Origin of the sequence: Streptomyces sp. SudanB52_2052, assembly GCF_964272415.1 — a bacterium.
GTDB lineage: Bacteria > Actinomycetota > Actinomycetes > Streptomycetales > Streptomycetaceae > Streptomyces > Streptomyces olindensis.
Window position 1 is genome coordinate 113505 of record NZ_OZ186796.1, and the last position, 55806, is coordinate 169310.

The window sequence follows — 55806 nt, forward strand, 5'->3', positions numbered from 1 at the left end:
GCGAGGTAGAACTCGACCAGGTCCGGGCGCACGATCGGCAGGGCCGCGGCGCGGGCCCGGCGCATCAGTCCTCCACCCGGTCGGCGTCGATGGCCGCACTGGCCTGCAGGTACTGCTCGACGAGCCAGGCGTTGGCCAGATGGAGGTAGATCCGGGTCGATTCGATGGAGCGGTGTCCGGCCTGGGCCTGTACCGCTTCCAGGGCCATGCCCGCCTCCCGCAGCCGGGTCAGACAGGTGTGCCGGAGTTGGTGGCATGTCAGCTTTGGCAGGCCGGTCCGTTTCCGGACGCCGTCGAGGATCTCGTCCAGGCCGTCGGCGGAGAGCGGCCGGCCGCGGGTCGGCCCGCGCAACACTACGAACAGATGGTCGTGCTCGACCGGCGGACGCTCACGGTCCAGGTAGCCGCCGACCGCGCTGAAGAACTGCGCGGAGATGGGTATCAGACGTTGGTGCCCGCCTTTGCCCTCGCTGATGAAGACCCGACGCTCGCCCGGTGAGAGGTCACCCAGGCGCAAGCCGAGGACCTCGCAGCGACGCAGACCGCCCAGTAGCATCGCGAGGATCATGGCTCTGTCCCGCGCGGTGTTCAGTGCGGCAAGGACCGTCTCGACCTCGCCTGGCCCGAGGACGCGTGGGAGGGTGCGAGGCGTGCGTAGGAGCGGTGCCCCGCGGTTGCCGCTGCGGCGGCGGTTGGCCAGTCCTGTCGGCACCGGGTTGTGGTCGATGGCGAGGTCGTCGCGGGTCATCAGGTAGCCGAACAGCCCGGAGATGCTGGCGAGCCGGCGCTTTATGGTGCGTGCCGAAAGCCCGGCTTCACCGTCTTCGAGCCGGACGACCTTCGGGCCTCGCCGTGGCTTCTTCTGTGCGGCGATGAACGCGAAGACGTCCGCGGTGACGATGTCGGCCGGCTCCTTGGGCACCACCGAGAAGAAGACCTTCAGGTCGTAGGCAGTGGCCAGCAGCGTGTTCGGCCGGCAGCGTGCCGCCACGAACTCCAGGTAGTCGTCGACCAGGGCGTGCCCGAGTGACGCCGCGGGGTTGCCCGCGGCATCGACGCGTCGTACCAACTCCGGCTGCCAGGCCATCCGAGCTCCTCGACGGGAGCGACCATCCTGACCGGGAACACGAGATCGCGGAAGAGTTGTCACCCACATAACCTCCCAGGACGCTGAGAGCGTGGACGTGGCCTTCGAAGAACGCCTCCTGACCGCACGAGGCGAAGATCCGGTGCACCGCCTTGCCCGAATACGACCGGCGGAAGCTGAACAGGTAGCAGACCCCCGCTCGGCCCGGCCAGATGCACTGTCACGTCCCCGAAGTCGACCTCGGCCTCCACCCCGGGACGGTGCGACTGCGGCACGAACGCCTCAACGGGACCGCGGCCGGCCGCCGCCCAGATCTCACCCCGGCGCACCGCGACGTAGTCGCGGACCATGCCGTAGGAGAGGTCGTGGGCCTGATACTCCTCAAGCAGCCGGTCGAAAACGCGCTTCGCGGTATGCCGCTGCTTGCGCGGGGCGTCCAGATCGACCCGCAGCATCTCGTCGATCACCGGTTTGTACGGGTCGAGACGGGTCGGCCGCGGTGGCAGCTCCTTACGCGGACGGGGCCAGACCGACTCCAGCGCGTTCTGCACCGTCGGGTGGCCGATGCCGTACTTGCGCATCACGGCCCGCTTCGAGAGCCCGGCACGGCAGTCCCTGCGGATCGCCGCGTACAGCTCGACCTTGGACTTTGGCGCCATCGACGCCTCCTCGCAGCACGGAGCACGCCCATGCTCCCACCACAAGCCCCCCGGTGTTGCCAAACTCACCGACATACCCAGGACCGGCGGGCACGTCGACGCGGAGGTGGACCGTCGGCCGCACTGTCAGCTCCGTTCGCTAGGGTCTGCGGCCATGACTGAGAGCAAAACGGAAGCCTGGCCGGAGCCTCCACTCGCAGGCACCGAGGCAGCAGCCATCCTCGGCGCACTCGAACGGCAGCGGGCCACCGTGGCCTGGAAATGCTCCGGCCTGGACGCCTCCGGCCTTCGCGCCACACTCGGCACGTCCACGATCACTCTGGGCGGCCTTCTCAAGCACCTGGCGCATGTGGAAGACAGTCACTTCGCCCGGCTGTGGCTCGGCTCCCCCGTCGGTGCACCCTGGGACACCGTCGACTGGGACAGCACCCCCGACTGGGACTACCGCTCCGCTGCGCAGGACACCCCCGACCAACTGCGCTCTCTCTGGCAGGAATCAGTCGCCCGCTCCCGTGCCATCGTCGACGAGGCGCTCAGCACGGGCGGGCTGGACCAACTTGGCGCCTACACCACCCGTAGCGGCGAACGCCCCAACCTCCGCCGCATTCTCCTTGACCTCATCGAGGAGTACGCCCGCCACGCCGGCCACGCCGACCTCATCCGTGAATCCGTCGACGGACTCACGGGCGAGGACCCGCCGAGGTGAACTGAAGTACGGCGTGGAGGGATGGTCAGCCTTCGTCCTGCTCACCCCCGGACAAGGGCGAGTTTCTGTCGAGCGAGCACGGCCGGAGCCATAAGCCGAGCGCCGACGACTGACCCTGCGCCGCACGGCTCACCCCCGCACCGGGCCCCGCCGCCCCCACGCGGCCGACCCGCTGGGAGCGTGCTCCGCGCAACAGTATGCAGACGCCCTCGACCGCCTCGCCAACCGGCTTGCAGCGGCCGACTCGCTCGTCAACTACCGGACCCGCCGAGAGAAAGTGGGCACCCCTGCTGCAGAACCCGCCACACGCGAGTCTCATCGAGACCAGGAGGGCCCGACGACGTGCTTCGTCGACACGCCGACACGCTCGCTGAGCGAATTGTCCCCGGGCGCTGAGCTCGGCGACTCAAACAAGAAGCGGGTGAGGTTCCGGTAGCGGTGCCGCGCCCTTCGGGCCGCGGGCGCGGAGGGAGCAAGAGGCCGTGGTACTGCACGTGCGGGGGCCGCGAGGCGCCCCGGCCGACCACCTGGTGGCCGGAGCACTGACTGCGGCCTTGTGACTACGCGAGTGACGCGCGGCGCGACATCAGGTGTTGAACCGCACTCCACCGAGCCACTTGACGCTCGCCGGGTCGTGATGGTCGAAGATGGGGCTGCGGCCCGTGTCCAGGCCGGCGATGCGCGCCATCTCGTCGTCGGTGAGCTGGAAGTCGAACACGTCGAGGTTCTCCGCCATGCGTTCGGGGCGCACCGACTTCGGGATCACGACGATCTCGCGTTGGACCAGCCAGCGAAGGGCGATCTGAGCGACGGACTTGTCGTGGGCGCGGGCGATGTCGACGAGCACCGGATGGTCGAAGAAGCCCTGGCCGCCTTGGGCGAGCGGTCCCCAGGACTCGTGCTGGATGTTGTACTCGCCCATCAGCTTCTGGTCGTCGGTGCGCTGGAAGAACACGTGGGTCTCGATCTGGTTGACCGCGGGGACGATCTCGTTGTGGGTGATGAGATCGACGAGCCGGTCGGTGTAGAAATTGCTGACCCCGATCGCGCGGGTGCGGCCGGCCCGGTTGAGGTCCTCCATGGCCCGCCAGGCGCCGTAGTAGTCGCCGAAGGGCTGGTGGATCAGGTACAGGTCGAGGTAGTCGAGACCGAGCCGGTCGAGCGAGCGGTCGAAGGCGCGCTTGGTGCTGTCCTGGCCGTAGTCCTGGATCCACAGCTTGGTGGTGATGAACAGTTCGTCGCGGGGGATGCCGCTCTTGGCGATGGCACGGCCGACGGCTACTTCGTTCTCGTAACCGGCGGCGGTGTCGATGAGGCGGTAGCCGGCGGCCAGTGCGTCGGTGACGGCCTGTTCGGTCTGCTCGGGTGCGACCTGGTACACACCGAAGCCGAGTATCGGCATCCGTACACCGTTGTTGAGGGTGACCTGGGGGATCTGTACGGTCATGAGCTGGGCTTTCTCTTTCTGAGCGGCTGTGCTGATCCTGTGTACGGTCAGCGGTGCTTGACGCCGGTCCGGGCAGCGGGGGCGAGGGTGGGTTCGGTGACGGGGGCGTCGCCGAGGGCCTCGTCGACGGCCCCCAGCAGGTCGTCCGACAGTTCCACGCCGGAGGCGGCCGCGTTGGCGTGGACCTGTTCGGGACGGGAGGCGCCGGTGATGGCGGAGGCGACCTCGCCGCGGCGCAGGATCCAGGCGAGCGCCAGGGTGGGCATGCTCATCCCGGCCTCCTCGGCGATAGGGACGAGGCGCTGGACCGCTTCGAGGGTGGCGTCGCTGTAGACGAGGTCCTGGGAGACCGCCATGTCCGCGGAGGCGAACCGGCTTCCCTCCGGGACGGGCTGTCCGGGCCTGTACTTGCCGGTGAGGACGCCCTGGGCGAGGGGGGACCAGACGACCTGCGAGATGTTGTTGGCGGCGCACAGGCCGAAGACCTCGGCCTCGGGGGCCTGCCACAGCATGGAGTACTGCGGCTGGGAGGAGACGAAAAGGTCGGGCCCGGCGATGTCGATCGCTGCCTGGATCTGCTCGGGGGTCCACTCGCTGAAGCCGAGGTAGCGGGCCTTGCCCTGCTCGACGACCTTCTGGAACGCCTCGATGGTGTCCTCGATCGGGACGGTGGGGTCGAAGCGGTGCGCCTGGTACAGGTCGACGTAGTCGGTCTGGAGGCGGGCGAGGGAGGCGTCGATCTGCTTGCCGATCTGGGCGGGGGACAGGCCCTGGTCGGCCGGATCGTCCGACATCGGGAAGTAGACCTTGGTGGCCAGGATGTAGGAGTCACGGGGGTGCGTGGAGAGGATCTCGCCCCAGGCCGTCTCCGCGGCGCCCTGGCCATAGACGTTGGCGGTGTCGAAGAAGTTGATGCCGGCCTCGAACGCGGCCTCGGTGCAGGCGCGGGTCGCGTCCGCTTCGATGCCGCCGGCGTAGGTCAGCCAGGAGCCGAGGGAGATCTCGGAGACTTCCAGGTCCGAGCTGCCGAGTTTGCGGTAGCGCATGATCGCTCTTTCCGTCGATGATGGATCACCGGTGCCTGGTCAGCCGGGGCGGGCCGCGGTTCCAGGGCGGGGTCGATGCGGGTGCTGTCAGCCGGGTTGACGACCGTGCCGGGGAGCACGATCTCTCGACGGCAGTCCACGAAACCAGCGACCACAGCCCACAGACAGTCACGCCTGTGAGGGGTAATGGCAGGGACCCCCTTTCGAGGCGGCGGGAGCACGCACGCGGAGATGACAGCAGGGTCGGGTTCCGGCCCCAGGCATGCAGATGGCTCGGGGAGTACGAGACGGTCGCCGCGGCGGGGAGTCCGCGGAACGGGCCGCACCTGGCGTCAGTGCTCGGTGTCGGACTGCGCGGCAGCCTTGGCCTGGTTCTGGGTGGCGGCCCAGCTGGCCAGGAGCTTGAGCGCGTCCGCGGCCGGGGTGTCGGGATCCGCGCTGTAGACGGTGATGGCCAGGCCCTCGTCGCCCGGCAGGTCAAGACTCTCGTGGACCAGTTCCAGATCGCCCACCACCGGGTGCCGGAACCGCTTGGTTCCCTCGGTGTATACGTGCACGTCGTGCGCTCCCCACAGGGTGCGGAAGGCGTCGCTGCGGGTGGACAGTTCACCGATGAAGTTCGACAGCTCGCGGTCGTAGGGGTTCTTGGCGGCCTCCACCCGCAGCACCCCCACCCCGTCATGGGCCACGCGCTCCCAATCCCGGTAGAACACTTGCGCCCGCGGATCCAGGAAGACGAACCGGCAGGGATTGACCGGCTCGTGCTCGAATGCCTGGCAGTGCAGGGCGCGGGCGAGCGGGTTGGCCGCCAGGATGTCCAAGCGGTTGTTGCGCAGGTAGGCCGGCTGGTCGTGCAGGCCCTCGATGATGCGCAGCACGCTGGGCCGTACGGTGGCCTTCTTGGGGCGGCGCTGGACGCGGGCCGGCCCTGCGTTGGCCGCGCGGGCCAAATCGTACAGGTGTTCCCGTTCGGTGTCGTCCAGCCGCAGGGTCCGGGCGAGCGAGTCCAGGACGCTGTCGGAGACCCCGCCGAGGTTGCCGCGTTCCAGGCGGGTGTAGTACTCGACGCTGACTCCCGCCAGCATCGCGACCTCGCCGCGGCGCAGCCCGGGCACCCGCCGCTGCCCGTACACCGGCAGGCCTGCCTGCTCAGGCGTGATCTTGTCTCGGCGGGACTTCAGGAATGCGCAGACTTCAGCCCGATTGTCCATGATTCCAGCGTAGGGAGCCAGGACGGCCGGTGGGGGTCCCTGTCGGTACCCCTTACGGCAGGGACCCCCACCGAGTCTTGACCAGCGTCCATGTCTCGCGAGAGGGCCCGGACCCATCGGCAGGAAGCGGACCGAGCGCAGGGCTGGGCTCAGCGCACGGTGAATCCGCCGTCGACGGCGAGCGCCTGTCCGACGGTGAATCCGGCTCCGGGGCTGCACAGCCACAGCACGGCGGAAGCGATCTCCTCGGGCTGTCCGTACCGCTCGCTGGGAATCTCCTTGATGATCGCCTCCATGTGCTCGGGCACCTCGGCGACCGCGCGGGCGACCATCGGGGGCTCGGTGACTCCCGGGCAGACGGCGTTGACCCTGATGCCCCGGGAGGCGTACTCCAGTGCCGCGCTGCGCGTGAGGCCGATGACGGCATGCTTGGAGGCGTTGTACGCGCCCAGTCCCGCGGTGCCGACCACACCGCCCGTCGAGGAGCAGTTGACGATCGCCCCGCTGCCCTGGTCGCGCATGTGGCGCAGCTCGTATTTCATGCAGTTCCAGACGCCGCGGAGGTTGACCGCGATGACGCGGTCGAACTCCTCGCCGTCGGCGTCAGCGGTCTCGCTGACCGGTGCCTGGATGCCGGCGTTGTTGAAGGCGGCGTCCAGGCGGCCGAAGGTGTTCACGGTCTGCTCGGTGGCGTCGGCGACCTCGGATTCGACGGCGACGTCGCACCGCAGGGCGATCGCCTGGTGCCCGGCCGCTGATTCGAGGACGACGACGTTCTGCTCCTTGTCGTGATGGACGCGCAGGTCGTCGGCGCTGTGCAGTCGGACGCTGTCTCCGTAGCCGCGGTAGAGCTCCATGAGGGCAGCCCGGCCCTCGACGCGTCTGGGGTAGTCGGGGACGGTGACCACATATCGACTGTCATGAGGGCACATCCCTTCCATCTCTCACCCGGGTCGGCCCCGGGCTCCCAGCTCACCCTAGAAGCCAACCCGGTCAGCCGTCAGCTCACGTGGCACCGCATGCCCTACGCGGCCGTTGCCGTGAAGTCCGCTGCCGCACTGAGCGGAGGCGGACTCCCACTCACGCTCTCGGCTCGAAGCTCCCGAGGAAGCCGAACCAAGGGCTCTTCGGCCGCTCGACCGACGCACGCGCCGCGGCTACATCCCATCCTGACCAGGACAGTTCTCGACCGTTCCCCGCCCTACTCCGTGTTCTCACCTCGCTGCCGACCCGCCAGGCCACCCGATACGAGAGCGTCGAGCTGAGCGCGGAGGCGTGCCTGCAACAGGGTGCGCAGTTCGTCGGGTGCGACCACGGTGAGCGGGACGGCCAGCGCGAGAAGGCGGGTGGCGAGTTCGTCCAGGTCGGTGCCGCCGAGGGTGACGCGCGTGGCATCCGGCCCGGCGCTCTCGTGGACGCCCGACCCGGGAGGGACGAGCCGCTGCGCCTCCTCCAGGGGCACCGGCAGCACCACCGTCGCATACAGCGGGTAGTCACTGGTCAGCATGTCGGCGACCATGCGCGCGGCATCCGGCGGATTCTCGATCCGGACCGGCTGCCCCGTGGGCCGCGCCTCCACCACGCGGTCGGCCCGGAACGTCCGCCACTGCCCGCGCTCGACGTCGAGCGCGACCAGGTGCCAGCGGTTCCGAGTCCGTACGAGCCGATAAGGGTCGGCCGCGCGGCTGGTGCTGCGTCCCTCACGGTCGCGGTAGACCATCCGCAGGCGGTGGCGGTGACGGCAGGCACCGGCCAGCTCCAGAAGCACTTCGGTTGACACCGGATCACCCGGCCCCTGCGGAGTGTGAACGACGGAGTCGGCGAACGCGCTGAGCCGCTCGGCCACCCGGCGCGGCAGGATCCGCTGCAGCTTGAACAGCGCGGACAGAGCCGCCTGGTCGCTGCCCAGCACCCCCCGCAGCGCTGTTTCCCGCAACGCGACCGCCACCGCCAGAGCTTCGTCGTCATCCAGGTTCAACGGCGGAAGGGTAGTGCCCGCGGCCATTCGGTAACCGCCCCACGGCCCCGGATCAGACTCGATTCCGTACCCGAGATCCCGCAGCCGGGCCACGTCTCGTCGCACAGTGCGCTCATCGACCTCCATGCGCTCGGCAAGCTCACGATTCGTCCATGACGGCCGCGTGGACAGCAAGGACAACAGTCGCAACAGCCGCACCGGGGTACTCCACACACCGGGACTGTAGACGATGCCTTGGCCACCACCGCCGCGATCGCGTGTGACGGCCGAGCGCGCCGACCGCTGAGCACAGAGCAACTGAAGCGTTCACTGGCCAACTGAAGCACTCAGTCACATCAGCCACGATCGGGCCTGGGGGCAGTGGGGCTCGTCCCGGTACCAGCACCGCCGCCGCCACGGTCAGCGCCAGCGGCAGCCCGCCGCAGTGCCGGGCGATGCCCGCCAGCGCCGCCGCCTCGGCCGTCGGGCGCGGGTCGTGCCCCAGGGACTCGCGCAGCCACACGGCGACCAGCGCTTCGGCGGGTACGGGGCAGCTCAGTCGGGGACAGGGTTCGGGCGGAGAAGTCGTGGTCGAGGAGCCGGTGCCGGGAGGTCACCAGCAACCGGTGCGCGTCCCCGCCGGGCGGGACCAGGTCCCGGATGTGGCGGACCTCGGCGGCGCCGTCGACGACGACCAGCACGCGCTTCCCGGCCTGCTCACGCTCCGCCAGCTCCGACCGGTACCGCGTCAGTCGTCCGTCGTGGGACGTCGGCAGATCTTCGTCCGCGACGCCGAGCTCACCTAGCAGCGTGACGAGTGCCTGCTCGACGCTAACGGCTGCGTCCAGCGCACACCGCCTGCGAAGTGCGCTTCGATGAGCGCGCGTTGAGCGGCGGTCAGCGCCAGCGCACTCAGGTGCTCGGCAAGTCCCCGCGCTGCCGAGGCAGCGTGCCCGCGGCAACCGAGGGGAAGCCGGCCACCGCCTGTCCGGAGCTCTGGAATCAGGCGGTGAGGTCGGGGAGCCGGTACTCGTACTTGCGGGGGCGCAGGTCTTCGTCGGCCGGCTCCCAGCCGGTGTAGTGGGAGACGGTGCCGCCGCTGGCAGTGTAGGGGTCGGTGGTGGTGTCGACCCTGATGTCGCTGACGACGTAGAGGTCGACGGTGTTGTGTTTGTCGCGGGCGTGCAGGACTTCGTTGACGGTGAGTTCGACGCTTGTGGCGGCGCCCGTGGTGCCCTTGACTTCGACGTGGCGTTCCTCGGTGCCGCGGGTGCAGCGCAGGTCGTAGGGCTTGCCCAGCTTTTCGACCGTCCAGCCCTGTGCTTCGTAGTGGGTAGTGGCGAGTTGTTCGGCGTGTTCTTCGATGGCTTTGCGCTTCTTGGGGTCGGAGACGTAGCCGGCGCCGCGGCGGCGGTGCCGGGGCTTCTTCTCGCCTGCGACCTGTTCGGCAATAAAACCCGGTGACTTGTCCAGGGGGACGTCCTCGGGCTGGTCGGGGTCGAAGGGAATGCCAGCGAGTTCCAGCAGGCGCTGGGCGGGCATCTGGACGAGTTTGCCCATGCCTCGGTCGGTGCCCGAGCGGCGGATGGCGTCGCTGCCGGCCTCGGTGAGCGGTCCAGTGGGTCCCAGGGGGACGTTCTCCAGCTTGGCCAGGGGCTCGATGCCGAAGCGCTGCGGGTACTTCAGGCGCCTTTCGGCTTCCTCGTCGGGCCAGTGCCAGGCCTGGCCTTCGTAGAAGCCTCCGCGGACCTGGAAGAGGTAGAGGGTGGCGGTCTTGTGCAGCCAGTCTTCGAGCTGGACACGGGGCGAGGCTCCGGTCGCCAGCAGGGCGAACTCCGGCCGCGCGTCATCGTATTCGGGCTTCTTATCCGGAAAGCCCCAGGAGAGGGTCTCGATGCCGTGCTCGAGGTTGCGCTGGGACTCGGTGCTCTGGCCCACATGGACCATCACGAACATCGAACTCTTCATATAGTCGCATCATAAGCATGCTTGTGAGTGGTTGACAGGGCTTCTTGTCGGTCGGCTGCCAGTGGAGTGGCGCGGGTGTTGGGGGCTGGGTGTGGCTGCCCAGCCCTGGCCGGGCCGTTGGGGTGACCCGGCAGCCCAGAGACGAGGGAAGGCACGTGTCCGACCAGTTCCCGTATGAGGAGCGGGCGGTGTGGGGGCCGGTGGCCTGTGCGGCTGCCGGTCGCGTCGGTGACATCGCCGCGGCGTTGGACAAGGCGGCGTTTCTGAGCCGGTGCGCGGCCCGGCACCGTGCATTCGGCTTCGGGGATCCGGGGGCTGCTGAGGAACGGAGCTGGCGCAACAGTTGGCCGCCGCTGTTCGCGGCACTGGTGCGGGCCGGGCTGAAGGACCTTCAGGTGTACCTCGAGTACGGGACACCGGGCGGAGGCCGGCGCCTGGACGCGCTGCTGGTCGGCGCCGCTCCGGGCGGGGCCCTGGGGCTGGTGGTCATCGAGCTCAAGCAGTGGCAGACCTGCCGCGTTCTCGACACTGACCGGGTGATGCGCAGCGACGGCCTGGTGACGGCCCATCCCGTCCACCAAGTCGCCGCCTACCGCAGCTTCTTCCAGCACTGGCACCCAGACAGCGCGCCGGTGCTGGACGTGCGCGCGGTGGTGGCCCTGCACAACGCGACCGCCGCCGAGGGAGCTGCTCTGGCGGCCGGCGCCGGCGAGGACGTCGGTGTCCCGGTCCTGACCGCCGAGGACCTGGCGCGGCCCGGCAGGGAATTGGAGCGGCTGCTGCGCTGCGGGGACCTGGCCGCGCCCAGCGCCGGGCAGGTGAAGGAGTTCGAGGAGATTCGCTGGCAGCCCTCCACCCGTCTCCTCGACCACGTCGGTGCCGACCTGGAGGGCAGCAGCACGTTCGCCCTGGTGGGAGACCAGCAGGATGCGTTCGTACGGATCCGCCAGGCCGCGGCCCGGTACCTGCCCTCCCTCGGCCAGGACTCAGCCCCCGAAGATGAAGGCGAGGGCGCGGTCATCACGGTGAGCGGCGGCCCGGGCAGCGGCAAGACCGCTCTCGCCGTGCGTCTGCTCGGACGCCTTATGCGCGCGCACCCCACCACCCGTCCCCGCTTCATCACCCCCTCCGGTACGCTGCGCGCCCACCTCCACCACGCCGTCCGCGGACACGGCGCGGCCCGTGAACTGTTCCCCGCGGCCAGCTCCCTGCGCAGCACCGCCCGGCAGGCAGGCGCGCTCATCATCGACGAAGCCCAACGCATCAAACGCACGGGCGCCGGCCTGCCGGCCGACCTGGCCGCCGTGCTGGAGCACGCCCCGCTGGCCGTCATCTTCCTCGATGAACGCCAGATCATCCGCCCCGATGAAGGCACCACCGTCGAGGAGATCCGCACGGCTGCCCGGGGACTGAGCCGCGCCCACCACCACCTGGAACTCACCGGATCATTCAGGTGCAGCGGCTCAGCCGCCTACACCGCCTGGGTCGACGCCCTGCTGTACGGCACACCCGTCCCCTGGACCGGACACACCGAGTACGAGCTCGGCCTCGCCGACGACCCCTTCCAGCTTCAGCAGTGGATCGAACAGGCCACCACCGATGGCCACACCGCCCGCACCACCGCCGGCTTCTGCTGGCCCTGGACCCGCACCAGGGCCCGCGGCGCCACCGCCCTCCCCCTCGACATCACCATCGACGTCCCCTCCCCCAGCCCCGGCGCCCCACCCCGGACCTGGCGCGGTGCCTGGAACGCCGCCACCACCCTCACCGCATCCGACGGATTCCCCCTCGCACCCCACAGCCAGCTCTGGGCCAGCCACACCGGCGGCCACCAGCAGATCGGCTGCATCTACACCGCCCAAGGCCTCGAATACCACCACGCCGGCGTCATCATCGGCCCCGACCTCACCTGGACAGACGGCCACTGGCAAGCCCACCCCGGCCAAAGCCGCGACGAAAGCCTCCGCCACCTCACCCCAGCCCAATACCTCCCCTACGCCCTCAACACCTACCGCGTCCTCCTCACCCGCGGCACCCACACCACCCGCATACACGCCACCGACCCAGACACCCACCACCTCCTCGGTGAGCTCATCCGCCCGCGCACCAGCGGCTAACACAGTTCATCCCACAGCAGCGGCTGAGGGAGCCCACGAACCGTCCACTGGCCCAGGTCGGCAAGGAGTGCCGTGAGCAGATCGCCGAGCTGCGAACCGCGCGGAGACCGCCCGCGGCGAGCCCCTCGTCTTGCGCCGCCGGCTCGCAGACAGACAGTGAACCGCCCCAGCTCGAATGGAGACGTTGCAGGGCGCGACCCGTGTACTGCGCGGTGACAGCTGAAGCGGCTGGCGGCAATCACCGGGCCTGGGCCGCGGGGATTGCCGAGCGACTGATGGCTCGGCCCGCCGAGCAGGGGGCCTCGGGCGGTGCACATCCGGTTGGTCCGGGATCATCGGACCGCCGGGTTCCCCCCTTGATCGCTTCGGTCAAGCCGGCGGACGGTCTCGGTCGCAGACGGCTGAGCTCGTCCGTCGAAGCCGGCCGACCGCGTCGGTCAGACCATCCCTTCTCGGTGCGATGCGCACAGCCCCGTCCCGTTGTGGGCCGTCAGGTTCTGGATTGCCGTGGACAAGTAGTTGCGGACCGCGGCGGCGAGTTGGGCGGTGGGCGCCTCCTTGACCCGGAAGGTGTCGGCACCGGACTCCATGGCGCTGCGCGTTCTGCCGCCTCGATGCCCGTCGCGCCCGGTTTCTCGATGTCGGGCAGGGTCACGTCCGGGCCGAGCAGCGCGGCCATGGCCGCGCGGACCCTGGACTGGTCCTCGGCCCCAGCAGGACCTTGTCCGTGGCACTCATGGCGTAACTCCTACGTCCGCGCGTCCCACCCGTGGACGCCACCTCCTGACCGGAAAGCGCGGATGGGTGTGACGCACATCCTTACGATGCCCCGGTGACCGACCGGGGAATGACGCGAGGGCTCGTGGAGGATCAGGCGCGTCGGCTCAGGGCGACCGGCCTGGGCGCCGCGGCCGTGCTATTGTGGGCGTCGCTGGCGCTGTTCACCACGTCGACCGGACGGATACCGCCCTTCCAGCTGACCGCGATGGCGTTCGCGGTGGGCGGCCTCCTCGGACTGCCCCGGGTGCTGCGCGGCCACGGCACCGCCCTGGGCGGACTGCCCGCCGGGGCCTGGGCGCTGGGCATCGGCGGCCTGTTCGGCTACCACTTCTTCTACTTCCTCGCCCTGCGCAACGCCCCCGCCGTCGACGCCGGACTCATCGCCTACCTGTGGCCGCTGCTGATCGTGGTGTTCTCCGCGCTGTTGCCCGGCGAGCGGCTGCGCTGGTGGCACACGGCGGGGGCGCTGCTCGGGCTCGCCGGGACCGTCCTGCTCGTTACCGGCGGGCGGGGAGTGCAGTTCAGAAGCGAATACCTGCTGGGATACGGCGCCGCGGGCGTCTGCGCGCTGGTGTGGTCGGCGTACTCCGTGGCCAACCGCCGTTATCCGCAGGTGCCGACGGACCTGGTCGCCCTGTTCTGCCTGGCCACGGCCCTGCTCGCAGCCGTGTGCCATGTGCTGTTCGAGACGACCGTGCGGCCCGGGGGGTGGCAGTGGGCCGCGGTGCTCGCGCTCGGGCTGGGGCCGGTCGGCGGCGCCTTCTACGTGTGGGACCACGGCACGAAGCATGGGGACATCCGGCTGCTGGGCACCTTGTCGTACTTCGCCCCACTGCTGTCCACGGGGCTGCTGGTCGCGACGGGACGAGCCGACGCGAGCTGGCCCGTCGCCGTCGCCTGCGTGCTGATCACCGGAGGTGCCATGCTGGCCTCGGCGGAGGTGCTGCGCACGGCCCGCCGCCGCAGCCGGGAAACCGACTGAGTCTCAGGCGTCCACCGGCCAGGTGCCCCCGGCGGACCATCTCGGTCACTTTGTCTGAACCAGCCCCTCAACCACTCGCCTCTCCGCTGCAAAGCCCGTTGGCCGGTCCCGCGCAGCGGCGCGGCCGTCCTTTCTTCGCTGTTCGCGTCGGCGGTGCGGGCGAGCGCCATCACACTTCAGTCCGAGCGGTAGAGGAATCGGTGTAGCGGTGCGTCCTCGGTCAGCAACATGGTCAACCGGTGCGCGAGACGCTGCCATGCGTCTTCCTGCGCGTAGGTCAGCCGCACGCCCTGGCCGTCAGCGGCTTCGAGTGCGACGGTGAGGACCGCGGTGTCGGCGTCGGGCGCCAGGTCCATGAGGGACAGCACACGCGCCATCGTGCCGACGAGACGCACCGCGGTGCCCTCGCCGGTGGCATCGAGCGCGCGGAGCGCCACGGCCGTACCGGCCGGGTGTCCGGAACCAGAGGGCTCCACGAGTGCACCGGACAACTCGCGCAATGCCGAGTAGAGCAGATCGAGAGATGAGGTGGGCAGGTCCACGATTCTCAGACCTTCGTGTTCCCAGCGCCCGTTCGGCGTCCAGACACGTGGTCCCTTCTCGACGGCCGCCGCCAGACATGCACCGACGGTCCGGAACGCCGCCGGCGCTTCCACCAGTACGTCGGGGCTCCGGCCGCTCCGCGCCGCCTCGGCCATGGGCACGAGCAGTTGGTCTCTCACCCGCTCGTACTGGGCTTCGAAGTCAGGATCCACCACGACAAGGCGAGCTGACACGCGAGCTCCTCTCCTTGATCACTGCGCCGAACAGTACGCCAAGCCCCTGAATCGTTCACAGCAGGCCTCCGCGGAGAAGTGAACGGATGTACATGCCCGTTCTGGTCCTGCACGGCATCCCTGCATCGTCCGTCCACTACGCCAGTCGGTGGGCCCCTGCGCGGTCGAGCGCTCCGAGACCGGCGACTCGGCAGCGGACGTCCTCGCGGCCGTCGAAGGCCTGCCCGCGCCGGACCTCGTCATCTCCACATGCGAACTGGATGTGATCTCCGCGGCGCAGGTGCGCGAGGCACGGGGCATCCCCGGCGCCCCCGTGTGCGCTACGTCCTGCCGGTCCGGGACGAGGTGGTCATGAAGACGGTGGTGGAGGCCGCCGGACTGCGTGTGCCGCGTTGCATGCCGCTGCCCGCGGTGCTCGCAGGAGGCGACGGGGCCCAGATCTGCCCGTCGGTCGCCGCGGCCTTGGCCGCGGTGCGCGGCGGAACCCTGGCGATCGAATTCGACGAGACCGAGATCGAGATCGAGCGCGCTGGCCACCGCCGCGGTGGTGGACTGCGTGGTGTGGTCCGGGCTGGTCGCGATCCAGGCCGTCTGCGGCCGGGGCACTCCGCGGCGGTTGGCCCTCGTTGTGCCGTTCGTCACCGTTCTGGCTCTTGTCGTACGGCCGCTGCTGCGCCGCGTTCTGGCCGTTCCCGGTGGACCGGTCGGTCTTGCCTCCGGGCCGGCTCTCGGTCGTCGTGGTGGTTGGAGTTCGGTGGGGGCACCGCTCAGCAGGGCGCACCCTACCTCGGCGCCCGGGCCCAGGGGCTGGAGCCCCAGCCGACCCTGGGGCTCGAGGCATCGGCCGCGTTCGCCGAGGACGGATCTCGCGGGAGGGCGTAGGCGCGCCCATGTGCCGGTCCGTCCGGCCAAGCAGTGGGGTTCTCCAGCGCTGCGGCGCGGCGCTCCGCGGTCAGCGCGGCCGCCGTCGCCAGCGTCGGGTTCGGACCGCTGGTAACGCCCCTCATCGGTGCGCGTGCCCGGGCTCACGTCATGGGCGTGAAGGCCGGCAGGGTGAGGGCCGAATGGGCCGGTCGTCCCCCAGCGGAGGGCATGGCGCTGAGATTGCGCAGCATGTCGTTGCGCTGCTCCAGGGCCCGGGCGGTGGTGGGGAAGAGTGTGGCGTCGCCCTCGCCGACCTGGTCCTGGTTCACGGTCACGAACTCACGGGTGTGGTGTTCGTAGGCGGCGAAGCCTGCGGCGTGTTCCCGGTCGGCCAGGGAACCGGCGAGCATGTACGCGCCGACGAGCGCGAGGCTGGTGCCCTGTCCGGTGAGGAACGAGGGAGCGTACGCGGCGTCGCCCACCAGCGCGACCCTGCCGCTCGACCAGCGGGGCATGCGGATCTGGCTGACGCCGTCGAAGAACAGGTCGTCCGCGTCGCGCAGGGCGGCAAGCATGCCCGGGACCTCCCATCCCGCGTCGCCGAACACCGCGGCGATCAGGTCGCGTTGGGCTTCCGGGTTGCGGAACGCGTCGAACGGCGGTTCCGGGTGGGCGAAGTTCAGGAAGGCGTGCACTTCGTCGTTGTCCCCTACGGCGTAGAGTGCCGCGGCTCTGCCCGGGGTGTTCCACATCAGGGTCTCGTGGGAGAGCCCGAGGGTGTTGCGCATGGTGAACACGGCGAAGCAGTAGCCGAGGTACCGGTGGAACTGCTCTTCGGGGCCGAACAGGATCTCGCGAGTACGTGAGTGCAGGCCGTCCGCACCGACGACCATGTCGAACGTACGCCTGCTGCCCCCGCGGAAGGTGACGTCGACCCCGTGGCCGGACTGGTCGAGGGTGTCGATGGAGTCGTTGAACATGAACTCGACGTCGTCACGGACCGCCGTGTAGAGAGCGCTGGTCAGGTCCCCGCGCGGCACCTCCAGGTCCTGTCCCGCGACACCGCCCGTGACGGTGTGCGGGTCGATCGAGGCCACCTCGCTGCCGTCCTCGTCGAGGAAGGTCAACCGTCGCAGGTCGATGTGCGCGTCCCGCAGTCGCGGCAGGATTCCCATCCTTCGGACGACCTCGAGTGCGGTGCCGCGCACGTCGATGGGGTAACCACCGCCACGAAGTGCGCCCGCCTTCTCGACCACCGTGACCTCGAATCCGTAGCGGTTCAGCCAGAACGCGAGGGCGGGCCCCGCCACGCTAGCCCCGGATACCAGGACCTTGCGCCTCGATGTCGAACGGACACCCCTCAACAGATCGGTGCGGGTCATTCCTTGACTCCTTTGCCCATGGTCCGGGCGACGAGCAGGGACAGCGCCGTGACGGCGCCGGCTATGACGAAGCCGGTGACGAAGGCCGATTCGGCCGGGACATCCGACCCTGAAGGGGTCGCGGCGGTCAGGAGCGCGCCACCGACCTGCGCACCCACGGCGTAGCCGATCACGCGAGTCACCAGGACCAGGCTGGTGGCGATGCCGGTGTCACTCTGTTCGACGGAAATGGCGGTGGTGGTCACCATCGCCGTCACGCACAGGCCGTTGGCGAGCGAGATCATCATCTTGCCGATGACGAGGTGCCAGACCTCGGTGTGCACGGCTGCCAGCGAGATCAGTGCGGCGGCCATGATGACGATCCCGGCGGTGACAACGGCACGCGAGCCGAAACGCCGCGCCCCGATCCCCGCCATCGGCCCGGCCAGGGACGCGGCGACGGCGCCGGGCAGCAGGTAGAAGCCGATCTCGGTGGCGCCGGCCCCGAAACCGTATGCGCCGGCGGGCACCGCGAACAGTTGCGGGACGAGGTAGACCGCTACCGAAGTACCGACGCACATCACGAACGTCAGCACACAGGACTTCCAGATCGCGGGCCGGACCAGCATGCGCAGGTCGACCATCGGTGAGGCCGCACGTCGCTCGACGGCCGTCCATCCGGTCACGAAAGCGGCCAGGACCACGATGAGGGCGCCGAGCACGAGGGGCTGCGAGCCGATGTCGGGTGCCAGCGCGAGCACGAGCATGAGCGTGACCAGCGTCCCGCTCAACAGAAGCAGGCCGGGCCAGTCGACGCCGGCGTCGTCGGAGCGGCCCGGCGGGTCATGCGGCATCAGCCTGTTCAGCAGGATGGTGGAGCCGATGACCGCGATCGTCGGCAGTGCGAACATCCAGTGTCGGGACAGGCCTTCCGCCACGGGTCCGGCCGACAGCGTTCCCGCCATCCCGCCCCCCACGAACAGCCCGCTGACCACCCCGATGGCCACCTTCGACTCTCCCGCGGGGAGGTGTTTGCGCACCACGATGAACGACAGGGGCAGCGCGCCCACCATCGCCCCCTGGAGTATCTGGCCGAGCAGCAGCACGGGCAGGTTCGGCGCCAGGGCGGACACCAGGCCACCGGCCGAGACGACCGCCATCAGCCGTATCAGGACTCGTTTTCCGCCGTAGCGGTCGCCTAACTTGCCGGCGACCGGTGTGACGAGTGCGCCGGTGATGAGGAGCACGATGCTGAGCAACGCCCCTTCGGCCGGACTCATATCCAGTTCGCGTTGCAGGAGCGGGAGCGTCGGCGTCACCACCGACTCCAACGCACCAGTGGCGACTGCCAGCATGCCGAGGGCGCCGACAGCGGCCTTCCCGATGCGGACTGGTGGAGCCAGGGTTGCGGTCATGGTCGTCCTTTCCGTGATGATCGGGCGAGTGAGGCCGGCCGTACGCGTTGCGCTGCCGCCTTGCCGGGCCCGGCGCGGCCGCAGGGGCCCATCGGCCGCAGTGGCCCATCACGCGGGGCGCGGTGTGCTTGGGGCTTGGTGCTCGGTGCTTGGTGCTTGGTGGGCATGGTGCTTGGTGGGCAGGCCCCTGAGTCGTCCGGCGGGTGAACCCGGGGAAGCGGTACCCGAGGTGACGCATGCGCGGCTCCGCCGGGCGGAGCAGGTGTACGAGTGAGCCCCGGCCGAGCCAGTCACTACACTACACCGTGCAGTGTAGAACCGTTAGGATGTGCCCATGCCGACCACGAAGACACTGCGCGAGGGTTCCGCGCGGAAGCGGGCCGCCATCCTCTCGGCGGCCCGGGAACTGTTCCTCGCCGACGGCTTCGACCGGTCCAGCGTCGACGCGATCGCCGCCCGGGCCGAGGTGTCCAAGCGGACGGTCTACGACTACTTCGGCGACAAGCGGACGCTGCTGCAAGCAGTCGTCGACGACATCGGCCAGTCACTGATCACCACGATCCGGCGCACCCTCGACGACACTCTCACCGGCCTCACCGAGGCCGTCGGCCTCGAGGACGCCCTGGTCACGTTCTCGATGCGCATAGCGACCGACATGCTCGGCTCGGCGGAGTACGCAACGCTGCAACGACTGGTCCGGGCGGAATCCGGCCACCTGCCGCACCAGGGCTACAACTCCATGGCCGACACCCCCGACGAGGCGATCGCCGAGCGGTTCGCCGCCTTCGCCACGGCCGGGCTGCTCGACGTCCCCGACGCCCGGCTCGCGGCCGACCAGTTCATCGCGCTGACCTTCGGCGTCGCGCTGGACAGACTCGGTTCCGCGAACGCCACCGAGGACACCCGCGTCCGGCCGCTCATCGTCGAGGGCGTGCGGACCTTTCTCCGGGCATACCGAGCCGTGTAGGGCTGGGCCGGCACGGAAGAACAGTGCGCTGTCAGCCCACGATTCGTCCCTCTCCTGGTCTGACGCCGCCCCCTAGGTCGGGTCCCTGATCCGTTTCCGGATGGTTCCCGATGGTGTGAGTGCCGGTCACTTGGTGAAGTGATCTCATGAGCCATCAGCAGACGCTTCGCTGTCTACTCCTCGTCGCCCTCGTCGCCGTCCTGGGAACACTCGCCGCGGCCCCATCCGGTCCGCCCGACCACCCTCCACCCCGATTACCGGTGAAGCACCAAGCGCTGCACACAAAGACCCAGGCCGTCCTGGACGAGATCGTCGCGGAGGGCACCCCTGGCGTCATCGCCCAGGTGCGCGACCGGAACGGCGTCCGGGACGGACGGGCCGGGGTCCGCGAGATCGGCGTGGAGAGGCCCCGCGGCACGCACGAGAGGTTCCGCATCGCCAGCGTGACCAAGACCTTCACGGCCACGGTGCTCCTGAAGCTCGAAGCCGAGGGGAGGCTGTCGCTGGACGACAGCGTGGCCAAGTGGCTGCCGGGAGTGGTGCACGGCAAGGGGTACCGGCCCGGGCACATCACCGTGCGGCACCTGCTCAACCACACGAGCGGGATCTTCGACTACAACATGGACGAGGGCTTCCGCGCCCGTTACGCGGGGGACGAGTTCGACCGGAACCGCCACTTCAGGTGGTCGCCGCGAGAGCTGGTGGACATCGCCCTCCGCCACCCGCCCAACTTCCAGCCGGAGCAGGGCAGCAGGCCCGGCCGCCCCGGCAAGTGGGACTACTCGGACACCAACTACCTTCTCGCCGGCATGGTCGTCGAGAAGGCCACCGGCCGCAGTTACGCACACGCGGTCGAGCGCCTCCTCATACGGCCCCTCGGTCTGCGCGGCACGAGTGTGCCGGGCACATCGCCCCAGCTGCCCGCACCGCACGCGAGGCACTACTCCACGCTGTTCGAGGACGGTCCGCAGGCGAAGGTGCGTGACGTCACCGAGTTCAGCCCCACGGTCGCCTTCTCCGCGGGGCAAATGATCTCGACTGTCGGTGATGTCAACAGGTTCCTGTCCAGGCTGCTCGCCGGTGACCTGCTGCCGCCCGCCCAGCAGCGGCAGCTGCTCGACGCCGTCCCGGTCGACGGGGACAAGGGACACGGCGGTCCGCAGGACGTCTACGGCCTGGGCCTGCGGCACTTCAAGCTCGCGGAGGGCTGCTGGGCCTGGGGCCACGGCGGCATGATCCCCGGCTCCGCGACCCGTGCCCTGGCTTCGGCGGACGGCCGACAGGTCATGACCATGAACCGCAACGGCGATTGGGGCGAGCAGCGTTTGGAGGACGCGGCCGTCGAGGCGGAGTTCTGTGACCCGTAGAGCATGGGCGTGATTCCGCACGGCACGCCCTGACGGCGTCCACACCGCCGAGATCGGCAGCAGCAGGCCGGTGGTTCGCCGCGTGGCAGTTCCTCACCGGTTCGGCGTCGAGATGGACGTTGGCCCGATCTGCGCGTGCGTCCTGATCAGCAGGCGTGAGCGTTGCCTGACGTTCCGCGTGCATCGGCGGCCTTCTCCGTGCAGTTCCTGGCGACCGTTTCGGCGAAGACCTGGGCGAGCGGAGTGAGGGCGTCCCATCGGCGCACCGCCCAACCTACGGGGAGAGGGGGCAGTTGAGGGATGGGGATGAGCCGGAGAGGGCCGTCGTCGCCGGGTGCTTGCCGGCCTGGCAGGGCAGGTACGACGGCGTGGCCGAGGCCGAGTTCGGCCAGGAGGAGAGCGGTGTCCCAGTCGGCGACACTGGTGTCGGAGCTGCTTCGGATCCCCAGTTCCGCGAATGCGGCGTCGAGGCGGGCACCTGAGGTGGAGTTCTGTGGCAGCCGGATGAGACGGATGCCGGCGAGGTCGGCCACCTCGATCCGAGTCCTGCGTGCGAGCGGATCGTCGGCGCGGACGGCCAGCACCCAGGGCAGGTCGACGACGGGGCGCTGCTCGATGCCGCGCACCGGGCTGCCGATGGTGACCCAGGCGAGGTCCAGGTCGTCGCTGGCGAGGGCATCGAAGCAGCTACGGCTGGAGGTCTCTGTCTGGAACTCCAGGTTCACCTTCGGGTACTGCCGCCGGAAGGCGACGATGGCCTCGGACATGAAGTGCCGTACGGTCGTTCCCCCCGTGGTGACGCGCACAGAGCCGCTGTCGCCGTTGACGAGGTCGCCCAGGCGCCGCAGGGCCAGATCCAGTCCGGCGATGCCATCGGCGGCTGCGTCGCACAGGACACGCCCCGCGTGGGTGGGCACGACACCTCGAGGTCGGCGTTCCAGGAGACTCACTCCGGTCTCCCGTTCCAGCCGCTTCACATGCTGGCTCACCGCCGACTGTGTGCGGTCCAGTTCCCGGGCGACGGCGCTGAGGCTTCCCGCCCGGCACACGGCCACGAAGACACGCAGGTCGTCCAAAGTCATGGACCCAAGCTACAGCTTGGGTTTTGCGAGAAAACCAAAGGATTGACTGAGGTAAGGCGAAGCCGCGATGATCAGCGCAGGGCCCAGGCGGCAACCCGTCCGGCGCTTTCGTGGGGTCCGGACCCCGGCGAAGGCACGGACGGGTGCCGACCCGAGCGACGGAAGGATCCCGCCCGTGCCTGTTCTGCCTGTTCCCCCTGCCGCTTCCGATCAGGCCATCGCGCTCCTGCACGACCTCGGAGCCGCAGAGATCCCTCATCCAGGCGGCACGCTCCTGGCGCACCTCGAGCGCGTCCGCGAGCAACTCGCCGGGTGGGGCGCCCGCCCCGCCCTCCAGCTCGCGGGTCTGTGCCACGCGTTCTACGGCACCGACGGCTTCCCCACGGCGCTGCTGTCCCTTGAGCGCCGCGCCGAACTCACAGCGGCGATCGGCGCCGAGGCCGAAGCCATGGTGTACCTCTACGCCTCGTGCGACCGGAAGGCCACCTATCCGACGCTCGCGGATGCCGACGCCCCCTTCCACGACCGTTTCACCGGCAGGTCCGGCATCCTCCAGCCGCAACAGCGCCGGGACTTCGCCGAGTTGTCCGCCGCCAACGAACTCGACCTCGCCCGCATCGACCCGTCCTTCCGCGAGACATGGGGAGCTGAACTCCTCGCTCTGTTCACCCGCTTCCGCCCCCTGCTGAGCCAGTCCGCTTGGTCGGCCTGCCGCGCCACACTTGCCTCGGACTTCCCTGCGCAGGACCTTGCTGGACATCGTCAGGTCGGTGGGCCTGGTGATCAGTGACCGTCGGTGGTCCGCAGGGTGCGGCGGGGGCTTGCCGTTGGGCGCTCGCGGAGGCCGCTGACCGCCGATGGTGCCGCTGAGCACGCTCGAAACAGCCTGCCGTTACCCGACGCCAGCCATGACTGCCGGGCGGTGAACAGGTAGGAGAGGTCCGGCTCGAAGTGAACCGCACCACGGATGTGGTCCGCACGGTCATGGCAAGGAATGAGGGTTCCGCCCGGTGTGGTCCCACCGGCCCCGGCCTGTGTCACAGTCCTGGCACGTCCGGCGCTTCTTTCTGGCCACGCAACCGCGATGGCCGAAAAATGTGTCTCCGAGTGCGGCCGGCCACTGCTGAGCGGCGGCCCCCGGGGGGATGCGATGAACATATGGGAAGTGCCCGGATACACCGAGTCGCTCGACATCGGTGCCGGGGCGAGCGGACGGGTCGTCTCGGCCGTACACGAGGAGACCGGTGTCCCGGTCGCGGTGAAGTACCTCAGTGAGTCACTGCGCACCCGACCGGGCTTCGTGCGCGACTTCCGTGCGGAGGCGCGGCTGCTGGCCGGGTTGGAGAGCCCGTACGTCGCTGGGCTGTACGAGTACGTGGAGAGCCCGGACGGGGCCGCCATCGTGATGGAGCTGGTCGACGGGGTCTCCTTGCGGGAGCTGCTGAAGCGCGAGGGCCCGCTCGCCCCCGAGGCCGCGCTCGTCGTCCTCAAAGGTTCGCTGCTCGGCCTGGCCGACGCGCACCGCCTCGGCGTCGTCCACCGCGACTACAAGCCGGAGAACGTCCTCGTCGCGCGGAACGGTTCCTCCAAGCTGGTCGACTTCGGCATCGCGGTGGACTCGGGCAGCAGCGCGGGTGTGGCCGGCACTCCCTCCTACATGGCTCCGGAGCAGTGGACCGGCGCTCCCGCCTCACCTGCCGCCGACGTGTACGCGGCCACCGCCACCTTCTTCGAGTGCCTGACGGGCCGCAAGCCGTACGCCGGTGAGAACCTCGCGGAACTCGCCCTCCAGCACGTCGACGCGCCCGTCCCCGCCGATGAAACCCCCGAGGCGGTGCGGGACCTGGTGCGCCGGGGCCTGGCCAAGGACCCGGCGGAGCGTCCCGCACGGGCCGAGGATCTCGTCACCGAACTGGAGGCCGCCGCCGTCGGCGCCTACGGCCCCGACTGGGAGGAACGCGGCCGGGGTCGGCTCGCCGCGCTGGTGGCCCTGCTGTCACTGCTCCTGCCTTCGTACCAGCAGGCGCCACGGAGCACCGCGGACACGGCGCGCACGGTGCTCGGCCGTCAGCCCTCGACGGGCCGCGGCCGGGCCTGGTCGTGGCTGCCGGGCCGGGCCGGGCTGCTCGTGTCCGCCGCAGCCGTGCTCCTCGGCGCCCTTCTGAGCCACGGGCTCCCCTCCAGCCCGGGGACCGCGGGGCAGGGGGCGGCAGCCGCGCTGGCCACCACCGGTGCCCGTCCCGGCCCGGGGCCGTCGCCGTCGCCGTCGCCGTCCGCCACATCCACCGCGTCGGTCGGCCCCTCGCCGTCGTCCACCCCGTCACCGCCCGACGCGGCGACCACCGGCACCGGCGGCCTCCCGGCGTCCGGCACCCCGGCCGGCGGCGGCACCACCCCCGGCGACGGGACGACCGCCGACGGGGAGACCACCTCCCAGCCGCCGACCACCGCCCCCGCCTCGCCGACCGACCCCGTCAGCCCCGCCGTCAAGGTCAAAGACGTCTCGGTGTCGTCCTTCCGGCAGACGGGCCCCACGACCGCCACGGCGACCCTCGGCATCACCACGGACGGCACCGGGCCGGTCTCGATCTCCGTCACCTGGCACACGGGAGGCACGGCGGGACAGCCGGGCACACCGGACGGTGTACCCCAGACCTTCGAGCGGAGCGGCGCCACCGAGTACACGCTCACCGTCGACCACACCTTCCAGAACCTCGGCTGCTACTGGACGGTGCAGGCCACCACCACCCCCGCCTCCGCCGACGGCGGTGCCTCACAGCAACTCCTCACCAGGCGGTGCGACCTGCGATGACCACACAGGACGACGCCGACTACAGCGCCACCGCGCTGGGCAGCCACTGGGTCGTGCGGCCCGGGCAGGACAGAACCCTCGTCGAGCAGGACGCGCAGGAGGAGCGGCCGACCCGGCCCGACCGCGTCGAGGGCACCGTGCTGCGTTTCGGCCCGGGAGTGACGGCTGCCGCCGCGCACCGCACGCACCCGGCGCTCCCCGCCGCACCATCGTTCCCCGCGCCCTCGGGCCGGCGGCTGCGCAGGCACACGCTGCCCGCGCTGGTCGTGCTGTGCGTCCTCGCGTTCCTCGTCTGGCCACGGCTCGGACCACCCCTTGCCGTGCGTACGGCGGACATCACGGCCCGGCCGGCGGTGCTGGGCTGCGACGGCACCGCCCGCATCGCCGGCCTCGTCACCACGAACGGCCGCCCGGGCACGCTGTCCTACCGCTGGGTGCGCAGCGACGGCACGGCCTCGGGTGTCCTGGAGGAAGTGATGGTCCGGGGACAGACGCGGGCCCGCCTCCAGTTGCGGTGGACTTTCCAGGGCACCGGGCACCACGCAGCCCGGGTCGAACTGCGCATCATCTCCCCGGCTCCCCGCACCCTCACCACCCGTTTCACGTACGACTGCCCTTAGCCCGTCCTGTACTTACAGATGTGCGACACGCGTTCCGCGCTGGTTCGGCCGTGGCCCGAACCTCGTCATGGACGCGGTGGCGGGATTCGCCGGTCAGCAGTGTCGGATCTGCTGCTGCCACACGCTGGGGTTACCGGTGTTGAGGTACCAGTCGTTGACGTAGCCCGACCGGACCCCTAGGTCGATGAGCATCCAGTAGCGGTAGTTGGGGTTGTCCGCCGCTCCGTCGCCGGTCGTCCAGCAGGTGAGGCCGACCTCGTCACCGTTGAGGAGTGTCCCGTGGGGAACGTTGGCGTACCCGTATCCGGGACCGGTGCGCATCTGCAGCCAGGAACCCGGGTCGATCCCGGTCACCGTCGTGCAGTTCGTCATGTCCCCGGAGATGCTGCATCGGTGGATCGCGGCGTCCGCGGGCGTCGCCAGGCCCAGCACAGCGGCGGCGGTGGCCAGCGCGGTGACGAGTGCGCCCGCGCGACGGGGTCGAAGTGTCATCGTGATCTGCGTCCTCTCGGGTGACCGGCACCAGGCGTGTCCGGCTGGTTCGTCATGCTAGGTAAGCGAGGGACGAGCAGGTTCCTGACAGTTGTCAGGGTGTCCCCCTGACCAGGCAAACGCCATCGACGACGTCCGGTACGACGCCGTACCGGGACGCCGAGCCCGGCGCCATCGGGGGTTAGGCCTGCGCCCGGACTTCCCCGACTCCTCCTTCTTCTTGGTCTTCTTGGCGGCTGCCTTCTTGGCGGGCACTCGCGCAGACCCTGGGTACCTCCACCGCACACGCCCGCTACGTGCTGGGCAGCAAGGCCGGGCAGGACGCCACTACCTGACAGCAGCCGCTCCCCGGGCGGTCAAAGGCTTCGGTGCCCGCCCCCTCATCACGCTGCGCCGGGTCCTGCCCGACCGCGCCTTCGACGCGGTCATCTCCCGAGCGGTCGGTCTCGCGCGCTGAAGACGCCGCACCGGAGACTGACGATGGACCACGAGAGCCGGGAGCGAGTTTCGCCCCGGCTCTCACACTTTCACCGACTCCGGGGGGTGTTACTGAAGTCCATCAACGTGCCCCGCGCCGCGCCCACCCGGAGCAGACGGACGGCGTAGGCGGGGCGACATCCGCGGCCTGCGAAGCGGAGGTCCTTTCCGCCCTCACGGTGCCGAGAGGACGGCATCGACTCGCGGAACGGGGCGCAGAGGGCAAGGCCCCTGAGGTGATCCTCGGCCTCGTCCACCTGTCAACCGGCGGGCTGGCCGACGACCTTGGGGGAAGGGCCGTACTGGTTGGCGGCCGGGGCGCCGTCCGCCGCCATGGCCACGAGGTACATGATCGGGCCGACTACGGGGATCAGGGCGACGAACATCCTCCAGCCCGGCTTGCCGGTGTCGTGCAAGCGGCGGACGGAGACGCTCAGCATGGGCACGGCGAACGGCAGCAGGAGGATGCTCAGCAGCGGGGCCTCGGTCGTGAAGCTGAGCCCGAGGACCGCACCGGCGGCGATCACGTACAGCAGTGAGAACCACCAGTACTCCGCGCGTCGTGCGCGACCGGAGAACGTTGCGTACTTGGCGGTGAGGCACACGCGCACCGCGGCGGCGACGATCCGGCTCCGACGAAGCAGAGCAAGGACGGCGTGGGGTCAGAGACTGAAGACGAGTTCGGCCTGGTCGCGCTTGGTGGAGTGCAGGTCCCAGTAGACGGGGGCGATCTCCTCGGGCTGGGCCGTCGGGAAGCCGGGGACGGCCGGAGTGCCGATCGAGACGTCGATGCCGACGTGGGCGGCCTGGATGCCGGTGCCGTCGAGTTCCTTGTGCAGGTTGATCGCCCAGTTGCGCAGCGCGGCCGCGGCGGCGTTGACGTTGCCGACCTGCGGCACGGGGTCGATGGAGCCGGCGCCGGTGGTGTAGAGCAGGGTGCCGGCGCCGGCTTCGCGCATGGCGGGCAGTACCGCCCGGGTGGCGGCGATGGCCCCGTACAGCTGGAAGTGCATCTCCACGTCCACGTGAGCCGGTTCGGTCGCGGTCGGCATGGTCAGCGTCGGGAGTTCGACGTGCCCCGGGGAGTACTCCAGGACGTCGATGCCGCCGAACTTCGCGGCGGCGTCCTTGAGCGCCTGGGTGAGCGCGTCGCGGTCGAGGACGTCGGCAGGGAACGCGGCGGCGGTGATGCCGTCGGCGGTCAGATCCTCGGCCAGGGTGTCGAGCTTGGCCTGGTTGCGGGCGATCAGTGCGGCGTCGAATCCGTGGGCGCCGAAGGTGCGGGCAAGGGCGCGGCCGAGCTTGGGGCCGGCGCCGACGATGGCGATGGTGGGCATGTGAGAGGCCCTTCAGAGACAGAGATGGAGGTGGAGATGGAGATGGATGTGGGCACGGCTATCCGTTTTCAAAGCGGAAAGCCCTATCTGGTTCGGGTTCGAGCGTAGCACAGGAAACGGATCAGGCTTTCCGGTTTGTTAGTGTGATGGGCATGACCTCCCGGGACCAGAACGCCCACGACACCGGCGGCACACCCGACTCCGCAGGCCCGCCCATGCGCAGCGATGCCGAGCGCAACCGGGGGCGGATCATCGCCGCCGCGCGCACCGCGTTCGGACGCGACGGGCTGCACGCGTCCATGGCCTCGGTCGCGCGGGAGGCAGGGGTGGGGATCGCCACCATTTTCCGCCACTTCCCCGCCAAGGAGGAACTGGTCGCCGCGGTCTTCGCGGACCGCATGGAGGCGTACGCGCAGGCCACCGCCGAGGCCCTGGCCAACCCGGACCCGTGGGACGGCTTCACCGGCTACATCCAGGAGGTCTGCGCGATGCAGGCCGCCGACCGGGGCTTCGCCGACATGATGACCATGAGCTTCCCCGGCGCCCAGCCGCTGGAAGCACTCCGCGCCCAGGCATACCAAGGCTTCCTCGAACTCATCGACCACGCCAAGGACAGCGGGCAGCTGCGCGAGGACTTCACCAGCCGGGATCTCGTCCTGCTCCTGATGGCCAACGCCGGCGTCCTCAGCGCCACCGGCGACGCTGCCCCGGATGCCTGGCGCCGCCTCGTGGCGTGGATGATCCAGTCCTTCCAGGCCCCCGTCCGCGGACCGCTACCGGAACCGCCCGAGGACGCCGCGCTGTACGAGGCCATGCGCCGCGCCAGCCACGGCATGAACTCCCCCGCGACCGGCAAACAGCACTGAGCGACCGGTCGGCCGGTGCCACGACGCTGACGGCACCCCTGCGCTGCCGTCCTCGCCGAGGATAGACAATCTGGTGAGACGAATGTACCGGGCCGCATGGTGAGGCAGGCAGCGGAGCACCAGGTCCATGATGTGCCTCATGCCGTGTACGGATGAAGGGAATTATCGGCGCGGGAACCACACACCGGCGCAAGCGAATTCACTGCTTTTTCAGCTCACCCATCTTAATGACCTGGTTGACAAGCGGATGCTTTCCGCTGTGACCCCGTGGCGCCGTTGTGCGCCCGGCTATCCAGCGGCCATGGGTCTGAGTGCCGCGCCTGACCGCCACCCCACGCCCTGGCCGGTATGACTATCCGGAGCTCTCTTGCAGACATGAGTGGAGCCCTCACGTGATGGCCGTCAGCGGATCAGAAGCCTTTGGTCATAGCCGTTGCCGCGCATAACTGATCTGCCGGAGAACATCCCTGAAAGAGGATCAGGGGTTCCGCATGGATGTCGCGACTCCGTTATCTCACCACGGCCGTGACCCGGCTGCGTCAGGTTCCAGGCAATCCTTGACGGAACATCGGCTGCCGTACGCCATGGAGAGCCATGAAATCATCCCGCTTCCGGGCGGTGAGGGTGTTTTCGTCTCCCAGCGCGAACCCAGCCAACCAGTGACGATTCCTATGGACCCCGTCATTGGAGCTCTCGGCGAACCCGCCGGCTACCGCCTCGGCAGTGCCGCGTCCGGCGCACACGGTCTCGCCGTGGGGCACTCCCCCACGACACGTGGCCGGGTCTGGCTCACCCAGGAGTACATCGACACCGTCCTGCTCATCGACCCCGCCGGCGACGACCCGGCACATGAACCCGCCGTCGTCAGGCGGCTGCCCCCTTCCCGCGAACGCGCGATGACCATGCCGGGCTTGAGCGTCCGATCGTGCGGAACAGGCCGTTGACGCCGTCGACTTCCCTGTTGTCGATCAGGTCGGACACGAGCGCGTCGGCAGCGGGATCACCCTCCTGGCTCGCAGCCTCCAGCTCCGCTTCAACGGTCTCCACAGTCAGGGGCACAGCACCACTCCGTTTCTCAGGCCTCAGCCTCAGCGCGGACGCCCACTACTGCCTGAGGCCCAGGGGCCACCGCAGCCGATGCGGCTCCGGCTCGCGTCGAGGACATCCTCGGCGACTGCGGTGTGAACAGTGCAGGAGTGTGGGCGGCACTTCACCTCGTGCGGCCGATCGTGCGGGCACCGTCACCGCGATGGGGTGGGAGGCTTACTTGGATTCGACTCGTCCCACCGGGTCGGGGCCGGTCGTGAGTGTCTTTTGTTCGTTCGGCCACGTGGGAGCACCGGGGTGGAGCTGGGTGTGGAGGTAGGCCGCCGTGAGCCGGGCGAGGGCGGCGACTCGCTCCTGGTTCTCGTCCGTGGTCTCGGCGGCGTCGTATCCGGCGATACCGCCAAGTCCGTGCTCCGCGTCGAACAGGGTGAGCAGGGTCTTGGGGCCGGGGGCGAGAATGTAGGGGTCGGCGTGCCAGTCCGGTCCCATGTCCGTGAAGTGCCGGGAATCGTCCTTGTCGCCGGCGACGACCAGCGCGGGTGCGGTCATGGTGGAGAAGTCGATGGCCCCGATGATCGGCCACTGCTCGGCCATGGGCCCGTTGAAGACCTCGCCACCTCTGCCGGGCGCGGCGAGCAGTACGCCTGCCTTGATCCGGGGCTCGGCCAGGTGCACGACGCTGCCGGTGTCGGGGTCGTTGACGCCGGCGCCCAGCAGGAGGGCGGCGGTGAAGCCGCCGAGCGAGTGTCCGGCGACGGCGACCTTGGTGGGGTCGATCCGTCCCGCGAGCTGCGGCACGGTGCGTTCGATCATGTCGAGCCGGTCGAGGATGTGGGTCATGTCCTCGGCGCGGGAGCGCCAGAAGTCCGGTGCGCCGGGCGCGTCGGCGACCAGGTGACTCAGTGTCCGGGAGGTGAGGTGGGTGGGCTGAACGACGACGAATCCGTGAGCGGCCCAGAGATGGGCAAGCGGTGCGTAGCCGTTGAGCGAGGAGAGGTTGTTCGACGGGCCGTGACCGTGGGAGAGGAGGATGACGGGGAGCTTGATTCCGGTCGCGGGTGCCGAGACGCGCACCTGGAGGTCCACGGGACGTCCGGGCACGGGGAGAACTATGGGGCTGAACGACAGGACCGGGACCGGCGTGCCCTGGGTCTCGGCGCTGGTGGCAGTGGATGTGCTCACGATGTGGTTTTCCCTTTCGGTGGCACCTGCCGTCCGTTGGTCTGCTGCGACCGGCGACGGGCAGGACAGGGCAGCGCAGGGCAGGAGAGGGCAGTCAGGAGCGTCTCGCTTCGGTTAACCTGAACCGGAGCGCCGCTCCATTTAGTATCCGGAGCACTGCTCCACTTTGTCAATCGGCAGGAAGAGGACTACGCGATGGCCGACCAGAGCCCCGTTGAGGAGTCGCCGTCCCGAGGCAGGCGGGCCGACGCGCAGCGCAATCGGCAGACGGTGCTCGCCGCCGCAGCCGAGGTGTTCGTCACCTCCGGGGTCGACGCGCCGATCCGCCAGATCGCGGCCCGGGCGGGTGTCGGGATGGCCACGATCTACCGTCACTTCCCGACCCGGGCGGATCTCGTCACCGCCGTCTACCGCCACCAGATCGAGGAATGCGCTGAAGCCGGACCGAACCTGCTGGCCAGTGCCGACTCCCCGTTCGACGCGCTGCGCCAGTGGATCGACCTCTTCGTCGACTTCCTGGTCACCAAGCACGGACTCGCCGACGCCCTGCAGTCCGAGAGCGACCGCTTCGCCGCGCTGCACTCCTACTTCCTCGACCGCCTGCTGCCCGTCTGCGCCCAACTGCTCGACGCTGCGGTCGAGTCCGGCGACATCAGGCCCGGCACGCAGCCGTACGAGCTGATGCGCGGCATCGGAAACCTCTGCATCGGACGCGACAGCGACCCCCGCTACGACCCCCGCCGCCTGATCGCTCTCATCTTCCAGGGGCTCCAGCGACCTCACGCGCCCTGATGCCGACGAGCGACATCGCGACCTGGTCCCTTCGGGACTTTCACGCGATCCGAGCGGCCGCAGCCCGGTGTCACTGGCCCAGTGCGGACAGGACGTCTGCCTCTCGTATCTCCCCGGACAGGACAGGGCCGCCCGCGAAGAGGAGTACCGGCGGGGCCGGCAGGTTGAGTGTGCGGATGCGGGCGAGTTCGGCCTGTAGTGCTTCCGCACCGCCACTCGTGGTCATGACGCCCGTCTCGGCGGCGAGCCGGGCGAGCACGGTGGTGTCCGCGATGTTCAGGCCGTCGACGAAGTAGGCGCGGAACAGCCGCTCGGCCGTCTCTTCGCCCTTGCCTTGCGCGGATGCCTGCGCGGCGAGCCGGTGCGCGTCGAAGGTGTTGGTGAACACCGCGCGGCGGAAGTCGAGTTCGAGGCCGTCGTCGGCGCCGAACGAGGTGTCGGCGGCGAGCCGGACGGCAACGGCCGCGCCGCGTTCGCGCGCCCAGACCTCGACCAGCGGTTCACCCTCGGGTGATGCCTGGGGACGGAGCTGGACCGGACGCACTACGGTTTCGACGGTGCCGCCGTCCGCGCGGTGGCGGCGGACGGCCCGGAGGTAGCGGGTGAAGCCGAGGTAGCAGTGGACGCAGACGAAGTCGATGATGACCTCGACGCGGCGCGGACGGTGCATGACCGGACTCCTGTCGGTGCGGTGCGGCTGGTATGCGGCGGCTCGGTGTCACCAGGGCATCGGGCCGTCGGCCGTGTAATAGCCGCCGGTCGGCCCGTCGGGGCCGATCGAAGCCATGCGGACGATGACGTCGGCGCCCTGCTCGACGCTCTGGGCGCCGGTGTGGCCGTTGAGGTCGGTGGCGGTGTGGCCCGGGTCGACGGCGTTGATCCGCATGCGCGGCAGGGCGCGCGCGTACAGCACCGTGACCATGTTCAGGGCGGCCTTGGAGGAGTTGTAGGGCAACGAGGAGATCCAGAGCGGGACGAGCGAGGCGTGGTCGGCCGGGTCGGCCGCCACCGCCAGGGAGCCCAAGCCGCTGCTGACGTTGACCACGACCGGCGACGCACTTCGGTGCAGCAGGGGCAGGAAGGCCTGGGTGACGCGCACGGCCCCGAAGACGTTGGTGTCGTAGACCGCGAGCATGTCGGCGGCGGTGACCTCGTCGGCCGTCCGTACGGGGCCGGCCACACCCGCGTTGTTGACCAGGACGTCGAGGTGCCCGGTGTGCTCGCGGACCTGCTCGGCGGCCGCCGCGACGGAGTCGTCGTCGGCGACGTCGAGGAGCAGCGGGCGGGCCCCGACCGCCCGGGCGGCCCGAGCGCCACGGCGGGCGTCACGGGCACCCAGATACACGGTGTGCCCCGCCCGGGTCAGGCGGCGGGCGGTCTGCAGTCCCAGGCCCTTGTTGGCACCAGTGATGAGGGTCGTCGTCATGTCCGGCAGCCTCGCCGTCCGGTGGCCGGCCGGACAGATCACTGCTCGTCCTGGTAACGCCGGTACCAGGACGGCGTGGAGCGGGACGCCGATACTGGGGCCATGAGCGCACAGGGCGACAGCGGATCTTCCCAGCGGGGCGGCGACTTGGGAACGGCACTTCGCCGGTGGCGCGACCGCGTGCCTCCCGGCGCGGTCGGGCTGCCGACGGGGCGAAGCCGCCGGGCTCCCGGGCTGCGCCGGGAGGAACTGGCCCTGCTGGCGGGCATTTCCGCCGAGTATGTGATCCGCTTGGAGCAGGGCCGGGCGACATCCCCCTCCGCCCAGGTGCTCGGCGCTCTGGCGCGGGCGCTTCGCCTGTCGGAAGCCGAGCGTGCCCATCTGTTCGCGCTGGCCGGCCAGCCCGAGCCCACGGACAGCCGACTGCCCAACCGGCTCACGCCGGGGGTGCAGCGGCTGCTCGACCAGATGCCGGGCACGCCCGTCGGCGTGTACGACGCGGCCTGGACCCTCATCGCCTTCAACCGGCTGCACGCCGCACTACTGGGCGACCCGTCTCCGCTGACGGACCGGGACCGCAACCTGGTCTGGCAGCACTTCACCGGCCCGCCCGGCCCGGTGCGCCACACCCCAGCGCAGCAGGCCCGCTTCGAAACCGCCGTGGTCTTCGACCTGCGGTCCGCGTCCACCCGCTACCCCACCGACCCGGTCCTGCGCCGCCTCGTCACGGACCTGCGCGGCACGAGCCCGCGCTTCGCCACCCTGTGGGAGGCCCACGAGGTGAGCGGCCACATGCTGCACACCAAGACCATCCACCATCCCGAGGTCGGGCCACTGCACCTCGACTGCGACATCCTCACCGAACCCGGCGGCGACCTGCGCATCGTCATCCTCACCGCCCCGCCGGGCAGCGACACCGCCGGCCGTCTCGAAGTGCTCGACGTCATCGGCACCCAGCAGATGACCGAACGGTCCCGGTCCTGGCACGGCGTCATCCCGCCCACGTGAATACGGGTTCGGACCGGGTCCGCGTCCTCCCGACGCCCCGGTGAGGGGAGCTGCCCCAGCGGGTTTTGACGCGACTTCAGACGGGTTGAGCGAGAAGGGCGATCACGGCGTTGAGGGCCATTCCCATGCCGATCCCACCGACAGTCCAGCCGAGCGCCTTGGCGCTGTTGCGGGTGAACCAGTCGTTGATCCGCTGCAGGACTGGCTCGGCGCGGTCGTGCGCGGCGATCCGGACGGCGCCGAGGAGGACCGCCGGGAGGATCATCACGACGCAGTAGCCGGCCAGCCCTCCGCCTGTGACCTGCCAGGTCAGATCGGCATTCGCGAGTAGGCCCACGGCCGCCAGGTAGGGCACCATGGTGACCAACTCCAGCGCCGTGGCCACCAACGCGAGGCTCACCAGGCCGCGCACGCCTCCGCCCTGTGTGTCCCGGTCGGCCAGACCTTCGCCGTCCGGCACGGCACCCGACATCGCCGCCGCCCGCCAGCGCTGCAGTCGGCCCGGCCTGCCCGCCCGGCTGCGGGCGCGTGCCTCCAGCCGGTAGCTCAAGGCGATGACGAGGAAACCGAGGACGAGCTGCGCGATCCGCAGGTGCGTGGGGGCGACGTCGGCCAAGGCCGCCCGGACGGCCTCCAGCACCGCATCGGCTCCCAGCACCAGGAGCACGCCAACGCAGAAGTAGAACGTCGCAACCGTAGCCAGGTAGGCGGCGATCCGGTCGGCGCGCACCCGCCCCGGGGTGAGCAACAGCCAGATCGGGATCAGCAGGGTGCCGAAGCTTGTGCTGTCCAGCAGCCCGAGCCCGGCCAGCGCCAGCGCCAGCGTCGCGCTCATCAGTCGAACAGCCGGTCAACGTAGGCGTCCAGCGCGGCGCTGATGCGGGACGCGTCGAACCCGTCCCCGGTCGCCGCGTGGTGCAGGCACAGCCCGTCCACGAACGCGACCAGCGCCGCCGCCTCGGCCTCGGTGTCGACATCCGCGGCGAGTTCACCGGCCCGTTGCGCGCCGCGCAATGCCTCCTCGACGCCTCGCAGGAGCCGCACGGTGGCGTCCCGGTGAATCGCAGCCATGTCGGCGTCGGTGAGCGACGCCTGCACGAAGCTGAGCCAGACCCGCAGCTCGGCGCGCCTCTCGACCGTCAGTGGCAGGAACGTCTCCATCAGCCGCACGACGAACTCCCGGACCGGCGGCTCGACGGGGATGGCGGCGACGCGCTCCTCGGCGCGCCGGTAGACATACTCGATGCCGAACCTCAGCAGCTCGTCCTTCGAGCGGAAGTAGCGCTGGACGAGTCCCACGGACACACCCGCCGTCCGTGCCACGTCAGCGAGGGTGGTCCGCGCCAGTCCCCGTTCGGCGACCACGCTCATCAGCGCGGAGGCGACCTGGCCGCGTCTCGTGTCAGCGTCAGCATGCTGCGTCATAGAAAAATAGTACCGCAATATTTTTTGAGGCCGCCGACGCCAGGTTGGACGAGCAGGTATCGATCAATCCTCGTCGGGCCGCCACAGCCAGCGCAGAGCGTCCGGTAGCAGGACGCCGCCGTGGTTGGGGCTGTGTCCGCCGTCTCCCAGGACGAGGCGGAAGTCGTAGCCCGCTTCGGCGAGAGCGGCTGCCACGCGCAGGTTTTCGGCGAGCCAGTTCCGCTGTGGCTCGTTCCAGCGCAGGTCGCGGTGGCCGCCTTGCATGAAGATGCGCAGCGGCTTGCGGGGGACGCGGGAGATGAGGTCCGGGTAGGGATTGCCGCCCGGCATCTGCGCGAAGCTGGACAGGTATCCGATGGCGCGGCGGAACTTGTCCGGACGCAGCCACGCGGCGGTGAAGGCGCAGTTGCCGCCGCTGCTCCCGCCGCAGATGCCCCACCTTTCGGGCGACAGGGAGATCGCGTAGCGCTCCGCAACCTGCGGGATGATCTCGGTGAGGAGGAAGGTGACGTACTGGTCGTCGAAGGCGTCGTACTCGTTGTTGCGGTTCTTCGGGTTCTCCGCATCCGGGAAGACGCCGGGATCGACGAACACGCCGATGGTGACGGGGATGTCGCCGCGGTGAACGAGGTTGTCCAGGACGATCGCGCCGCGTACCTCCCCTGCGGGGTCCAGGTACCACCACCCGTCCTGGAACACCATCAAGGACGCCGGTTGCGCCGGGTCGTACTGTGCGGGCACGTGTACCCAGAACTTCCGGACGGTCCCTGGGTAGACCGCACTGCTCCGCCACTCGAACGCGACCGTCTCGCCGGCGGGCACGCCCGGCTGTCGAGCGGAATCGGGTCCGTGGAGGTAGCGGACGTCCGACTGGTCGACCGGAAGTGGCTGATACGGCATCTCGATCGTCACGGGGAGCAACGGTAGGGCGATCACCGTCCTTCACCGCAAGGAATTTTCGTCCGCAGGGGCCGGTCGAGCTGGTCCCGGCAGGTCACGGCAGAAGCGCGGCTCCTGCCGAGGCCGCGGACTCACCGGCACTGGTGCGGCTCCCGCAGGCACGGCAGGTGGCCCTTGCCCCGGATCACGCTCTGGCTGACGGACTCGTCGAGGTAGGCCAGGAAGCCGGCGGCGAGGGAGCCGGCACGTGCGGGGCCGTGGGTGTAGGCGTACTCGATGTCCTTGTACGGGTAGTGGCCGGCGCCCAGGTCGATCTGCCGCTCGTCGGGCCAGTCCCCGGCCAGGGGGACCGCCTTCACCTTGCCGCCCCGCTCCTTGGCGAGGCCGACCTCGCTGTAGCCGATGGCGCCGGGCTGCTTCTCCACCTTGTTCAGCACGGCTCTGGTCGAGCCGAGTTCGCAGCGGGTGACGGTGTCTTCGGCCCGGGCGGGCGGGGTGCAGTCCAGGGACGTGCTGGGTGCCTTCTCCCAGCCCTTGAGCACCCGGTCCTGGAAGATCTGCCGTGTCCCGGACTCGTCTCCCCGGCTGACCAGAACGATCGGCAGGTCGGCGATCTCCTTCCGCCCGGCGACGACCTGGCCCCAGCGCTGGTACCTGCCCGCGTAGATGTCCCGCACCTGCCGGAGGGTCAGTCCGTGCGGGCCGAGGTCGATGTCCGGGTGGACGACGAGAGTGAAGAAGGACAGCGCGATCTCTTTCCCCGTCAGATTCCAGCGCCCGCCCATCGGCCCGTCGGAGAAGGCGATCACGGAGCCGGCGGCGCCCGGCGACCGCTCCGCCAGCTCCGCCAGACCCGCCACACCGTCCTCGCTGCCCCGCGCCTCGACCACGATGTCGGCGCCCTGGCACTTGCTCTCGTACTCCCGCGCGAGCGTCCGGACGACGGGCTCGAAGGCGGTCGAACCCGTGAGGGTCAACTCCCCCTGCTCGCACTCGATCGGATTGCCGACACGCAGAACGATGATGCCGGCGAGGGCGAGCACGGCCAGGGCCAGCGCGCCGCTCAGCAGCCGCGCCGGGAGACTGAACGTCCGTAGCTTCTCGTCCGGTTTGGGGGCACTGTTGCGGTGCACGCGGCCGTCCCGCAGGCCCCCGATCAGCTTGACCTCGCCCTCGGCCGGACCCCCGGAAAGCAGCACCAGCAGCTTGAAGTGGTCGCCCGGATTGAGCGGGACGCGTGGGATGGTCACCCTGCTGCCGACGTGCTCGAAGCCGTTGGCGTCCGTGAAATGACTGTTCAGGTGCTCGATGCCGGAGGGCTGGGTGACCGCTACGGCCTGGACCGTGCGGCCCGTGAACTCGGCGGTCAGGCCGTGGACCTCGGACGAGGTGTAGTCGTTGTCGGCGACGCTCTGCGACCCGTCGTTCTCGATGCGCAGCAGGACGAGCGACGCGTCGGCCATGTTCGGCACGTCGAAGTCGCCGAGGCGGGGATTGGACGACCCGTCACCTATGGGGCTGTCCATCTGTACGCGGTAGCCGATCAGCTTGCGCCGCGGCACCCGCCGGTCGTAGAGGAACATCGCGATGGGCACGAGGAGACCGAGGACGGACGTGCCGATGGCGATGACGTTCTCAAGGCTCAGCCACTCCACTGGTGGTCCCCCGCCACTCCCAGAGCTCAGATGGTGGGGTCACCGTATGCCGGTCCGAACAACCCGTCACCACTGTGACGCCAGTGTTCGCTCCACGTTCAACTTCACCTGGGGGCTCAGCACGCCGTATAGCCTCCGTCCACCGGTAGGACGGCGCCGGTGATGTAGGACGACTCCGGGCAGGCCAGGAAGAGGACCGCGTCGGCGATCTCCTCTGCTGCGGCGAGCCGGCGGAGCGGTATGGACTCCTCCCTCAGCCGCCGGTGGGCGGCAGGCTCGGCGCGTCGCTGGAAGGAAGCCTCGATGACCGGCGTCATGGTCAGACCGGGCGCCACCACGTTGACCCGGATGTTGCGCGGCGCCCATTCGACAGCGGCGCCGCGGGCCAGCGCGATGAGGCCGCCCTTGGCAGCGGAGTACAAGGTCTGGTTCGACATACCGACCATGCCGAGGCGGGAGCTGACGCACACCATCGACGCTCCCGACTCGGGAGCCAGCGCCATCAGGTGCTTCATGACCAGGAACGCGCTCAGCAGGTTGCTGTCGAGCAGGTCCCGGGCGTCGTCGGCCGTGGTTGGCGGCCACCGCCTGACCTATTCCGCTCGATGCTCCGGTGACCACGGCGTTGACGTCCTGCAGTCTCATGTGCGCTTCCGTTTCAGTCGTGGGCGTGCCGGGCCGGAACTCCGAGCCCATGCCGATGCCGATGCCGATGCCGATGCCGGTATCGGTATCGGTGTCGGGATCGGCAGTGGTCAGGCCGGCGCCTGGCCCCTTCCGGCCACGGCCTCCGGGCGGAGCAGGGCGGTGAGGGCCTCGGCGGGCAACAAGCCCCTTTCCAGGACGAGTTCGGCCACACCCCGGCCCGTGGCCAGGGCCTCCTTGGCGATGTCGGTGGCGGCCGTGTAGCCGATGTGCGGGTTGAGGGCGGTGACCAGGCCGATGGAGTTCTCGACCGTCGCCCGCAGCGCCTCGGTGTTGGCGGTGATGCCGTCCACGCAGCGCTCGGCGAGCGTGAGGCAGGCGGCGCGCAGGTGCGTGATCGACTCCGACAGGGAGTGCAGGATGATCGGCTCGAACGCGTTGAGCTGGAGCTGTCCGGCCTCGGCGGCCATGGTGATGGTGACGTCGTTGCCGATCACCTCGAAGGCGACCTGGTTGACGACCTCCGGGATCACCGGGTTGACCTTGCCCGGCATGATCGACGAACCGGCCTGTACGGGCGGCAGGTTGATCTCGCCGAGGCCGGCGCGCGGACCGGAGGACAGCAGCCGCAAGTCGTTGCAGCTCTTGGACAGCTTGACCGCGATGCGCTTGAGCACCCCCGACATCTGCACGAACGCGCCGCAGTCCTGGGTCGCCTCGACCAGGTTCGCCGCCGTCACCAGCGGCAGGCCGGTGATCTCCGACAGGTGGCGGCGAGCCGCCTCGGCGTAGCCGACGGGAGCGTTGAGGCCGGTACCGATGGCCGTGGCGCCCAGGTTGATCTCATGGATCAACTCGACGGCCTCGGCAAGACGGGACCGGTCCTCCTCCATCATGACCGCGTACGCGGAGAACTCCTGACCCAGCGTCATCGGTACCGCGTCCTGCAACTGTGTACGGCCCATCTTGAGCACGTCACGGAACTCGACGGCCTTCCGGGCGAACGCGTCCTGCAGGACGGCCATCGCCTTGAGCAGCCCGTGCACGGCGAAGATGGTCGCGATCTTCACTGCGGTCGGGTAGACGTCGTTCGTGGACTGGGAGCGGTTGACGTCCTCGTTCGGGTGCACGTAGCGGTACTCGCCCTTGGCGTGGCCCAGCAGCTCCAACGCCCGGTTCGCGATGACCTCGTTGGCGTTCATGTTCGTCGACGTGCCGGCGCCGCCCTGGATGACGTCGACGACGAACTGGTCGTGCAGCTTGCCGGAGCGGATCTCCCGGCACGCGGTGACGATCGCGTCGGCCTTCTCGCCTCCCAGCAACCCCGACTCCTCGTTGGCCAGGGCGGCGGCCTCCTTCACGGCGGCCAAGGCGTCGATCAGGTGCGGATAGGCGGAGATCTGCACGCCCGTGATCGGGAAGTTCTCCGTGGCCCGCAGGGTGTGCACACCCCAGTAGGCGTCGGCGGGAACGTCACGGTCACCGAGGAGATCGTGCTCGGTGCGGGGGACGGCGTTCATGAGGCGGGGCCTTCTCTCGGCAGGCTTGGCGGGGCCTTCCGCGCGGCGGCGGGGAAGGCCCCTGTGGTGTCACCGGTGTCGTCACCTGCTCAGAGCAGGCGGTCCTTGGCCTTGTAGTAGGCGCCGCCGAACGGCAGGAACCAGGCGGTGCCGTTGTAGAAGGGGACGGGGACCTTCGGGAAGCCGAAACCGCGCAGCGGGTTGGCCTCGGGCCTGCCGTCCATCATCTCGGCGACGGCGCGGCCCATGTAGGTGGCCATCTGGACGCCGTGACCGCAGTAACCCATGGAGTAGTACAGGCCGTTGGCCTCGCCCGCGTGCGGAATGCGGTCCCAGGAGAAACCGACCATGCCGCCCCACACGTAGTCGATGCGCACCCCCGCCAGCTGCGGGAAGATCTCGGTCATCTCCCGCTTGAGGATGTCGCCGCTCTTGATGTCGGAGGCCGGGTTGGAGGGGGCGAAGCGGGCCCGGCCGCCGAAGGCGAGACGGTTGTCGGGGGTGAGGCGGACGTAGTGGCCGACGTTCTTGTGGGCGACCAGCAGGCGGCCGTTCGGGATGAGTTCCTTGGCGCGCGCCTCCCCCAGCGGTTCGGTGACGATGATGAAGCTGCCGACGTTGATCAGCCGCTTGCGGAACCACGGCATCGACTTGTCGGTGTAGGCGTCCGTCGCCGCCATGACCTGCTTGGCACGGATGGTGCCGTTCATGGTCTCCACCACGAAGCCGCCGCCGGGAAGGCGGGTGAGGCCGGTGGCGGCGTTGCGCTCGTGGATCTCGGCGCCGGCCCGCTCGGCGGCGTTTGCCAGGCCGCCGACGAACTTGCCCACGTGCAGGGCCGCGCTGTCCGGGTCGAGCAGGGCGCCGTGGTAGTAGTCCGAGCTGAGTTCGGCCCGCAGTTCGCTCTTGCTCAGGACGATCGTCTCGTGGCCGAAGTTGTCGGCCAGGTCGCGCTGCTTGGCGCGCAGCCCGTCGAAGTGCCCGGGCTTGCAGACCAGGCCGAGGCGCCCGGCGCGGTGGAAGTCGCAGTCGATCTGTTCCGTCCGCGTGAGGTCCTCGACGACGTCGACGGCCTCGCGGAAGGCGTTGTACAGCTCCAGTGCGCGCTCCTGGCCGTAGCGCTTGCGTGCCTCGGCGGGGCTGATGGTGATGCCCTGGGTGCACATGCTGCCGTTGCGCCCGGAGGCGCCCGAGCCGACCTTGTCCTTCTCGACGAGGACGACCCGGGCACCCTTGCGGGCGGTGTGGTAGGCGGTGGACAGGCCGGTGAGGCCGCCGCCGATCACCACCACGTCCGCCTCGTCGGGCAGGTCCTTTCCGGAACGGTCGGGCAGGGCGGGGGCTGTGTCCAGCCAGTAGGGGATCTGCTTCATGGCGTGCGTCCTCACATCCGTCCGAAGGTTCAGCAGCCGAGCAGCTTCGGCAGGCCCGACAGGTCGGGCAGCTCGTCGTACGGCTGGTAGTCGGCGCTGCCCGGGCGGCCGTAGCGGTTGATCCACACCCGGCGCTTCAGGCCGAGGTCGCGGGTCGGGATGTGGTCGTATTCCCAGCCCTGCGCGACGTGGATGACCTGGGACGGCTCGACGCCCATGGTCTTGAAGGCGAATTCGAAGGTCTGGCGGTCCGGCTTGTAGGCGCCGGCCTGCTGGGCGGTGATGACGTAGTCGAACTCGACGCCGATGTTCTCGACGTTGCGCGCGATCAGGTTGTCGTCGGTGTTGGAGATGATGGCGATCTCGTACTTCGTCTTCAGGGCGCGCAGCGCCTCCGGGACCTCGGGCCAGGGGCCGAAGGTGGGGACGGCCTCGACCAGGGCGTCGCCGTCGGACTCGCGGTACTCCAGGCCGTGCAGGCGCATGGCGTTGCGCAGGCTGGAGTGCAGGATCTCGTGGTAGGGGCGGTAGGCCTCCAGGACGGCCTGGAAGCGCATGACGCGGAAGTCGTCGAGGAACTCGTCGACATCCAGGTTGTCCAGGCCGAGCCGGTCCTCCAGGACCTTCAGGGTGGTGGGGCCGAGTTCGAAGTTGATCAGGGTCGCATAGGCGTCGAAGGTGACGATCTCTCGCATGGTGTTCAGCCTCAGTCTCGCGGGTTCCAGCAGTGGGTGGGGGCTTCAGACGACGCGTTCGCCGGGGGCGACGATCGCGTCCAGCGCGGCCAGGTCGGCCGGGCTCGGTATCCAGTCGGCCGCCGCCGCGTTGGCGGTGACCTGGTGGGGTGTCATGGCTCCGCAGATGACGGAGCCGACGGCGGGCAGGGCCGCCAGTGCGCCGACCGCGACCTGGAGGAGGGTCAGGCCCCGGTCGGCGCCGTATGCGGTGAGTGCCTCGACCCTGTCGAGGGCCGCGTCGGTGAGCCAGCCCTGCCGCCAGGACAGGCGGCTGCCGGGCGGGGGCTCCTCGCCGCGGCGGTACTTCCCGCTGAGCAGGCCGTTGGCCAGCGGGTAGTACGGCAGCAGGCCGAGGCCGTGGTGCAGGCAGGCCGGGATCAGGTCCCGTTCCGCACCGCGGTCGAGCAGGTGGTAGCGCGCCTGGGTGGACACGAAGGCGTCCGTGACCTGCTCGGCCGGAAGGTTGGAGCAGCCGATGTAGCGGATCTTGCCCTCGTCGACCAGCTCCTGGAGCGCGGCGACGGTCTCCTCCAACGCCGTGACGCCGTCCGGTTCGTGGTACTGGTACAGGTCGATCCGGTCGGTGCCGAGCCGGCGCAGTGACGCCTCCAGCGCGTGCCGGATGTAGGCGCGGGATCCGCGCGGGCCGTACAGGTCGGCCTCCCGGCTCATCTCCATGCCGAACTTGGTGGCGAGGACGATGTCGTCGCGGTGGCCCTTGAGGGCGGCGCCCAGCAGGCGTTCGCCGTCGCCGCGCGAGCCACCCCGCTCGCCGGACCCGCCATACATGTCGGCGGTGTCGAACAGGGTGATCCCGGCGTCGAGGGCGGCGTGGACGACGGCCTTCGTGCCGTCCTCGTCGAGACGGCTGCCGAAGTTGTTGCCGCCCACGCCGACCACCGAGACGGCCGGGCCGCGTGCTCCGAGCGGACGGTATCTCATGACCGGTTGCCGAACCCGATGCAGACGTTCTTGGTCTGCAGGTAGCTGGACAGGCCCTCGAGGCCCTTCTCCCGGCCCCAGCCGCTGTGCTTGTAGCCGCCGAAGGGGAGTTCGACGCCGGTGCCGACCCCGGTGGCGTTGACATACACCTGGCCTGCCCGGATGCCCTCGGCCATGCGCATCGCCTGGTCGATGTCGCGGGTCCACACGTACGAGGCGAGGCCGTACGGACTGTCGTTGGCGATCTCCAGCGCCTCGTCCGCGTCGTCGAACTCGATGACCGTGACGACGGGACCGAAGATCTCCTCGCGGGCGCAACGGGCCTGGTTGTCCAGCCCGGTCAGGACGGTCGGCTCGACGAAGTAGCCGTCGGCCAGCTCGGGGTCAGTGGGGGCGCCTCCACCGGCCCGTGCCACGGCGCCCTCCTCCCGCGCCAGCTCCAGGTAGCCGAGGACCCGGTCCCGCTGCCGTGCGGCGACCAGCGGGCCGACGTCCGGGTCGGTGAGACCCGGGCCGACGCGCAGGGAGGCGGCATGCGCGACGAGCTTCTCCAGGAACTCCTCGGCGCCGCGCTGGAGGAGCAGCCGAGTCCCGGCCGAGCAGGTCTGCCCGGCATTGCCGAACGCGGAGGCGGCGACCGCGCCGAGCGCCAGGTCGAAGTCGGCGTCGGCGAAGACGACGACCGGCGACTTGCCGCCCAGTTCGGTGACGGAGGGCACCACGTTGGCGGCGGCGGCCTGGGCGACCTTGATACCGGTGGGCACCGAGCCCGTGAAGGTGACCTGGTCGATGTCCGGGTGGCCGGCGAGGGCCGCGCCGGTCTCGCCGTCGCCGGGGACGACGTTCAGCACGCCCGGCGGCAGACCACACTCCAGGGCGATCCTGCCGATCTCCAGCGGGGTGAGCGGCGCCTCGGGGGACGGCTTGAGCACGACCGTGCAGCCCGCCGCCAGTGCCGGAGCGGAGCCCCTCGCGGTGTTCTGCAGTGGGTAGTTGAACGGGATGATCTGACCGGAGACACCGATCGGCTCACGAACCGTGTAGTCGATCAGACCGGGGCCCAGCGGGATCGTCGAGCCGCCGAGCTTGTCGGCGACGCCCGCGTAGAACTCGAAGTAGCGGGCGGCCGCTTCGACATCTGCCTTCGCCTGGCGAAGCGGCTTGCCGACGTCCTGGCTCTCCAGACGGGCCAGCCGTTCGCCCTGGTAGCGGATGGCCTCCGCGATCCGGTACAGGATGCGCCCCCGGTCGGCGGCGCGCATCCCGGCCCACTCGGGAGCGGTGAAGGCCGCGCGCGCCGCCGCCACTGCCTGGTCCACATCGGCCTTGCCGCCCAGTGCCACCAGGGCGATGGCCGTGCCGTTCGACGGGTCGACCGCGGTGAACGTGCGGCCGTCGGCGGCGGGCACCTGCTTGCCGTCGATCAGCAACTCGGTCAACTGGAGTTCGTCGGTCATGGCTGGATCTCCCCCAGCACCTCGCCGAAGATGACGACCTCGTCACCAGGACGGACCGTGCGGATCCGGCGCACCCAGAGCACGATGCCCTCCTGCGGGGCGGTGACCTCCTCCAGCGTGTTGCCGTAGTGGTCGGTGATGGTGGCGATCAGGTCGCCTTCCTTGCAGGTCTCCCCCGGCTCGGCGCGGGCGACGAAGAAGCCACCGGCGGCGGAGCGGGCGAAGGTGCCGGAGACGGTGGTGTAGGTGTCCCGCAGCTCCGCCTCGCCGTCGATCATGCCGAGGCTGCGCAGGATGTTGCGGATCGAGTTCATGTGGTGCTCGACGTTGGTCTCGCGGTACGTGGCGCCGCCGCACTCGATGGTGATGGCGGGCTTGCCGGCCTCGAGGACGGGGTGGCGGACGGTGCCGCCCCACTTGCCGCCCTTCCAGACCAGTTCATGCCCGGCGGCGAGGGCCAGGTCCGTCGCCAGGTCCTCGTAGCCGCCCTGGAGGATGACCAGCGGGGCGATCTCGCCGTAGGCGCCACCGGTGTGCAGGTCGACCACGGCGTCGACGGCGGGGACGACCTGCTCGACGAAGGTGGCGGCCAGGCGCTGCGAGTACGAGCCCTCCGCGTCGCCCGGGAAGATGCGGTTGAGGTTGAGGTGGTCGATGCCGCTCGCGCGGGCGGCCGCCTCGAAGGCGGGGGTGTTCAGGCAGGGGATGCCGACGACGGTGCCGCGCAGGGTGGCCGGGTCGATCTCGGCGAGCACGCGGCGGATGGCCTCCTGGCCGTCGTACTCGTCGCCGTGCACGCCCGCGTCCACGCACAGGACCGGGCCGTCCTGGGCGCCGTTGACGACGATCAGCGGAATGCCGAGCTCCACGCCGTAGCTGCTGGTGCCGACCGGGATCAGGCCCTGGGCGCGCTCGCCCGGGGCAACGGTCAGCGGACCGATGGAGTACATGTGGTTCCTTCCCAAAACATGGATCAGATGCGGGCGGACGCCTCGGCGAGGGTGCCGGCGATGATCGCGGCGATACGGTCGAGGACAGCGCGGTCGCTGATCAGCGGGGGCGCGATCTGGACCAGCGGCGCGGAGCGGTTGTAGACGCGGGCCAGCAGGCCGGCCTCGCGCAGCCGACGCGGGATCAGGTCGCCGATGAGAGCGGCTCGGGCGCCGGCGCTGAAACCGCCGTCGTCGAGGTCGCCGACGAGTTCGCAGGAGTAGAAGAACCCGGTGCCGCGGACGTCGCCGACGATGGGCAGGTCCTTGAGGGCCGCCATGCGCTTGGCCAAGTCCCCTTGGAGGACGCGGACGTTGTCCAGGATCCGGTCCCGCTCCATGATGTCCAGGTTGCGCAGGGCGATGGCCGTGCTCAGCGGGTGTCCGGCGAAGGTGTAGCCGTGGTTGAGGACCTCACCGGGCCGGTTGATGACCTCCGTGACCTTGGTGCCGACCAGGGTCGCGCCCAGGGGGGCGTATCCGGCGGTGATGCCCTTGGCGACGGTGACCATGTCCGGGCGGGCGCCGTAGCGGTCCCCGCCGAACCACTCCCCGATCCGGCCGAAGGCCGTGATGACCTCGTCGGCGACGAGCAGGAAGCCGTACCGGTCGGCCAGCGCCCGAAGCCCCTGCCAGTAACCCTGGGGCGGGGTGATGCAGCCGCCCCGGTTCTGCACCGGCTCGGCGATGAGCATCGCCACGGTCTCCGGGCCCTCGGTCAGGATCGCGGCCTCCAACTCCGCGAGCAGCCAGGCCGTGTACACCTCGTCGTCCGCGAACTCCGGGGCCAGGCCGAAGCGGTTGGTGTTCGACACGAACCGGGTGTCGATCGCCGGCGGGCCGTACGGCTCCGTCAGACCGGGGTCGTCGTTGAACGACAGGGTGCCGATGGTCAGGCCGTGGTAGGCGCCGCGCCGGGCGATCGCCTTGGTGCGGCCCGGCTCGCCGCGCAGGGCGTGGTAGCGGCGGGCCAGCTTCCAGGCGGTCTCGACGGCTTCGGCGCCGCCGCTGGAGAAGAAGGTGTGCTCGATGTCGACGGGGGCGATCCGGGACAGCCGCTCGGCGAGTTCGATGGCCGAGGGGTGCGCGGAACCCGTCCACAGCGGGCTGTAGCACAGTTCCCGCAGTTGCCGTTCGGCCGCCTCGGCGAACTCGGCACCGTAGGAGTAGCCGAGTTGGCAGCAGTACAGCCCTGACAGACCGTCGATGTAACGCCTGCCTTCGGCGTCATCGACGTACGGGCCCTCTCCCCGGCGGACGACGAACAGTTCCTGACCCGGCAGCGCGAGCGAGCCGTTGTCGGTCATGTTCAGCAACAGGTGCCGCTGAGCGGTGGCGATCATACGGCGTCACCTCCGGGGGCCGCGATCGCCGTGGTGTTCTCCACCGACAACAGGGAGTCCTGTCGTCCGGAGCCGAGCCAGCGCACCAGGGCCACCAGGCCGAGGGCGAGGATGGCGAAGGCGGTGAGGAGCGCGCTGACGGCGGTGACGCTGGGGTCGATCTCGAAGGTGAGCGAGTTGTAGACCTGCACGGGCAGGGTGACGGTGTCGACCGAGGAGAGGAACTGGGAGATGTAGAACTCGTCGAAGCTGGTGATGAAGGAGAAGATCGCCGCCGCGATCATGCCGGGTGCGGCGAGGGGGAAAGTGATCTTCCGGGCGATCGTGAGCCGGCCCGCGCCCATGCTCGCGGCGGCGTCCTCCAGCCGTTCGTCGATCCCGCGCAGGGTCGCGATCAGGATCAGCACCGCGATCGGTGAGGCCAGCACGGTGTGGCCGAGGGCGATGGCGATAGGGCTGCCCAGCATCGCGGCGGGCTCGAACAGCAGGAACAGGCCGAGCGCGGTGACGATCTGCGGGATGACCAGAGGGCCGAGGACCAGGGCGAAGACCGCCGAACGCAGCGGGAGTTCGCTGCGGACCAGCGCGGTCGCCGCGGTCACCCCGATGATCAGGGAGAACACGGTACTCAGGGCGGCGACCAGGGCGCTCAGGGAGAGCGCGGCGGGCCATTTGCTGCCGTCGGCGAACAGGGCCTTGTACCAGTTCAGCGTCCACGCCTCGGGCGGGAACGACGCGAAGGCGTTGTTGCTGAAGGAGGTGACGAGGATGACGACGATCGGCAGCGCCAAAAACAGCAGGATCACAGTGGCGACCGCGGTCAGGGCGATCCGCCCGACGAGGCTCTGGCGCAGCTCCATCATGACGCACTCCTCTTCTTACGGCTGGCGCCCAGGGAGGTCACGGCCTTGACCAGCAGCAGTCCGGCCAGGGTGAGCACCAGCAGGATGACGCCTTGCGCGGCGGCGCCGTTCCACTGGTTCTCCTTAGTGACCTGCTGGTTGATGAGGGTGGCGATCATCGTCTGGTCGGGTCCGCCCATCAGGGCCGGGGTGATGTAGTAGCCCAGCGAGAGGATGAAGCTGAGCAGTCCGGCGCTGGCCAGGCCGGGGGCGACCAGGGGCAGGTAGACCCTGCGGAAGATGGTCACGCGTCCGGCGCCCATGCTGGCCGCGGCCGCCATCAGGCGGCGGTCCACGCCGCGCATCACGCCGTACAGCAGCAGCACCGTGTACGGCAGCATCATCGAGGTGGTGCCGATGACCACACCGAGCTCGTTGTAGAGCAGCTGGAACGGCGCTCCGGGGACCGACATGGCGGCCAGCGTCTCGTTCACCAGGCCCTTGTCACCGAGCATGATGATCCAGCCGTAGGTGCGTACCAGGGCGGACACGAAGTGCGGGACGACCACGATCAGCATGGCCAGGCCCGCCAGGATGGGCTTGAGCCGCGTGATCGCCTGGGCCAGGACGAACCCGAACACCAGGCTCAACACGGCCGTCTCGGCGGAGATCCGCAGCGTGGTGATCAGGACGGACAGGTTCACGCCGGTCAGGGCGTCGGCGTACCAGTGCAGCGTGAACGATCCGTCGGCGTCCTTCAGGCTGAGCAGCAGCGTGCTGAAGATCGGGTAGACGAACAGCACCAGCAGATACACGACGACCGGCAGCGCGTAGAGGATCCCGACGCGTGTCCTGCGCGAAGCCAGGAGTTTGCGCGGGCGGGCGGGGGCCCCCGCGGTGAGGGTGGCTGCCATGGCTCACCCTGCCTGTTCGTCTGCGAAGAGGTTGACGTCGTCCGCATCGGCGGTGATCCCGACCCGCTCGCCCGCGACCGGGCCCCGGCCCGCCGGGACCTCCAGACGCAGCAGCGGTGCCTGACCGCCGTCGATGCGCACCCCGGCGCGGACCAGGGTGCCCACATACGTGGCGGTCTCGACGGTGCCGGTACAGAAGCCGTCGTCGGGGGCGCAGGCTCGCAGCCGGCCCGGCTGGACGGCGACCTTGACCTGGGTACCCACGGCGAGGTCGTGGCGGCGCGCCTTGATCAGGCCGCCGCTGTTGTCGAGGCGGACCAGGGTGTGCTCGCCGTCATGCTGTTCGACGCGGCCGGGCAGGAAGTTGGCCGCGCCCAGGAAGTCCGCCACGAACGGCGTCTTGGGCCGCTCGAACAGCTCCCTGGGGGTGTCGAACTGCTCGATCAGGCCGTTGCGCATCACGGCGATCCGGTCGGACATGACCAGCGCCTCTTCCTGATCGTGCGTCACATAGATGACGGTCAGGCCGAGTTCCTGCTGGATGGTCTTGATCTCGACCTGGAGCTGGTCACGCAGCTTCTTGTCCAGCGCGCCGAGCGGTTCGTCCATGAGGATGACCGGCGGACGGTAGACCAGCGCCCGGCACAGGGCGACCCGCTGCTGCTGACCGCCGGACAGCTCACGCGGCTTACGCCCGCCGAACCCGGACAGGCCCGCGATCTCCAGCGTCTCCCCCACCCGCCGACGGATCTCGTCCTTCGCCACTCCGCGCAGGGTGAGCGGAAAGGCGACGTTCTCGGCGACCGTCATGTGCGGGAAGAGCAGGTACTGCTGGAAGACGAAGCCCAGGCCGCGTTTCTGCGGCGCGAGCCGGGTGACATCCCGGTCCCCGACGGTGATGGTGCCGGAGTCGGGTTCGCAGAACCCGGCGATCATCATCAGCGTCGTGGTCTTGCCCGACCCCGAGGAGCCGAGGAAGGTGACGAACTCCCCGGCGGCGATCTCCATGGACGCCTCGTCGACGGCGACCACGTCGCCGTAGGTCTTGCGCAGGGCCACCACCGACAGCGACTTGCCGGTCGCGGTGGCCGGCTTGCCGCCGGCCACCTTGACGGACGGTGTGGCAACACCGAAATCAGCCACGAGCCCACTCCAACCAGCGCTTGGTGACGGCCGATTCGTTCTTCAGCCACCAGTCGACGTCCGCGTCGAAACCCTTGTCGTAGTACTTGGGCGCACCGGCGAGTGCGTTGCGCTCGTCCTCGGTGAGCTTGGCGTAGGCCAGCGGGGACGACGGGTTCGACGGGAAGGCCTTCGCCAGGGCGGCCTGGCTCTCGGCACGCAGCGAGAAGTCCATCAGCTGGTAGGCGGCGTCTATGTTGGCCGCGCCCTTGGCGATGGCGTAGCCCTGGAACTGGCGGCGCATGCCGTTGAGCTGCCGCTCCACCGGGACGCCCTGCTTCTGCAGATCGGCGATCCGGCCGTCCCAGACGGTGGACATCGTCACCTCCTGGCGGCTCAGCAGCACACCCGGCAGCGGGCCGCTGTCCCAGAACTTCTTGATGTCCCCCCGCAGCTGTGTCAGCACCTTGAAGGCCCGGTCCACATCCAGCGGATACAGCTTGTCCATCGGCACGCCGTCGGCCAACAGCGCGAACTCCAGCTCCGGCAGGTCACCGTCCGGGTTGCACATCGAACGACCGCCCTGGAACGCCTTGGTGTCCCAGAAGTCCGCCCACGACTCCGGCTTCCGGCCACCGAAGGCGTCCGTGCGGTACGCCATACACGCGCCGTAGAAGCTGCTGCCGACGGCATGGTCGGTGATCTGGTTCTCGGGGATCTTCGCGCTCTTCACGCTCTTGACCCGGTCGAGGTCCAGCGCCTCCAGCGCGTCCTGCTTGACGTACTTGTAGTGAGACATCATCGAGTTGTTGATGAGGTCGCACTGCGGGCGGCCCTGCTTGATCTGGGCCAGCAGCGGGGCGTCGTCCAGGTTGAGCACCTTGACCTGGATGCCGGTCTCCTGGGTGAACGGCGTGTAGATCGCCTTCTGCAGGGCCGCCCCGTAGGAACCGCCGCTGTCACGGACGACGACCGTCTTGCCGCCGCCCTTGCCGCCGCCGGCCTGGGCACGGCTGGTGCCGGTGCCGCAGGCGGCCAGGGAGGGAAGAGCGGCGAGGGCGGCGAGGCCGCCTGCTCCGCGCAGGAGCGCTCTACGACCGATCTGGGCATCACTCATGACAAATCTCCTGGAAGTAGCGCAATGGGGGGCCAGCTCTGGGGGGTAGGGGGTGGAGTCAGCGGGCGGGCCTGCGGCCCGTCAGTGGTGCGGGACGGCGATGGCGGCGAGCTCCGTGCCGGGGCGGACGGAGAGCCCGTTCATGCCGTAGATGATCTTTCCGGTGGCCGTGGCGGTGATCTTGTGCTCGGTGCCGTCGACCGGGTCGATGATGCGGCCGATGGTCTGTCCCTCGGAAACCTCGTCACCGGTGACCGCGTCCGGGTACCACAGACCGGTGACCGGGGAGACGACCTCGCCCGTCCAGATCCAGTCGCGCGGCTGCACGGTCACCGGTGCGAGGTCCTGCGGGGCCTCGATGACTCCGAGGTGGTGCAGGATCCGGTAGAGGGCGTCGAGGAGCCTGCGCACGGTGGCGGGGTCGCGGTCGCCGAGTTGGCCGGTCTCGACGAGGATCGCGGGGATGCCCTGCCGGTTCGCCGCGGCGTGGCTGTTGCCGCCGTCCGGGCTGGTGCCGAAGATGACCAGCTCGTATCCGACCGCGTGGGCCATCGCCTTGTTCTTCGCGTCCAGTTCGTCGTCGCCGGTCAGGCGGTAGCCGACGAAGTCGAGCAGGTGCTGGTCGATGCCGCCGCTGTGCAGGTCGATGTAGGCGTCGGCGCCGTCGATCAGGTGCTCGAAGAGCCAGGCCGCCATGCGGTCGGTGGGGCCGCCGTCCTTGTCGCCGGGGAAGACGCGGTTGATGTTGACGCCGTCCAGCGGGGAGATGTTGAGCCTGCCCCCGTAGACGGCCGGGGGGTTGGACACGGGGCAGATCACCAGCTGGCCGGCGACCTCGTCCGGTTCCAGCAGCCCGGCCAGGCGGGTGGTGGCGTCGACGCCGATGAACTCGCCGCCGTGAACGCCACCGGTGATCACGACCCTCGGGCCGGGACGGGACCCGTTGACGAGGATCACGGGAACCTGGGCCGTCGTGGAGCCGAGGTCGGCGGGCAGGGTCCCGCGGGTCTTCTGGCCGGGCTCGGCCCGCAGCGGGCCGATGGTCAGGGTCATGTCTTACCTCGTTCGAGCTCAGGCCGCGATGCGGCCGTTGGTGGTGATGAAGTCGATCGGCTGGGCGGTGCGGCCCTGAAGGGCGAGGTCCGCGGCGATGTCGCCCATGGCGGGCGAGAGCTTGAAGCCCTGGCCGGAGAAGCCGGCCAGCAGGACGATGTCCTCGCAGCCCGGCAGGTGGCCCACCAGCGGCCGGGTGCTGTCGGTGTAGCCCTCCATGAAGACGGACAGCCGTACCGGGTCGGGGTTCAGGCCGGGCAGGTGGCGCCGCACGATCTCCGTGAACGTCTCCAGTTCTTCCGGTGCGACGGTCCGGTTCAGGCGGTTCGGGTCATCCACGGGCTTGTGGTGGGCCTGGGACAGGCCGAGCTTGACGGTCATCCCGTCCGGGGACGGGATGCCGTAGAAGGGGACGTCGCCCCGGCGGATGAAGGCGGGCCGCTCCGCATCCGCCGACTGGTCCTCATGGGGCAGGAACCAGGCGCTGATCGCGCGGTAGACGCTCACCTCCCACGGCAGGCCGGGCAGCAGGTCACCCACCCACGGGCCGGGGGTGACGACCGCGGCGTCGAAACGCTCCGCGCCGGTGTCGGTGCGGATCTCCACGCCTCCCCCGGCGACGGGGGTGACCTCCCGCACCGGGGTGTAGCGGCGGATCCGGGCGCCCAGTTCCTCGGCGCGCCGGGCCGCGGTCTGGACCGTCAGCTCGGGGCGGACGAAGCCCGCGTGACGGTCCAGGACCACCAGATCGCCGTCGTCGACGCGAAGCTGCGGGAAACGCTTGGCCACCGCCTCGGCGTCGAGCACCTCGTGGTCGAGGCCGTGCTCGGCGACGACGTCCCTGACGGTACGCATCTCGGGGTGGTCGGCCGGCCCCATGACCAGGGCCCCGGTCAGGCGGCGCAGCTCCCGCCCGGTCTCCGCCTGCAACTGCTCCCACAGGGCGTCGGCGTGCCGGACGAGCGGCACATAGCGGCCGTCGTCGGTCTGCACGCTGCGGAAGACCCGGGTCTCACCGCCCGCGGCACTGCGGTCGTGGCCGGGGGCGAACCGGTCGTATCCGACGACCTCGGCACCACGGGCCGCCAGCCGCCAGGCGGCCTGGCTGCCCACCGTGCCGGTGCCGACGACGGCGACACGTTTCCTCGTGGCCATGTGGTTCTCCTTGCCGGATGTACCGAACGGTGGTCGGGGCGGGGTCAGGCCGCGGTGCGGTCGAGGGTGGAGATGAAGTCGATGGGCTGGGGCGAGGAGCCGTCCAGCGCGAGGTCGGCGGCGATGTCGCCGAAGGCGGGCGAGAGCTTGAAGCCGTGGCCGGAGAAGCCGGCGAGCAGGATCAGGTTCTCGGCGCCGGGCAGCGGGCCGACCAGCGGGCGGCTGCTGCCGGTGTAGCCCTCCATGTAGACGGCCAGACGGGTCGGGTCGGGGTTGAGGTCCGGCAGGTAGCGGCCCATCAGGTCGGCGAAGATCTCCAGCTCCTCCGGCTGCACCGTCCGGTCCAGCTGGTTCGGGTCGCCGGCCGGCCGGTGCAGGGCCTGGGAGAGGCCGAGCTTGACCGAGATGCCGTCCGGGGAGGGCAGGCCGTAGCAGTGGGTCGGTGCCGTACGGATGAACGCGGGACGCTCCTCGCCGAACCAGGCGTCGGTGGTGGGCACGAACCAGGCGCTGATGATGCGGCGGATCTGCACCTCCCAGGGCAGGGCGGGCAGCAGGTCGTTGACCCAGGGGCCCGGGGTGACCACGGCCGCGTCGAAGCGCTCGCTGCCGGTGTCGGTGCGGATCTCCACCCCGCCGCTCACCGGCGTGACCTCGCGCACCGGCGTATAGCGGTGGATCACGGCCCCCAGCTGTTCCGCGCGTCGGGCGGCGGTCTGGACGGTCAGTTCGGGGCGGATGAGACCGGCGCGGCGGTCGAGCACTGCCGCGTCGCCGTCCTCGATCCGGTACTGCGGGAAGCGCTTGGCCAGGGCCTCGGCGTCGAGCACCTCGTGGTCGAGGCCGTGCTCGGCGATGGACTGCAGGACGGTGGCCATCTGCTGGTGCTCGGTCGGCCCCATGAGCAGGCACCCGGTCAGGCGGCGCAGCTCGCGGCCGGTCTCCTGCTGGAGCTGCTCCCACAGGGTGTCGGCGTGCTTGAGGAGCGGGACGTACCGGGAGTCCTCGAAGTGGGCGCTGCGGAAGATCCGGGACTCGCCGCCGGCGGCACTGCGGTCGTGGCCGGGGGCGAACCGGTCGTATCCGACGACCTCGGCGCCACGGGCCGCCAGCCGCCAGGCGGCCTGGCTGCCCATCGTTCCCACGCCGACGACGGCGACGCGCTTCCTGGCAGCTGACACAGGACTTTCCTTTCGTATCGCCGAGGCGCATGCTGGGCCCTCAGCGTGAGGCTGTTCGATTCGAGAGAGTTTGGGCGGGAGCCGGACCTTGTGGGGTCCTGCGGCTCACAACCGCCGCATCTCGCAGTCCGGCTCACTTCGGCGGGACCCTCTTGGAGCCGTGCCACATTGTGGAATGCTGTGCTAGAATCTGGCACAGAGAATGGCAGTGGCTCAGAGGGGAGTCAAGAGGGTGTCCAGCAGAAATTTCGAGGATTAACAGGGGGAAACCGGATGGAAATGAAGAGCGTCACCAGGTCGCTGCGAATCCTGGAGGCGGTCGCCCAGCATCAGCCCGTGACCGTAGGGGAGTTGACGAAGCTCTTCGGACTGCCCAAGTCCACCGTGCAGCGCACCTTGGTCACGCTGGCGGAGGCCGGCTGGCTGCGCGCCAACCGCAAGGACACCACCCGCTGGGAGATCGGCGCCCGCGTCCTGGCCGTACGACCCGCCGCCCTGCAGGGCTCCAGCCTGTTCGCCGCCGCCCGTGAACCCATGGTTCGCCTCCGGGACACGGTGAACGAGACCATCCACCTGTCGGTACCGGACGCCCTGCAGTGCATGGTCGTGGTGGACCGCGTCGACTGCGACCACCCCGTACGCACCTTCCACACGATCGGCGACACCTCTCCCCTGCACGCCACCGCCGTCGGACGCACCGTTCTCGCTCACCTTCCGAGGCGGGACGTCGACGAACTCATCACGCGAGGGCTGGAGCGTTTCAGCGACACGACCCCCGTCGACCCCGAAGAGCTGCACGCCGAACTGGACCGCATCCGCGCCGACGGGTACGCGGTCAACCGCAACCAGTACCGGCCGGGCGTCTGCGCCGTCGCCGCTCCCGTACTGGACGAGGACGGCACGCCTCTGGCCACCGTGGCCATCTCCATGCCCGAGTCGCGGTTCGACGATGAACGCGTCCCCGAGTGGGGCCGCCTCGTCGCCGACACAGCCGCGGAGATCACACGGCGCCGCCTGGGCGCCTGAACGGAAAGCGGCGGTCCGCAGCCACGCCGACGAGGGGCGGCTCACACGCGTCAGCGCGCGAGCCGCCCCTCTGCCCATGTCACGGCAGCCGTGCCCTGTGCCCGGCCGGGGGGAGACGGCTCGGGCACAGGGCGGCCGCACCACGCGGCGCAGTAGGCACGGTCAGCGCACTACCGCTGTCCATCGCCGCGGGGAATCGGGACTCCCATCACCCCTCAAGGCCGGTCCGGTGATCGGACGCCCCGGGAGCATGCGAGTGTGCCGCATTGTGGAACGATGTGCTACCATCTGGCACGATCATGCCTTTGGCTTCGCAAGGGAGTCAAGAGGTGACACAGGCACTCCACAGATCTGAGGGGGCACCGAATGGAGATGAAGAGCGTCACCAGGTCGCTGCGGGTTCTGGAGGCGGTCGCGCAGCATCAGCCCGTGACCGTGGGGGAGTTGACGAAGATCTTCGGGCTTCCGAAGTCCACTGTGCAGCGCACCCTGCTCACGCTCAACGAGGCCGGCTGGCTGCGGGCGAACCGCAAGGACACCACGCGCTGGGAGATCGGCG

At 69.9% G+C, this 55806-nt stretch carries 53 protein-coding genes and 2 pseudogenes (2 of these 55 running past the window's edge); 14 read left to right on the top strand and 41 right to left on the bottom strand.

Annotated features, from left to right (window positions below; genetic code table 11):
* The 3 genes in view from ACSUPV_RS00555 to ACSUPV_RS00565 are tightly spaced (at most 59 nt apart) and all read right to left on the bottom strand, a layout consistent with a single transcriptional unit that may run on beyond the window.
* On the bottom strand, positions 1-99 hold the 5' end (the start) of the coding sequence (locus tag ACSUPV_RS00555; RefSeq protein WP_436949854.1) for a tyrosine-type recombinase/integrase. Its footprint begins 1767 nt before the window's first position; 99 of the gene's 1866 nt are visible here — the first part of the coding sequence; it begins with the start codon at positions 97-99; its stop codon lies off the left edge, out of view.
* A complete protein-coding gene (locus tag ACSUPV_RS00560; RefSeq protein WP_436946675.1) occupies positions 65-1087 on the bottom strand; it encodes a tyrosine-type recombinase/integrase in 1023 nt (340 codons plus the stop codon). The genes ACSUPV_RS00555 and ACSUPV_RS00560 overlap by 35 nt, the downstream gene beginning before the upstream one ends.
* Before the next feature lie 59 nt (positions 1088-1146).
* The gene (locus ACSUPV_RS00565; protein ID WP_436946676.1) at positions 1147-1746 is read right to left on the bottom strand and encodes a hypothetical protein; all 600 of its coding nucleotides are present in this window, start codon (positions 1744-1746) and stop codon (positions 1147-1149) included.
* A 154-nt stretch (positions 1747-1900) separates the two neighbouring features.
* Here ACSUPV_RS00565 and ACSUPV_RS00570 point away from each other — a divergent pair, with 154 nt between their 5' ends.
* Positions 1901-2452, top strand: a complete 552-nt coding sequence (locus tag ACSUPV_RS00570) for a DinB family protein (protein ID WP_436946677.1) — start codon at positions 1901-1903, stop codon at positions 2450-2452.
* A 586-nt stretch (positions 2453-3038) separates the two neighbouring features.
* On the opposite strand, the gene ACSUPV_RS00575 is transcribed toward ACSUPV_RS00570, so the two are convergent.
* From ACSUPV_RS00575 to ACSUPV_RS00600, 6 genes and pseudogenes are all read right to left on the bottom strand, one after another.
* Positions 3039-3887, bottom strand: a complete 849-nt coding sequence (locus ACSUPV_RS00575) for an aldo/keto reductase (RefSeq protein WP_436949855.1) — start codon at positions 3885-3887, stop codon at positions 3039-3041.
* Positions 3888-3946: 59 nt separating this feature from the next.
* A complete protein-coding gene (locus ACSUPV_RS00580; protein WP_436946678.1) occupies positions 3947-4945 on the bottom strand; it encodes an aldo/keto reductase family protein in 999 nt (332 codons plus the stop codon).
* 332 nt (positions 4946-5277) lie between these two features.
* Positions 5278-6156 carry a helix-turn-helix transcriptional regulator gene (locus ACSUPV_RS00585; protein ID WP_436946679.1) on the bottom strand — a complete coding sequence of 293 codons (879 nt, stop codon included), beginning with the start codon at positions 6154-6156 and terminating at the stop codon, positions 5278-5280.
* 149 nt (positions 6157-6305) lie between these two features.
* A complete protein-coding gene (locus ACSUPV_RS00590; protein ID WP_436946680.1) occupies positions 6306-7064 on the bottom strand; it encodes an SDR family oxidoreductase in 759 nt (252 codons plus the stop codon).
* 293 nt (positions 7065-7357) lie between these two features.
* Positions 7358-8134, bottom strand: a complete 777-nt coding sequence (locus ACSUPV_RS00595) for a helix-turn-helix transcriptional regulator (RefSeq protein ID WP_436949856.1) — start codon at positions 8132-8134, stop codon at positions 7358-7360.
* Between the two features lie 39 nt (positions 8135-8173).
* A pseudogene (locus ACSUPV_RS00600) lies at positions 8174-8347 on the bottom strand (helix-turn-helix domain-containing protein); the annotation flags it as partial.
* 353 nt (positions 8348-8700) lie between these two features.
* Here ACSUPV_RS00600 and ACSUPV_RS00605 point away from each other — a divergent pair.
* Positions 8701-8919 carry a hypothetical protein gene (locus ACSUPV_RS00605; RefSeq protein ID WP_436946681.1) on the top strand — a complete coding sequence of 73 codons (219 nt, stop codon included), beginning with the start codon at positions 8701-8703 and terminating at the stop codon, positions 8917-8919.
* Positions 8920-9115: 196 nt separating this feature from the next.
* On the opposite strand, the gene ACSUPV_RS00610 is transcribed toward ACSUPV_RS00605, so the two are convergent.
* Complete coding sequence (locus ACSUPV_RS00610; protein WP_436946682.1) at positions 9116-10081, bottom strand: protein NO VEIN domain-containing protein; 966 nt, start codon at positions 10079-10081, stop codon at positions 9116-9118.
* 155 nt (positions 10082-10236) lie between these two features.
* On the opposite strand from ACSUPV_RS00610, the gene ACSUPV_RS00615 reads away from it, so the two are divergent.
* On the top strand, positions 10237-12198 hold the full coding sequence (locus ACSUPV_RS00615; protein ID WP_436946683.1) for a DNA/RNA helicase domain-containing protein: 1962 nt from the start codon (positions 10237-10239) through the stop codon (positions 12196-12198).
* A 442-nt stretch (positions 12199-12640) separates the two neighbouring features.
* Here ACSUPV_RS00615 and ACSUPV_RS00620 read toward each other — a convergent pair.
* Positions 12641-12936: pseudogene (locus tag ACSUPV_RS00620) on the bottom strand (hypothetical protein); the annotation flags it as partial.
* 94 nt (positions 12937-13030) lie between these two features.
* On the opposite strand from ACSUPV_RS00620, the gene yddG reads away from it, so the two are divergent.
* The gene (yddG, locus tag ACSUPV_RS00625) at positions 13031-13960 is read left to right on the top strand and encodes an aromatic amino acid exporter YddG (protein ID WP_436946684.1); all 930 of its coding nucleotides are present in this window, start codon (positions 13031-13033) and stop codon (positions 13958-13960) included.
* Positions 13961-14136: 176 nt separating this feature from the next.
* Here yddG and ACSUPV_RS00630 read toward each other — a convergent pair whose 3' ends face one another.
* From ACSUPV_RS00630 to ACSUPV_RS00640, 3 genes are all read right to left on the bottom strand, one after another.
* On the bottom strand, positions 14137-14736 hold the full coding sequence (locus tag ACSUPV_RS00630; RefSeq protein WP_436946685.1) for a hypothetical protein: 600 nt from the start codon (positions 14734-14736) through the stop codon (positions 14137-14139).
* Positions 14737-15761: 1025 nt separating this feature from the next.
* The gene (locus ACSUPV_RS00635) at positions 15762-16982 is read right to left on the bottom strand and encodes an FAD-dependent monooxygenase (RefSeq protein WP_436946686.1); all 1221 of its coding nucleotides are present in this window, start codon (positions 16980-16982) and stop codon (positions 15762-15764) included.
* Complete coding sequence (locus ACSUPV_RS00640) at positions 16979-18376, bottom strand: MFS transporter (RefSeq protein ID WP_436946687.1); 1398 nt, start codon at positions 18374-18376, stop codon at positions 16979-16981. Before ACSUPV_RS00640 ends, ACSUPV_RS00635 begins: the two co-directional genes overlap by 4 nt.
* Positions 18377-18710: 334 nt before the next feature.
* On the opposite strand from ACSUPV_RS00640, the gene ACSUPV_RS00645 reads away from it, so the two are divergent.
* Positions 18711-19343 carry a TetR/AcrR family transcriptional regulator gene (locus ACSUPV_RS00645; RefSeq protein WP_436946688.1) on the top strand — a complete coding sequence of 211 codons (633 nt, stop codon included), beginning with the start codon at positions 18711-18713 and terminating at the stop codon, positions 19341-19343.
* Positions 19344-19603: 260 nt separating this feature from the next.
* Positions 19604-20710, top strand: a complete 1107-nt coding sequence (locus ACSUPV_RS00650) for a serine hydrolase domain-containing protein (protein WP_436946689.1) — start codon at positions 19604-19606, stop codon at positions 20708-20710.
* A 146-nt stretch (positions 20711-20856) separates the two neighbouring features.
* Here the strand turns inward: ACSUPV_RS00650 and ACSUPV_RS00655 are convergent, their stop codons facing one another.
* A complete protein-coding gene (locus ACSUPV_RS00655; RefSeq protein WP_031121380.1) occupies positions 20857-21792 on the bottom strand; it encodes a LysR substrate-binding domain-containing protein in 936 nt (311 codons plus the stop codon).
* 184 nt (positions 21793-21976) lie between these two features.
* On the opposite strand from ACSUPV_RS00655, the gene ACSUPV_RS00660 reads away from it, so the two are divergent.
* The 3 genes from ACSUPV_RS00660 (at position 21977) to ACSUPV_RS00670 (ending at position 25224) form a co-directional block, all read left to right on the top strand.
* The gene (locus tag ACSUPV_RS00660; RefSeq protein WP_436949857.1) at positions 21977-22582 is read left to right on the top strand and encodes a DUF6817 domain-containing protein; all 606 of its coding nucleotides are present in this window, start codon (positions 21977-21979) and stop codon (positions 22580-22582) included.
* Positions 22583-22942: 360 nt separating this feature from the next.
* Positions 22943-24604, top strand: a complete 1662-nt coding sequence (locus tag ACSUPV_RS00665) for a serine/threonine-protein kinase (protein WP_436946690.1) — start codon at positions 22943-22945, stop codon at positions 24602-24604.
* A complete protein-coding gene (locus ACSUPV_RS00670; RefSeq protein ID WP_051649460.1) occupies positions 24601-25224 on the top strand; it encodes a hypothetical protein in 624 nt (207 codons plus the stop codon). The genes ACSUPV_RS00665 and ACSUPV_RS00670 overlap by 4 nt, the downstream gene beginning before the upstream one ends.
* 93 nt (positions 25225-25317) lie before the next feature.
* On the opposite strand, the gene ACSUPV_RS00675 is transcribed toward ACSUPV_RS00670, so the two are convergent.
* The 3 genes from ACSUPV_RS00675 to ACSUPV_RS00685 all read right to left on the bottom strand — a co-directional run bounded on the left by ACSUPV_RS00675 (position 25318) and on the right by ACSUPV_RS00685 (position 27530).
* Positions 25318-25716, bottom strand: a complete 399-nt coding sequence (locus ACSUPV_RS00675) for a hypothetical protein (RefSeq protein ID WP_031121384.1) — start codon at positions 25714-25716, stop codon at positions 25318-25320.
* A gap of 737 nt (positions 25717-26453) precedes the next feature.
* Positions 26454-26804: a DUF805 domain-containing protein gene (locus ACSUPV_RS00680; protein ID WP_436946691.1), complete on the bottom strand. Its 351-nt coding sequence runs from the start codon at positions 26802-26804 to the stop codon at positions 26454-26456.
* 51 nt (positions 26805-26855) lie between these two features.
* Entirely contained in the window at positions 26856-27530 is a 675-nt protein-coding gene (locus ACSUPV_RS00685; RefSeq protein ID WP_436946692.1) for an SDR family NAD(P)-dependent oxidoreductase, read from the bottom strand.
* 152 nt (positions 27531-27682) lie between these two features.
* Here ACSUPV_RS00685 and ACSUPV_RS00690 point away from each other — a divergent pair, with 152 nt between their 5' ends.
* A complete protein-coding gene (locus tag ACSUPV_RS00690) occupies positions 27683-28396 on the top strand; it encodes a TetR/AcrR family transcriptional regulator (protein ID WP_382618680.1) in 714 nt (237 codons plus the stop codon).
* Between the two features lie 864 nt (positions 28397-29260).
* Here the strand turns inward: ACSUPV_RS00690 and ACSUPV_RS00695 are convergent.
* Positions 29261-29455 carry a hypothetical protein gene (locus ACSUPV_RS00695; protein ID WP_031121388.1) on the bottom strand — a complete coding sequence of 65 codons (195 nt, stop codon included), beginning with the start codon at positions 29453-29455 and terminating at the stop codon, positions 29261-29263.
* Positions 29456-29659: 204 nt separating this feature from the next.
* On the bottom strand, positions 29660-30625 hold the full coding sequence (locus ACSUPV_RS00700; RefSeq protein WP_436946693.1) for an alpha/beta hydrolase family protein: 966 nt from the start codon (positions 30623-30625) through the stop codon (positions 29660-29662).
* Between the two features lie 195 nt (positions 30626-30820).
* Here ACSUPV_RS00700 and ACSUPV_RS00705 point away from each other — a divergent pair, with 195 nt between their 5' ends.
* Positions 30821-31417, top strand: coding sequence for a TetR/AcrR family transcriptional regulator (locus tag ACSUPV_RS00705; RefSeq protein WP_037770723.1), 597 nt, complete (start codon positions 30821-30823; stop codon positions 31415-31417).
* 70 nt (positions 31418-31487) lie between these two features.
* Here ACSUPV_RS00705 and ACSUPV_RS00710 read toward each other — a convergent pair whose 3' ends face one another.
* Positions 31488-32087, bottom strand: a complete 600-nt coding sequence (locus tag ACSUPV_RS00710; protein WP_436946694.1) for a DsbA family oxidoreductase — start codon at positions 32085-32087, stop codon at positions 31488-31490.
* A 48-nt stretch (positions 32088-32135) separates the two neighbouring features.
* Positions 32136-32843: an SDR family NAD(P)-dependent oxidoreductase gene (locus ACSUPV_RS00715; RefSeq protein ID WP_436946695.1), complete on the bottom strand. Its 708-nt coding sequence runs from the start codon at positions 32841-32843 to the stop codon at positions 32136-32138.
* Positions 32844-32945: 102 nt separating this feature from the next.
* On the opposite strand from ACSUPV_RS00715, the gene ACSUPV_RS00720 reads away from it, so the two are divergent.
* On the top strand, positions 32946-33851 hold the full coding sequence (locus ACSUPV_RS00720) for a helix-turn-helix transcriptional regulator (RefSeq protein ID WP_436946696.1): 906 nt from the start codon (positions 32946-32948) through the stop codon (positions 33849-33851).
* Between the two features lie 76 nt (positions 33852-33927).
* On the opposite strand, the gene ACSUPV_RS00725 is transcribed toward ACSUPV_RS00720, so the two are convergent.
* The 19 genes from ACSUPV_RS00725 to solA (ACSUPV_RS00815) all read right to left on the bottom strand — a co-directional run bounded on the left by ACSUPV_RS00725 (position 33928) and on the right by solA (ACSUPV_RS00815) (position 54221).
* Positions 33928-34686 (bottom strand): GAP family protein, encoded by a 759-nt coding sequence (locus ACSUPV_RS00725; RefSeq protein WP_037770720.1) that lies wholly within the window; start codon positions 34684-34686, stop codon positions 33928-33930.
* On the bottom strand, positions 34686-35276 hold the full coding sequence (locus ACSUPV_RS00730; RefSeq protein ID WP_037770718.1) for a TetR/AcrR family transcriptional regulator: 591 nt from the start codon (positions 35274-35276) through the stop codon (positions 34686-34688). The genes ACSUPV_RS00725 and ACSUPV_RS00730 overlap by 1 nt, the downstream gene beginning before the upstream one ends.
* Before the next feature lie 63 nt (positions 35277-35339).
* Positions 35340-36188 carry an alpha/beta hydrolase gene (locus ACSUPV_RS00735; RefSeq protein WP_436946697.1) on the bottom strand — a complete coding sequence of 283 codons (849 nt, stop codon included), beginning with the start codon at positions 36186-36188 and terminating at the stop codon, positions 35340-35342.
* Between the two features lie 119 nt (positions 36189-36307).
* The gene (locus ACSUPV_RS00740) at positions 36308-37831 is read right to left on the bottom strand and encodes a PstS family phosphate ABC transporter substrate-binding protein (RefSeq protein ID WP_031121397.1); all 1524 of its coding nucleotides are present in this window, start codon (positions 37829-37831) and stop codon (positions 36308-36310) included.
* A gap of 116 nt (positions 37832-37947) precedes the next feature.
* Complete coding sequence (locus tag ACSUPV_RS00745) at positions 37948-38346, bottom strand: SDR family NAD(P)-dependent oxidoreductase (RefSeq protein WP_436946698.1); 399 nt, start codon at positions 38344-38346, stop codon at positions 37948-37950.
* Between the two features lie 240 nt (positions 38347-38586).
* Positions 38587-39996, bottom strand: coding sequence for an aspartate ammonia-lyase (gene aspA, locus ACSUPV_RS00750; protein ID WP_436946699.1), 1410 nt, complete (start codon positions 39994-39996; stop codon positions 38587-38589).
* Between the two features lie 89 nt (positions 39997-40085).
* The gene (locus ACSUPV_RS00755) at positions 40086-41369 is read right to left on the bottom strand and encodes an NAD(P)/FAD-dependent oxidoreductase (RefSeq protein WP_436946700.1); all 1284 of its coding nucleotides are present in this window, start codon (positions 41367-41369) and stop codon (positions 40086-40088) included.
* Between the two features lie 29 nt (positions 41370-41398).
* Entirely contained in the window at positions 41399-42064 is a 666-nt protein-coding gene (locus ACSUPV_RS00760; RefSeq protein WP_382618547.1) for a haloacid dehalogenase type II, read from the bottom strand.
* A 45-nt stretch (positions 42065-42109) separates the two neighbouring features.
* A complete protein-coding gene (locus ACSUPV_RS00765; protein ID WP_037770704.1) occupies positions 42110-43048 on the bottom strand; it encodes an aldo/keto reductase in 939 nt (312 codons plus the stop codon).
* The gene (locus tag ACSUPV_RS00770) at positions 43045-44505 is read right to left on the bottom strand and encodes an aldehyde dehydrogenase family protein (protein WP_382618546.1); all 1461 of its coding nucleotides are present in this window, start codon (positions 44503-44505) and stop codon (positions 43045-43047) included. Before ACSUPV_RS00770 ends, ACSUPV_RS00765 begins: the two co-directional genes overlap by 4 nt.
* Positions 44502-45455 (bottom strand): succinylglutamate desuccinylase/aspartoacylase family protein, encoded by a 954-nt coding sequence (locus ACSUPV_RS00775; RefSeq protein ID WP_031121405.1) that lies wholly within the window; start codon positions 45453-45455, stop codon positions 44502-44504. Before ACSUPV_RS00775 ends, ACSUPV_RS00770 begins: the two co-directional genes overlap by 4 nt.
* A 23-nt stretch (positions 45456-45478) precedes the next feature.
* On the bottom strand, positions 45479-46837 hold the full coding sequence (locus ACSUPV_RS00780; protein ID WP_031121406.1) for an aminotransferase class III-fold pyridoxal phosphate-dependent enzyme: 1359 nt from the start codon (positions 46835-46837) through the stop codon (positions 45479-45481).
* Positions 46834-47700 (bottom strand): ABC transporter permease, encoded by an 867-nt coding sequence (locus tag ACSUPV_RS00785; RefSeq protein WP_436946701.1) that lies wholly within the window; start codon positions 47698-47700, stop codon positions 46834-46836. Before ACSUPV_RS00785 ends, ACSUPV_RS00780 begins: the two co-directional genes overlap by 4 nt.
* On the bottom strand, positions 47697-48593 hold the full coding sequence (locus ACSUPV_RS00790) for an ABC transporter permease (protein WP_382609170.1): 897 nt from the start codon (positions 48591-48593) through the stop codon (positions 47697-47699). The genes ACSUPV_RS00785 and ACSUPV_RS00790 overlap by 4 nt, the downstream gene beginning before the upstream one ends.
* Positions 48594-48596: 3 nt before the next feature.
* A complete protein-coding gene (locus tag ACSUPV_RS00795) occupies positions 48597-49736 on the bottom strand; it encodes an ABC transporter ATP-binding protein (protein ID WP_436946702.1) in 1140 nt (379 codons plus the stop codon).
* The gene (locus tag ACSUPV_RS00800; RefSeq protein WP_436946703.1) at positions 49729-50832 is read right to left on the bottom strand and encodes an ABC transporter substrate-binding protein; all 1104 of its coding nucleotides are present in this window, start codon (positions 50830-50832) and stop codon (positions 49729-49731) included. Before ACSUPV_RS00800 ends, ACSUPV_RS00795 begins: the two co-directional genes overlap by 8 nt.
* 81 nt (positions 50833-50913) lie before the next feature.
* A complete protein-coding gene (locus ACSUPV_RS00805) occupies positions 50914-51885 on the bottom strand; it encodes a succinylglutamate desuccinylase/aspartoacylase family protein (RefSeq protein ID WP_051649458.1) in 972 nt (323 codons plus the stop codon).
* 18 nt (positions 51886-51903) lie between these two features.
* A complete protein-coding gene (gene solA, locus ACSUPV_RS00810; protein WP_436946704.1) occupies positions 51904-53040 on the bottom strand; it encodes an N-methyl-L-tryptophan oxidase in 1137 nt (378 codons plus the stop codon).
* 44 nt (positions 53041-53084) lie between these two features.
* Complete coding sequence (gene solA / locus ACSUPV_RS00815) at positions 53085-54221, bottom strand: N-methyl-L-tryptophan oxidase (RefSeq protein WP_037770686.1); 1137 nt, start codon at positions 54219-54221, stop codon at positions 53085-53087.
* 279 nt (positions 54222-54500) lie between these two features.
* Here solA (ACSUPV_RS00815) and ACSUPV_RS00820 point away from each other — a divergent pair, with 279 nt between their 5' ends.
* Together ACSUPV_RS00820 and ACSUPV_RS00825 are read left to right on the top strand one after the other, a co-directional pair.
* Entirely contained in the window at positions 54501-55247 is a 747-nt protein-coding gene (locus ACSUPV_RS00820; protein ID WP_037770683.1) for an IclR family transcriptional regulator, read from the top strand.
* A gap of 372 nt (positions 55248-55619) precedes the next feature.
* Positions 55620-55806 carry the 5' portion of an IclR family transcriptional regulator gene (locus ACSUPV_RS00825; protein ID WP_436949858.1) on the top strand. Its footprint extends 557 nt past the window's final position, so 187 of the gene's 744 nt are visible here — the first part of the coding sequence; the start codon lies at positions 55620-55622; the stop codon falls past the right edge of the window.

Excerpts from the sequence above, each read along its gene's own strand:
- ACSUPV_RS00820 (WP_037770683.1), top strand. The coding sequence starts at position 54,501 with ATGAAGAGCGTCACCAGGTCGCTGCGAATCCTGGAGGCGGTCGCCCAG.
- ACSUPV_RS00610 (WP_436946682.1), bottom strand. The coding sequence starts at position 10,081 with ATGAAGAGTTCGATGTTCGTGATGGTCCATGTGGGCCAGAGCACCGAG.
- ACSUPV_RS00770 (WP_382618546.1), bottom strand. The coding sequence starts at position 44,505 with ATGACCGACGAACTCCAGTTGACCGAGTTGCTGATCGACGGCAAGCAG.
- ACSUPV_RS00640 (WP_436946687.1), bottom strand. The coding sequence starts at position 18,376 with ATGACCGCAACCCTGGCTCCACCAGTCCGCATCGGGAAGGCCGCTGTC.
- ACSUPV_RS00665 (WP_436946690.1), top strand. The coding sequence starts at position 22,943 with ATGAACATATGGGAAGTGCCCGGATACACCGAGTCGCTCGACATCGGT.
- ACSUPV_RS00775 (WP_031121405.1), bottom strand. The coding sequence starts at position 45,455 with ATGTACTCCATCGGTCCGCTGACCGTTGCCCCGGGCGAGCGCGCCCAG.
- ACSUPV_RS00565 (WP_436946676.1), bottom strand. The coding sequence starts at position 1,746 with ATGGCGCCAAAGTCCAAGGTCGAGCTGTACGCGGCGATCCGCAGGGAC.
- ACSUPV_RS00685 (WP_436946692.1), bottom strand. The coding sequence starts at position 27,530 with ATGCCCACCATCGCCATCGTCGGCGCCGGCCCCAAGCTCGGCCGCGCC.
- ACSUPV_RS00720 (WP_436946696.1), top strand. The coding sequence starts at position 32,946 with ATGAGCGCACAGGGCGACAGCGGATCTTCCCAGCGGGGCGGCGACTTG.
- ACSUPV_RS00730 (WP_037770718.1), bottom strand. The coding sequence starts at position 35,276 with ATGACGCAGCATGCTGACGCTGACACGAGACGCGGCCAGGTCGCCTCC.
- ACSUPV_RS00755 (WP_436946700.1), bottom strand. The coding sequence starts at position 41,369 with ATGAAGCAGATCCCCTACTGGCTGGACACAGCCCCCGCCCTGCCCGAC.
- ACSUPV_RS00760 (WP_382618547.1), bottom strand. The coding sequence starts at position 42,064 with ATGCGAGAGATCGTCACCTTCGACGCCTATGCGACCCTGATCAACTTC.
- ACSUPV_RS00560 (WP_436946675.1), bottom strand. The coding sequence starts at position 1,087 with ATGGCCTGGCAGCCGGAGTTGGTACGACGCGTCGATGCCGCGGGCAAC.
- ACSUPV_RS00785 (WP_436946701.1), bottom strand. The coding sequence starts at position 47,700 with ATGATGGAGCTGCGCCAGAGCCTCGTCGGGCGGATCGCCCTGACCGCG.
- ACSUPV_RS00645 (WP_436946688.1), top strand. The coding sequence starts at position 18,711 with ATGCCGACCACGAAGACACTGCGCGAGGGTTCCGCGCGGAAGCGGGCC.
- ACSUPV_RS00800 (WP_436946703.1), bottom strand. The coding sequence starts at position 50,832 with ATGAGTGATGCCCAGATCGGTCGTAGAGCGCTCCTGCGCGGAGCAGGC.
- ACSUPV_RS00570 (WP_436946677.1), top strand. The coding sequence starts at position 1,901 with ATGACTGAGAGCAAAACGGAAGCCTGGCCGGAGCCTCCACTCGCAGGC.
- ACSUPV_RS00780 (WP_031121406.1), bottom strand. The coding sequence starts at position 46,837 with ATGATCGCCACCGCTCAGCGGCACCTGTTGCTGAACATGACCGACAAC.
- ACSUPV_RS00765 (WP_037770704.1), bottom strand. The coding sequence starts at position 43,048 with ATGAGATACCGTCCGCTCGGAGCACGCGGCCCGGCCGTCTCGGTGGTC.
- ACSUPV_RS00745 (WP_436946698.1), bottom strand. The coding sequence starts at position 38,346 with ATGAAGCACCTGATGGCGCTGGCTCCCGAGTCGGGAGCGTCGATGGTG.
- ACSUPV_RS00675 (WP_031121384.1), bottom strand. The coding sequence starts at position 25,716 with ATGACACTTCGACCCCGTCGCGCGGGCGCACTCGTCACCGCGCTGGCC.
- ACSUPV_RS00705 (WP_037770723.1), top strand. The coding sequence starts at position 30,821 with ATGGCCGACCAGAGCCCCGTTGAGGAGTCGCCGTCCCGAGGCAGGCGG.
- ACSUPV_RS00690 (WP_382618680.1), top strand. The coding sequence starts at position 27,683 with ATGACCTCCCGGGACCAGAACGCCCACGACACCGGCGGCACACCCGAC.
- ACSUPV_RS00585 (WP_436946679.1), bottom strand. The coding sequence starts at position 6,156 with ATGGACAATCGGGCTGAAGTCTGCGCATTCCTGAAGTCCCGCCGAGAC.
- ACSUPV_RS00580 (WP_436946678.1), bottom strand. The coding sequence starts at position 4,945 with ATGCGCTACCGCAAACTCGGCAGCTCGGACCTGGAAGTCTCCGAGATC.
- ACSUPV_RS00805 (WP_051649458.1), bottom strand. The coding sequence starts at position 51,885 with ATGACCCTGACCATCGGCCCGCTGCGGGCCGAGCCCGGCCAGAAGACC.
- ACSUPV_RS00670 (WP_051649460.1), top strand. The coding sequence starts at position 24,601 with ATGACCACACAGGACGACGCCGACTACAGCGCCACCGCGCTGGGCAGC.
- aspA (WP_436946699.1), bottom strand. The coding sequence starts at position 39,996 with ATGAACGCCGTCCCCCGCACCGAGCACGATCTCCTCGGTGACCGTGAC.
- ACSUPV_RS00655 (WP_031121380.1), bottom strand. The coding sequence starts at position 21,792 with ATGACTTTGGACGACCTGCGTGTCTTCGTGGCCGTGTGCCGGGCGGGA.
- solA (WP_436946704.1), bottom strand. The coding sequence starts at position 53,040 with ATGGCCACGAGGAAACGTGTCGCCGTCGTCGGCACCGGCACGGTGGGC.
- ACSUPV_RS00725 (WP_037770720.1), bottom strand. The coding sequence starts at position 34,686 with ATGAGCGCGACGCTGGCGCTGGCGCTGGCCGGGCTCGGGCTGCTGGAC.
- ACSUPV_RS00710 (WP_436946694.1), bottom strand. The coding sequence starts at position 32,087 with ATGCACCGTCCGCGCCGCGTCGAGGTCATCATCGACTTCGTCTGCGTC.
- ACSUPV_RS00790 (WP_382609170.1), bottom strand. The coding sequence starts at position 48,593 with ATGGCAGCCACCCTCACCGCGGGGGCCCCCGCCCGCCCGCGCAAACTC.
- ACSUPV_RS00635 (WP_436946686.1), bottom strand. The coding sequence starts at position 16,982 with ATGACCCGCACCGATCTGTTGAGGGGTGTCCGTTCGACATCGAGGCGC.
- ACSUPV_RS00715 (WP_436946695.1), bottom strand. The coding sequence starts at position 32,843 with ATGACGACGACCCTCATCACTGGTGCCAACAAGGGCCTGGGACTGCAG.